Genomic DNA, 56,806 nt, shown 5'->3' on the forward strand with positions numbered 1-56,806 from the left:
GAACTCGGCGTTCTCGTCGAGCGAGACCTTGCCGTCGAGCGCCTCGAGCTTGTCGCCGGCCAGCCGCGCCAGCGGGTTGACCTCGACCAGCGTGGCGTCCTCCTCGACGAAGACCTTCCACAGGTTCAGGACCGTCTGCACGGCCTGCTCTGCGAGGACCTCGGGGAAGCCTGCCTCCGCGACGATGGCGCGCGCCTTCGCCTCGTCGACACCGGTGCCCGGGTCGATGGCGATCTGCTTGACGGCGTCGGGGTTGGTCTTCGCGACCTCCTCGATCTCGACACCACCCTCGACGCTGGCGATGCAGAGGTACTGGCGGTTCGCACGGTCGAGCAGGAAGGAGAAGTAGTACTCCTCCTCGATGCTCGCGGCCGGCGCGATCAGGACGCGGTTGACCCGCAGCCCCTTGATCTCCATGCCGATGATGTTGGTTGCGTGCTCGAACGCCTCGTCGGGCGTCTTGGCCAGCTTGACGCCGCCGGCCTTCCCTCGGCCACCGGCCTTGACCTGGGCCTTGACCACGCAGACACCGAGCTTCTCGGCGGCGGCGCGGGCCTCTTCGGGCGTGTTGGCGACGATGCCGGGAGCCCCCGGCACGTCATGCTTGGCGAAGAGCTCCTTCGCCTGGTACTCCATCAAGTCCACGATCCACCCAGTCCTTTTTTCACATCGACAGTCAGGGGATTCCTCCCGCACCCTAGACCTGACACGACGCTCTTGCCCACGCCGTCCCAGGCCCGTGCACCCTTCGTGACGCAGCCCACACTCGCGCTGCCGGGTCGCCTCCGCAGCGACACCCGGTGCGCGGTACCCGACGGGGGACGTCCTAGGCGTCAGCGAACTGCTCGGCGACCCAGTGGGTGATCTCGGTGGTCGACGCTCCGGGGGTGAAGACCTTGGCCACGCCGAGGTCCTGCAGCACCGGGATGTCCTCCTCGGGGATGATCCCGCCACCGAAGACCACGATGTCGCTGGCGTCGCGCTCGGCCAGCAGCTCGAGCAGTCGCTTGAACAGGGTCATGTGCGCCCCGGAGAGCACGGAGAGCCCGATCAGGTCGGCGTCCTCCTGCAGGGCCGTCTCCACGATCTGCTCAGGGGTCTGGTGCAGGCCGGTGTAGATGACCTCGTGGCCGGCGTCGCGCAGCGCCCGAGCGACGATCTTGGCCCCGCGGTCGTGACCGTCCAGACCGGGCTTGCCGACGACGATGCGAATCATGGGGGCAGGCTAGCGGAGATCGTGAGTTCCCCCACAGCAATGTCCGGGAACCTCGCGGGATCAGGCGGAGAAACGGCCTCCGGTCTGGACTGAATCCACAGTTTCAGGAACTTCGATTAGAGCCGTCGATAACGATCCGTTACAGTTCGAAGCCGTCACAGATCCCCCACGTCGAGGTCGTACAACCATGGGCAATCACCGCGCAGAACGCAGCGCCACGCGCCGCAGTCCCTCGGTGACCCCTCAGAGCCTCTCCTCTGCTGTTGTACCCACTTCTACGGCAGGTAAGCGTCGGGCCGTCAAGCAGCCCTCGGCGCGCCGCCCCGTGTTCCGCGGCCTTCCCTCGATGCCGGTCCTGGTCGGCGTCGCCGCGATGGCCGTCTCGGCCGCCGGCGCGGTCACCGCAGCAGACGGGAACCTGCAGGACGCGAGCAGCGAGACCGGCAGGATCAGCGCCGCGAGCGCCCTGAGCGGGTCGAGCCAGGTCGGCACCGCGAACCTGCTGGAGGCCCGCCAGGCCGCCGTCAGCCGCGACTCGCGTCGCGACGCCCTCGAGGACGTCGCCGACGAGGAGCTGCTCAAGATGGCCGAGGCCCAGGCCCAGCAGCGCAACGCGGCCCTGGCGCAGTTCGCCAAGCAGGCCGAGAAGCAGGCCGCCAAGATCGCGCTCAACCAGTGGGTGATGCCGGTCGAGGGCTACCGCCTCACCAACCGCTTCGGCGCCGCACGCTCGTACTACTCCTCCGGCTACCACACCGGTCTGGACTTCGCGGCTCCCAGCGGCACCCCGATCAAGGCGGTGGCCAACGGTGTGATCACCGAGGTCGGCTACGACGGCGCCTACGGCAACAAGACCGTGCTCACCCTCGAGGACGGCACCGAGATCTGGTTCTGCCACCAGACGTCGTACACCGTCTCGGTCGGCGACACCGTCCGTGCCGGCGAGGTGATCGGCTCCGTCGGCAGCACCGGCAACAGCACCGGCCCCCACCTCCACCTCGAGATCCGCCCCGGCGCCGGCGACCCGGTGGACCCGTACGCGGCCCTCCAGGCGCACGGCATCGTTCCCTGACCCTGAGCCCCGACCGCTCAGCCGTCCCTCAGAGCCTCTCCCCCGCTCAGTCGCGCCTCGGCGGCTCGCGCCGGGCGCAGCCGCCTCAGAGCTTCTCGACAGGCGCGTAGCGCAGCAGCAGCCGCTTGACGCCCTCGGAGCCGAAGTCGACCGAGGCCACCGCCTTGTCGGCCACGCCCTCCACCGACACCACCGTGCCCATCCCGAAGGTGTCGTGCACGACCCGGTCGCCCGCGTCCAGGCTGGGGATCGGTCGGGCCTTCTTGGCGCGGGCCGCGGCATCCGCACGGACGGCCGCGGAGGAGAAGTTGCGCCGCCCGGCGGCCGTCGGGGTGCCGAGGCCGATCGAGGCCGGCGAGGAGCTGCCCACGTCGGAGCGGGTCCAGCTGGTCTGTGCGGCCTCCAGCCGGCGCCAGTCGACGAGGTCCACCGGCATCTCGTCGAGGAACCGGGAGGCCGGGTTGTGCGACGGCGCCCCCCACGCGGAGCGGACCACGGCGCGGGTCAGGTACAGCCGCTCACGGGCCCGGGTGACCCCGACGTAGGCGAGGCGGCGCTCCTCCTCGAGCTCGGTGCGGTCGCCCAGCGAGCGCATGTGCGGGAAGACGCCGTCCTCGAGGCCGGTCAGGAACACGACGGGGAACTCCAGCCCCTTCGCGGTGTGCAGGGTCATCAGCGTGACCACCCCGGAGTCCTCCCCGTCGGCGTCGGGGATCTGGTCGCTGTCGGCGACCAGCGCGACCCGCTCGAGGAAGTCGCGCAGGGTCACCGCGACGGTCCCCTCCTCCACCTCGGCGGGGTCGGCGGAGGGTCCGGCGACCGGGTCGTCGGAGAACTCCCGGGCGACGGCGACGAGCTCGGCGAGGTTCTCCACCCGGGTGTCGTCCTGCGGGTCGTCGGAGGCCTCGAGCTCGGCGAGGTAGCCGGAGCGCTCGAGCACCGACTCCAGCACGACGTCGGCGCGCTCGCCCGCCTCCACCATCGACTGCAGCTCCTCGACCATGGCGACGAAGCCGCGGATCGCGTTCAGCGAGCGGGTGGCGATGCCCGGCGCCCGGTCGGCGCGGCGCAGCGCCTCCCAGTACGTCGTACCCTCCTGCTCGGCGAGCACCTGGACGCAGGCCTCGGCGCGATCGCCGATGCCGCGCTTGGGGGTGTTCAGCACCCGGCGCAGGGAGATCTCGTCGGCCGGGTTGACCAGCATCCGCAGGTAGGCCAGCGCGTCGCGCACCTCCTTGCGCTCGTAGAAGCGCACCCCGCCGACGACCTTGTACGGCTGGCCGGTGCGGATGAAGACCTCCTCGAAGACCCGGCTCTGGGCGTTGGTGCGATAGAACACCGCGACGTCCCCGGGGCGCACCTGGGCCTCGTCGGTCAGCTTGTCGATCTCCTCGGAGACGAAGCGGGCCTCGTCGTGCTCGTCGTCGGCGACGTAGCCGACGATGCGCTCGCCCTCCCCGGCGTCCGACCACAGCCGCTTGGCCTTGCGGCCCTGGTTGTGCCCGATCACCTGGTTGGCGGCGTTGAGGATGGTCTGGGTGGAGCGGTAGTTCTGCTCGAGCAGGATCGAGGTGGCGTTGGGGAAGTCCTGCTCGAAGTCGAGGATGTTGCGGATGTTGGCGCCGCGGAAGGCGTAGATCGACTGGTCGGCGTCGCCGACCACCATCAGCTCGCTGGGCGCGACGCGCTGCTCGGCGGACTCCGCCGGGAGGCCGGCGCCCGCCTCGACCGCGTGCGCGTCGCCCTCCGGGTCCTCGGCGCACAGCTGGTGGATGAGCGCGTACTGCGCGTGGTTGGTGTCCTGGTACTCGTCGACCAGCACGTGCCGGAAGCGCCGGCGGTAGACCTCGCGGACGTCGGGGTGCAGCTGGAAGAGCCGCACGGTCATCATGATCAGGTCGTCGAAGTCGAGCGCGTTGGCCTCACTCAGGCGGCGCTGGTACACCGCGTAGGCCTTGGCGTAGACCTCCTCGGTGGAGTTGGCGGCGTCCTTGGCCGCGTCGTCGGGGTCCTTGAGCTCGTTCTTGGCGTTGGAGACCCAGTTGAGGATCGAGCGCGGCTGGTAGGCCTTCACATCGAGATCGAGGTCCTTGCAGACCAGCGTCATCAGCCGCTTGGAGTCCGCGGCGTCGTAGATCGAGAAGCTCGACTTGTAGCCGAAGCGGTCGATCTCCTTGCGCAGGATGCGCACGCAGGCGGAGTGGAAGGTCGAGACCCACATGATCCGGGCCCGGCGCCCGACCAGCTCCTCGACCCGCTCCTTCATCTCGGCGGCCGCCTTGTTGGTGAAGGTGATCGCCAGGATCGAGCCGGGGTGCGCGTGGCGCTCGGAGATCAGCCAGGCGATCCGCCGCGTCAGCACCCGGGTCTTGCCCGAGCCCGCCCCGGCCACCACCAGCAGCGGCGCCCCGGCGTGCACCACCGCGGCGCGCTGCGGCTCGTTGAGACCCTCCAGCAGCTCCTCGCGCGAGGGTCCGCGCCGGGCGGGTCCGCTCGAGCCGGCTCCCGCCGGGGAGGTCGCTGAGGAGGGCTGGAGGTGCTCGAGGCCGGGGATAGCGAAAGGGGTGCTCATCTCGCCGACAAGCCTACGTCGCGCCACCCCCGGCCTCGCAGCCCACTCAGACGCCGGTGCCCTCCGCCAGGCGCAGGAACTCCAGGTGCCGCTCGTACTGGTCGAGCACGTCGTCGATCAGCTGGTCGCGGGTGTAGCCCATCACGTCGTACCCCTGGCCGCCTTGGCTGAGGTGCACCTCGAGGCGGGAGTAGACGTCGGTCTTCGTCGAGGCCAGGCCGCCGTACCCGGGCATCGGCACCTCGCGGTGCTGCACCCGGTAGCAGAAGGCGCGCTCCTCCTCGCCCAGACCGGCGGTGAGCTCGACGGCCCGCATCCCCTCCTCGTCGGCGGTCTCGACGACCTCGGTCGTGGCTCCCTGCCCGGAGAGCTCGCGGGCGACCTCGGTGAGGGCGGACAGCACCACGGTGTCCAGGAACTCCAGGGACCGGGTGCGCGAGGGGAACGTCATCATCCGCCGGACCCGCGACTGCCACGTCGCGTGCGGTACGCCGCGTGGCGCGCCGCTACGACCCGACAGCACGCCCGGCAGCGCGCCGGCTCGGCTGTCCTGCAGGTGGGCCTCGACGCGTAGCGCCTTGTGCAGCCCGGCCATCACCAGCACCATCACGAAGGCGAACGGCAGCCCCATGATGATCGTGGCGTTCTGCAGCGCGGTGATGCCGCCGACGCTGAGGATCCCCATCGTCAGCAGACCGGTGGCCACCGCCCAGAAGATCCGCGGCATCTTGGCCGCGTCCTGGGTGGGGTGGCTCAGCCGCGAGGACAGGTTCGCCATCACCAGGGCACCGGAGTCCGCGGAGGTGACGTAGAACAGCAGCCCGACGAACGTCGCCACGGAGGCGATGAACGTGAACCCCGGGTACTGGGCCAGCAGCGTGTAGAAGCCCTCCTCCGGGCGCAGCGAGGCGGCCTCGCCGAAGGTCTGGTTGCCGCTGCGGACCAGGTCGATCGCGGAGTTACCGAAGATCGAGACCCACATCAGGATGTAGGTGAACGGGATGATCAGCGTCCCGGCGACGAACTGGCGGATCGTGCGCCCACGCGAGATGCGGGCCAGGAACAGCCCGACGAACGAGGCCCAGGCGATCCACCACGCCCAGAAGAACAGCGTCCAGCCGCTCATCCACGTCCCGGTGTCCTCGTGCGCGAAGGTCTGCAGCGTCATCTCCGGGAAGAGCCGGATGAAGTCGCCGACGTTGAGCACGGCCGCGTTGAGCAGGTAGAGCGTCTTGCCGGTGACCAGGACCCACAGCGCGAGCCCGATCGCGAGCAGCACGTTGAGCTGGGAGAGCCGCTTGATGCCCTTGTCCACGCCGCTGACCGCCGAGATGGTGGCCATCACGATGGCGAGCACGATCAGCGCGAACTGGGCGCCCAGACCCTGCTTGACGCCGAACAGCTCGTGCAGCCCGAAGTTGAGCTGGACGACGCCGATGCCCAGCGAGGTCGCCACCCCGAAGATGGTGCCGATGATCGCGGCCAGGTCGACCGCGTCCCCGATGCGCCCGTCCACCCGGTTGCCCAGGATCGGGCGCAACGAGGAGCGGATCGCCAGCGGCAGGCCAAGACGGTAGGCGAAGTAGGCCAGCGCCAGGCCCATCAGCGCGTACATGCCCCACCCGCTGATGCCGTAGTGGAACAGCGTCCACACGGTCGCCTCGCGGGCCGCCTCGACCGTCTCGGCCTCGGTGCTGGGCGGCGCGAGGTACTGCGTCACCGGCTCGGCCACGGAGAAGAACATCAGGTCGGTGCCGATGCCGGCGGCGAAGAGCATCGCCGCCCACGAGAACGTGCTGTACTCCGGCTCGGAGTGCTCGGGGCCGAGCTTGATCCGGCCGTAGCGCGAGCTGCCCACGAAGACCACGAAGACCAGCACCATCGTGGCCAGCAGCACGTAGAACCAGCCGAACCCGTCGGCGGCCCAGGTGGCCACCTGCCCGATCCGCTCGTTGGCGCCGCCGGCGTCGACCATGCACCACAGCGCCACGGCCAGGGTGCCGATGGCGGCGCCCCAGAAGACGACCCGGTTGAGCCGAGGTCCCGCCTCCTCGCTGGTCGCCGTGCTCGGCGGACTGGGGGGACTGGTCGTCGGTGCGCTCATGCGCGGCCTCCTGGCTGGCCCTGGTTGATGGTGCCGGGGGCCGCGTGGTTGCGGGGGTCCCCCTCGGGCCACAGCGGCATCTGGGCGCCGTGGCGGTAGTACGGGACGTCGAGCGGCGGCAGCATCTCATTGCCGAGGATCAGGTCGCTGGCCCGCTCGGCGAGCATCATCACCGGAGCGTAGATGTTGCCGTTGGTGACGTAGGGCATCACCGAGGCGTCCACCACCCGGAGCCCGTCCACCCCGTGCACCCGCATCGAGGACGGGTCGACCACGCTCATCTCGTCGGTGCCCATCCGCGCGGTGCACGAGGGGTGCAGGGCGGTCTCGGCGTCCGCGGCGACCCAGTCGAGGATCTCCTCGTCGGTCTGCACCGACGGTCCGGGCGAGATCTCACCGGCGCTGAACGCCGCGAACGCCGGCTGCTCCAGGATGTGGCGGGCGGCGCGGATCATCTCGATCCACTCGCGTCGGTCGTTCTCGGTGGACAGGTAGTTGAACTGCAGCGCCGGGTGCTCGAAGGGGTCGGTCGAGCGGATCTTCACGTGCCCGCGCACGTCGGAGTACATCGGCCCGATGTGCACCTGGTAGCCGTGCCCGAACGTCCCCGGGGCGTTCGCCGGCTGCGAGCCGTCGTAGCGGATCGCGATCGGCAGGAAGTGGAACATCAGGTTCGGGTACTCCACCCGGTCGTTGCTGCGGATGAAGCCGCCCGCCTCGAAGTGGTTGGAGGCCCCCACGCCGCGGCGCAGGAACATCCACTCCGCGCCGATGCGCGCCTTGTGCCGGTGCCGCAGCCACGGGGCGATCGAGACCGGCTGCTTGCTGGCGTGCTGGATGTACACCTCCAGGTGGTCCTGGAGGTTCTCCCCCACGCCCTTGAGGTCGACGAGCGGGTCGATGCCCAGCGCGCGCAGCTCCTCGGCGTTGCCGATCCCGGAGAGCTGCAGCAGCTGCGGGGTGTTGATCGCGCCGCCGCACAGGATCACCTCGCCGGCCTCCACGCTGCGGCGCAGCCGGCCGCCGCGCAGGTAGTCGACGCCGACGACGCGGCTTCCCCCCTCGGCGGTACGACGCGTGCGCAGGCCGGTGACGTGCGAGAGCGTGTGCACGGTGAGGTTCTTGCGCTGGCGCACGGGGTGCAGGTAGGCGCGCGCCGCGCTGAGGCGACGGCCCCGGTGGACGTTGCGGTCGAACGGCGCGAAGCCCTCCTGGCGGTAGCCGTTCACGTCGTCGGTGAGCGGGTGACCGGCCTGCTGCACGGCCTCGAAGAACGCGCCGAAGAGCGGGCTGTTGGCCGGGCCCTGCTCGAGCACCAGCGGTCCCGACCCGCCCCGCCAGGCGTCAGCACCGGCCGTGCCGTCGGCGAGCAGGCGGGTCTCCATCCGCTTGAAGTACGGCAGGCAGTGGGCGTAGTCCCACTCCTCGAGCCCCGGCTCGGCCGCCCAGCGCTCGTAGTCCAGCGGGTTGCCGCGCTGGAAGATCATCCCGTTGATGCTCGAGGAGCCGCCCAGCACCTTGCCGCGCGCGTGCGCCACCCGGCGACCGCCCATGTACGGCTCGGGCTCCGACTCGTAGCGCCAGTCGTAGAGCGGGCTGCCGATCGGGAACGGCAGCGCGGCGGGCATGTGGATGAACGGGTCGAGCTTGAAGTCGCTGTGCCCGGCCTCCAGCACCAGGACGCGGTTGGCGGGATCGGCGCTGAGCCGGTTCGCGATCACCGACCCGGCCGAGCCACCCCCGACGATCACGTAGTCGTAGCGCTCGGTCCTCACTGGTGTCCTCCTTCCGTCGTGGCGGCGGAGTCCACCGGCGGAGCTCCGAACCATCCCTGGGGACCGGGCCGGGTGTTGTGCCAGATGTGCTTGGTCTCGCGGTACTCCTCGAGCCCGGCCAGGCCCAGCTCGCGACCCACGCCGCTCTGCTTGTAGCCGCCCCACTCCGCCTGGGCGACGTAGGGGTGGTAGTCGTTGATCCAGATCGTGCCGTGGCGCAGCCGCGCCGCGACCCGCTCGGCGCGTCCGGCGTCGCGGGTCCACACGGCACCGGCCAGGCCGTAGATGGTGTCGTTGGCGAGGGAGACCGCGGCCTCCTCCAGCCCGGCCCCGTCCGGGGCGCTGAAGGTCTCGACGGTCATCACCGGCCCGAACGACTCGTCCTGCACGCAGGACATGTCGGCCGAGCAGCCGTCCAGGATCGTGGGCAGGTAGTAGAACCCCGCGTCGTACGCCGCGCCCTGGGGTCGCCCGCCACCGGTGCGCAGCACGGCACCCTCCGCGAGCCCGGCCGCGACGTACGCCTCGACCTTGTCACGGTGGGCGGCGCTGATCAGGGGGCCGGTCTCGGCCGCCTCGTCGAAGGGGCCACCGAGGCGGATCTGCTCGGCCCGGCGGACCAGCTCATCGACGAACTCGTCGTGGATCGACTCCTCCACGATCAGCCTGGCGCCTGCGGAGCAGACCTGGCCGGAGTCGAGGAACACGGCCGTGAGAGCCATGTCGAGGGCTGCTTCGAGGTCGGCGTCGGCGAAGACGATGTTGGGGTTCTTGCCACCCAGCTCGAGAGCCACCTTCTTCACCGTGGCGGCCGCGGAGGCCATGATCGAGCGACCCGTCACCAGGCCCCCGGTGAAGGAGACCAGGTCCACCTCGGGGGCCGTGGTCAGCGTCGGGCCGACCCGGTCGCCGGCGCCGAGCACGAGGTTGGCGACGCCTTCGGGTAGGCCCACCTCCTGCAGGGCACGCATCAGCCAGATCGCCGTGTGCGGGGTGAGCTCGCTGGGCTTGAGCACGAACGTGTTGCCGGCGGCCAGGGCCGGGGCGACCTTCCACGAGGTCTGCAGCAACGGGTAGTTCCAGGGCGTGATCAGCGAGCAGACGCCGACCGGCTCGTGGACCACGCGGCTGACCACGTCGGGCTGGCCGGTGTCGACCACGCGACCGCCGTCGGCCTGCGCGAGCGTGGCGTAGTGGCGGAAGACGGACGCGATGTCGTCGACGTCGAGGCGGGACTCGACCAGTCGCTTGCCGGTGTCGAGCGACTCCAGCCGGGCGACCTCCTCCTTGTCGTTCTCCAGCCGGTCGGCCAGCCGGTTCAGCAGCGCGGCGCGCTCGGGGGACGGCGTCCGCGGCCAGGGGCCGTTGTCGAACGCGCTGCGTGCGGACAGGACCGCCGCCACCGCGTCCGCGGCGTCGCCCTCGGAGACGGTCGCCACCAGGCTGCCGTCCGCCGGACAGCGGATCTCTCGGGTGGAGCCGTCGGCGGCATCGCGCCAGGCTCCGTCGATGAACAGTTCGGGCATGGATCCACCTTCCAACAGGGAAGGGTCGCGCTCGGGGGTGCGCGACCCGGAGTCTGCTGGCCGCCGAGCGCAGCGGTGGACGCGCGGGCCGACCCGTGCGGGCCGGCCGGGCTGCTCACACGTGCGCGGGCGACCAGAAGACGGCTACGGCGATCGTCACCGTGGTCAGCCCCAGCAGTCCCAGGTAGAGACCGTTGGGGATGCGCGGCTTCCTCAGGTTCGCCATCACCAAGACTAGAATGACCAGCGCGAGAGCGAACTTGACCCCGATCTTGGCGTGGTTGACGTCACCATCCCCGCCCTCGAGGACGCCCACCAGCAGCAGCCCGGCCAGGAATGCCGTGCCGGCGCCGTCGCGCATCGCGCCGTTGACCACCTTCTCGGAGGATCGCAGCTGCACGAAGAGGCCCCCGAAGAGGGCGGCGAAGCCGAGGATGTGTACGAAGAGCAGGATCAGGCGCAGGTTTTCCATGGGGCCGGAGCGTAGCGCTCAGGAGCTGCGCCGAGACGACCGGCGTCGGTTACGTGGCGCGGGTCGCACGACCAGCACCGGGCACGGAGCGTAGTGCTGCACCTTCTGGGCGGTGCTGCCGACCAGCACGGTGTCGCTGACGCCGCGACCTCCCGAGGCGACCACCACCAGGCCGACGTCGAGCTGGCCCGCAGCCTTGATGATCTCGTTGGCCGGAGAGCCGCTGCGGATCCGCTTGTGCACCTTGGGGCCCCAGCCCTTGAACTCCTCGGCGATCACGTTGAGCGCCCCCTGCGCGGCCTCGCGGAAGCTGACCACCTGGTGCTCGGCGTCCCCCCGCGCCGGCGGCGAGAGCTCGTCGGCGAAGGAGACCGCCGCCAGCGGCCGGATCACCGCGACCAGCGACACGTCGGTGACCTTCGTGGGGTCCGCGAAGGACTTGAAGTGGCGGGCCGCAGCCAGGGACTGCTTGGAGCCGTCGGTGGCGATGAGCACGTGCATGTCAGGCTCCTGAGGTGGTGGTGGGCGGCGTTGCTCCGGCGCGCCTCGAGGCGAGCTGCTGAGCCACGAACAGGACTCCCCCGAGTGCCAGCAGGCCGGCGCACCAGAACAGGGAGGCGGGGTCGTCGATGACGACGTAGACCAGCAGCACCGCGTTGCCGAGGATGCCGAGGTAGAGCAGGGGGGTCCAGGCCCGAAAGGTGTCCTCGCGCTCGCCGGTGCCGCGCAGCTTGAGAGCGGCGACGATCACCAGCAGGTAGATGAACAGCGTGAACACGACCGTGACCAGCGCAAGCCGCTCCACCACGTCGACCCCGACGCCGGCCCGGTTCAGCGCCCATCCGGTGAGCAGCAGACCGCACACCACGACCGCCGCGAAGATCAGCGCGAACCAGGGGCTGCGACGGCTCTGGTGGATGCGCCCGAAGATCCCGGGCACCACGTCCTCGCGGGCCATGCCGTAGAGGATCCGCGACTCGGTGACCACCGCGACCAGCGTGGTGTTCGTGATCGCCACCATCGCGATCACCGCGAACAGGATCGTCATCACGCCCACCGGCACCGGCAGGATGCCCGTCTTGACGACCTCGAGCAGGGCCGCGTCGCTGTCCTGCAGCGTCCCGACCGGCACGGTCAGCGCGGCGGTGGCGGCCACCAGCACGTAGATGACGCCCGCGGCGACCATGCCGCCGACCAGGGCGCGGGGGAAGGTCCGGCTCGGGTCCACGGTCTCCTCGGCCACGTTGGCGGCGTTCTCGAACCCGGTCATCGCGAAGAACGCCAGGGCCACGCCGGCGATCACCGCCCACACCGGGCTCACGTCGCTGCGGGTGGTGAAGTCGGTGAGCACCGCGAAGTCGGCCTTGCCCTGGGCGACGTAGACGATGCCGATCACCAGGATGATCACCAGCCCGGCGATCTCCACGAACGTCATCACCATGTTGGCGACCACGGACTCGGTGATGCCGATGAAGTTCACCACCGCCAGCACGACCACGAAGGCCAGGGTGACCAGCAGCGCCGGCGGCAGCGCCCAGATCTCCTCGAAGTACGACGCGAAGCCGGTCGCCAGCGACCCGGCGGCCGCGAAGCTCGCGGACAGCATGCAGACGGTGATCAGGAAGGTCAGCGGCCGGTTGCCGAAGGCCTTGTTGATGTAGAGCGCGGCCCCGGCGGCCTGGGGGTACTTCGTCACCAGCTCGGCGTAGGCGAGTCCGGTGATCGTCGCGACGGTGACGCCGACGGCGAACGCGATCCAGAAGGCGCCTCCGACGGCACCGGCCACCAGGCCGATCAGCACGTAGATGCCGGAGCCCAGGACGTCGCCGAGGACGTAGAAGAACAGCAGCCGACCGGTGATCCCGCGCTTGAGATCGCTCTCGTCGGTGTCCACGCCGGCCTCCGGGTCGGGGCCGGGTGGCTGGACGCCGCTGGCGTCGGAAGCGGGCGAGTCGGCCACGAGGGTCACCTTCGGGTGGGTGGGCAGTGCGGGGCGGATACCCCGTGGCAGCCCGACCGAAACGCGACTCAGAGCAGCCGGCGCTCCGAGGCCCACCGGGTGAGCTCGTGGCGCGAGGAGAGCTGCAGCTTGCGCAGCACGCTCGACATGTGGGTCTCCACGGTCTTGATCGAGATGAACAGCTCCCTGGCCACCTCCTTGTAGGCGTACCCGCGCGCGATCAGCCGCATCACCTCCCGCTCGCGCTCGGTGAGCCGGTCGAGGTCCTCGTCGACGGCGGCGACCTCGATGGAGCCCGCGAACGCGTCGAGCACGAAGCCCGCCAGGCGCGGGGAGAACACGGCGTCGCCCTCGGCCACCCGACGGATCGCGTCGACCAGCTCGGGGCCGGTGATGGTCTTGGTGACGTAGCCGCGCGCGCCTGCCCGGATGGTGCCGATCACGTCCTCGGCGGAGTCGCTCACCGACAGCGCCAGGTAGCAGGTGCGCAGCTGGCGCGCGGCGAGCCGGCGCATCACCTCCCCGCCTCCCCCACCGGGCAGGTGCACGTCGAGCAGGACGACGTCGGGGTGCTGCTCGGCGATGGCCCGGACCGCCTCGTCCACGTCCGCGGCCTCGGCCACGACGTCGACCGCGGCCCCGATCTCGGCGCGCACCCCCGTGCGGAACATCGCGTGGTCGTCGACGACCACCACCCGGACCTGGCCGGCGCGCTCAGCTGTGGGGGTGCTCATCGGGCTGCTCCTCGAGGGACGGATCGCGATGGGATGCATCGGCGTGGGAGGGATCGGCGTGGGAGGGATCTGGTTGTGCCTGGGTCGGCACGGGCATGTGCAGGCGGACCTCGGTGCCCTCGCCGGGGGCGCTGCGGACCTCGGCCGTGCCACCGTGGCGCACCATCCGGCCCAGGATGCTGTGGCGCACGCCGTACCGGTCGTCGCAGACGTCGTCGAGGACGAACCCGACGCCCCGGTCGCGGACGAACACGTCCACGGCACCCGGGCCCACCTCGGCGTAGACGTCGACGCTGGCGACCCCGGAGTGCTTGGCGGCGTTCGTCACCGCCTCGCGGGTGGCCGCCACGACCGGCTGGAGACGCTCGGAGAGCGGACAGTCGCCGACCCCGACGACGGTGACCGCGATTCCGTAGCCGTCCTCCACCTGGGCGACCACCTCGCGCAGGGCCCCGACCAGCGTGGAGGCGTCGGCGGCCTCGGCCGCGTAGAGCCAGGCGCGCAGCTCGCGCTCCTGGGCGCGGGCCAGCCGGGCCACGGTGGGGCCGTCGTCGGCGCTGCGCTGGATCAGCGCCAGCGTCTGCAGCACCGAGTCGTGCAGGTGCGCGGCGACGTCGGCGCGCTCCTGGGTGCGGATCCGCTCCTCGCGCTCGGCGGTCAGGTCGGAGGCCAGGCGGAAGATCCACGGGCCGGCGACCAGCCCCACGCCGAGCACGCCGAGTCCGCCGGCCATCAGGAGCCCGCTGCCCTGGTCGAGGGAGGCCCGGTCGAAGCCGATCAGGAGCAGCGCGACGATGACCAGCACCATGCCGGCCGCGATCCGCGCGTACGCCGCCCAGCCACCGCTGCCGAAGACGACCCGGACCGGATCGATGCGTCCGCTGGTGTCGAGCCAGCGCTCGCGCTGCGCCTCGTCGGCCTGGCGCCACAGCAGGGTCAGGCCGACGGCGCCCAGCACGAGCGGCCAGAGCACGGCCCCTCGCCCGAACGCCGCCTCCAGGACCAGGACGGCGCCGAGGACCAGCGCGCCGAGCACGACCGCCGGCCCGGCGTCGCCGATCCGGGCGGCGCGACCGGGTCGCCGGCCCGCCCGGGTGTGGCTCTCCAGCCCCGGCGACTGGACGGGACGCTCCTGGTCGGCCGGCAGCACCAGCCACAGGCCGGCGTAGAGCACGGCCCCGAGACCGCCGATGGCGCACAGCACGAGGAAGGCGGCGCGCACCCAGGTGGTCGGCACCGCCAGGTGCCGCGCCAGGCCGGCGGCGACGCCGCCCAGGACGGGTTCGCGCAGGTCCCGCAGGGCGCGGCGCGGGCCAGGTTGGCCGGCGAGGGAGGCATCGGGCGGGGACATGGCCCCTCCATCGTCACACAGCGCGAGGGTCGCAACCATGAGGTCGGACCCTGAGAACCCCCTGGTTCCTCGCCGCCGGCGCACCCGTCCCTCTCGGGGTCGCGTCGTGCGGAACCGGGGGTGTCCCCGATGGCGGCGGCCCGCCGGGCGGAGCAGGCTGGCGCCATGACCACCACACCTCCCGCCGGCGGCGGTTCCCCGGAGAGCCCGACCGGTGGGCCTCCCCCCGACGCCCCCCACGACGACGGCCCCCGGGTCACCCGCGACCAGGTGGGCGACCTCGCCCGGCTGCGCCGTACGACCGGCGGGCAGCGCCACGTCGCCGGCGTCGCCGGCGGCGTGGCCCGCCACCTCGACATCGACCCCGCGATCGTCCGGGTCGTCCTGGTGGTGCTCGCCTTCTTCGGCGGTGCGGGCGTCATGCTCTACCTGGCGCTGTGGCTGCTGATCCCCGAGGACGGCAGCGACGCCGCGATCGTGCCGCTCGACGACGGTGCCCGCAGCGCCGGGGTGATCGCGGTGGGCGTGCTCGCCGCCCTGATGCTGCTCGGCGACACCTGGGGCCCCTGGGGAGGTGGCTGGTTCCCCTGGCCGCTGGCCGTGGTCGCGGTGGTGGTCGCCTACGTGCTGAGCAAGCGCGGCTCCGCTCCCGGCGGCAGCCCCGGCGCACCGACCGGTCGCCCGGCCAGCGGTGCGCCCTACGCGCCGGGCACCGGCGTCTCGTTCACCAAGGACGGGCCCCAGGTCCACCAGCCGCCGTCTGCGTACTCCGCACCCCCGGGGCAGATGGCCTACGCGCCCGTCGCGCCGGTGCCGCCCCGGCCGCCGCGCCGGGGCCCGATCCTGATCGGCTGGACGCTCGCGCTGCTGGCGCTCGGGCTCGGCGTGCTGTCCCTGATCGACCTGGCGGGCGCCTCCGTGCCCGACTCCGCCTACCCGGCGCTGGCGCTGGGTGTGATCGCCGCGATGCTGCTGCTCGGAGCGTGGTTCGGCCGGGCCGGCGGGCTGGTCACGCTCGGCCTGATCGCCGCCCTGGCCCTGGCCTTCACCACCGCCGCCGACGAGTACGACGAGACCGCGGTCCGCGCCACCCCGACGGCCGCCGCCGACGTGGAGGACCGCTACGACGTCGAGGTGGGCGAGCTGTACCTCGACCTGTCGCAGGTCGCCGACCCCGAGACGCTCGCCGGGAGCACGATCCAGGTGGAGGGTGACGTCGGGCGACTCGAGGTGACGGTGCCCGACGGGGTCGACGTGCGGGTGGAGACGGCCGTCGACGGACTCGGCAGCCTCTCGGTCTTCGGCACGCACGCCGCGGGCGTCGACCTCGCCGAGCAGGCACTGCGCGAGACCTCGGACGGCGACGCCACCTCCCCCGGGCAGCTGACGATCGACGTCACGCTCGCGGTGGGCGTCATCGAGGTCCACGAGCCATGAGCCCCACCACCACCCTCGAGCACCGCCGTCGAGCACCTCGCCTCCAGCACCCCGCCTCTCACCAGGGAGAACGCCGATGAGCACCGACCCGACCGCCACCCGCCAGCCCCGACGCCACCCGGTGGAGGTCGGCTACCTGGTGATGGGGCTCGCCTTCCTCACCATGGTGGGGATCTGGGCGCTGCTGGTCAGCGACGTCGCCTCGGGTGACGACCTGCGCTTCCTGCTCCCGGTGCCCTGGGTGCTCGGCGGCGCCGCGGGCCTGCTCGCGCTCGGCATCCGCGCCGCGCGGCGCAACCGCGCCGCCGCTCCCCCTGCCTTCCCCGACCACGAGACCGCCGACACCGAGGAGTTCCGATGAGCACGCTCCCTCCGCCCGACCCGGGCCAGCAGCCCGGCCAGCAGCCGCCCGGCCAGTCCCCGGGCGAGCAGCCGCCTCCCGGTGACCGGGCCTCCCGGCCGTGGTCCGGGCGCCGCCTGGTGCGCCGCAGCGACGACCGGATGATCGCGGGCGTCTGCTCCGGGGTGGCCGACTACCTCGGCGTGGACGTGACCGCGGTGCGGCTGGTCACCGTGCTGGCCGCGATCTTCGGGCTGGGCAGCGTCGTCATCGCCTACCTGGTGGCCTGGGCGCTCCTGCCCGAGGAGTGAGCCGTGGCGCGGCTCGGGTCGACCAGCAGGGCCGGGTGGTCGGTGATCAACCCGTCCACTCCGGCCGCGGTGAGCGCACGCGCCTCGCCGACCAGGTCCCCGTGCGCGTCCGGCGCCGGCCCACGGCGCAGCTGCCGGGGCAGGAAGCGGTTCTCCGCGCGCAGCGTCCAGACGTGGACCGCCAGCCGGCGCCGGTGAGCGTCGCCGACCAGCGCCGTGGGGGCCAGGCCGGCGCCGGTCCGGTCGCGGGGCACCACGAGCTCCTTGTGCGGCCCGATCGCCTCGGCGTACCCGTCGATCCAGGACAGGCCCGCCACCGTCGCCAGGTCGGCGTAGCTGCGCCGATCGCCGGCGAGGACCAGGTCCGCCGGGTGCCGCTCGGGGCGATCCAGCAGCTGGACCAGACCGAGCGTGGTGCGCCGCGAGAGCCGCCGCAGCACGGTGGTCTCGAAGGACATCACCCGGACCCCCGAGCCGTGGTGGTCGAGGTGGTAGCGGCGCAGCACGTCGAGGACCAGGTCCTCCAGCGGCAACCCCAGCGCCGCGTAGTACGAGGGGTGCTTGAGCTCCAGCAGCAGGCCGACGCGGCGCCCTCGGCGCACCGACTCGGCCCGGACCAGCCCGAGCACATCCTCCAGCGTCGGCACGCCCTCCCGTCCGTCGTGCGCCGCGCTCGCCGTCCTGGTGAGCCGGTGGCGCTCCCGGGCGCGCAACGTGCGCACCTGCGCCAGCGTCAGGTCCTCGACGAACCAGCCGGCCAGCGGGCGTCCGTCGATCAGCTTGATCGTGCGCCACTCCCGCAGCTCGGCCCGGCCGGCCACGTCGGTGGTGAGGCTGAGCTCGCTGTCGTGCCGGGCCACCAGGACGGCGTCGGCGGTGGGGACGAGGTCGACCTCGAGCGCGTCGGCTCCCCCCTCCAGGGCGGCCCGGTAGGCGGCCAGGGTGTGCTCGGGTCGGTCCCCGCAGGCGCCCCGATGGGCGACGATGGTGGTCATGACCCCACCCGAGCAGCCCGACGCGTCAGCGCGGCGCCCTGCGGGTGGCCGCCAGGTGAATGGTCGATGATGGCCCGATGAGTCTGCCGACGATCGGAACCCTGCGCTCGCTGCCGGCCGGCGAGCACCCAGAGCTGCTCGCGCCGCCGGTCGCCGCCGCCCTGTCGGGCTGGCCCGACGCCGCCGGTGTCGCGGTGGTGGAGATCGACCCGGCGCTGGCCGACACCGCCGCGATGACCGAGGCCTACCGGCTGCCGCTCACCGCGAGCGCCAACTGCGTGGTGGTGGCCGGCCGGCGCGAGGGCGTGGAGCGGATCGCCGCGTGCGTCGTGCGCGCCGACACCCGCGCCGACGTCAACAACCTGGTCAAGCGCACCCTCGACGTGCGCAAGGCGTCGTTCCTGGCGATGGAGCGGGCGGTGGCCGAGACCGGGATGGAGGACGGCGCGATCACCCCGCTCGGCCTGCCGCAGGACTGGCGGGTGCTGCTCGACCCGCTGGTGCTCGAGTGCGACGTCGCGATCCTCGGCTCCGGCGTACGCGGCTCCAAGCTGCTGGTCTCCGGCGCGGCGCTGGGCCGGCTGCCGGGCGTCGAGGTGGTCGACGGCTTGGGGCGGGCGTGATCGGGGAACCGCCGCACCGATGAGCTCACCCGATCCCGTCGACGAGCGCAACGAGTCGCCCTCACAGAAGCACGACCGCAACTGGGCCGAGCTCCTGCAGGAGATGCGAGTCCTGCAGACCGGCGTGCAGCTGATCGCGGGGTTCCTGCTCACCCTCCCCTTCCAGGAGCGCTTCGAGGACCTGGACTCCTTCCAGCGCTCGCTCTACCTGGCTCTGGTGGTCGTGGCCGGGCTCACCACCTGCCTGCTGATCACGCCGATCGCGGTGCACCGCCGGCTCTTCGGCCAGCACGTCAAGCAGCGCCTGGTGCGCACCGCCCACCGCCTCGTGGCGGTCGCTCTCGGCGCGGCGGCAGCACTGCTGACCGGCATGGTCACCCTCGTCTTCGACGTGGTCGTCGACCGCCGCGCCGCGATGACGGTCGGCGGATCGCTGCTCGTGGTCTGCGTCGTGCTGCTGACGGTGGTGCCCTACCTGGTCGGCCGCTCGAGGCAGCCCTCGTCGCCGGGCGCCGACTGAGGCGGCACCCACCGGGAAAACGAGTCGCGCCGCACGGCATCGGGTAGGTACCGTCCCGGCAGTGCGCATCCTTCCCCTCGAACACCCCGGCACCGCCGATCATCGCTCCGAGGGCCGGTTCCTGTGGTGGTTGGCCAAGGGGCAGTGGCACACGCTGGCGCTGGGTGCGCTCTTCGGCATCATCTGGATGAGCGCCCAGGCCGTGATGCCCGCCGTGATCGGGCGCGCCATCGACCGCGGCGTCGCCGAGCGCGACGGCGAGGAGCTGCTGCGCTGGGGCGCGATCCTGCTCGCGATCGGCATCGTCCAGGCGGCCAGCGGCATCATCCGGCACCGTTTCGCGGTGACCAACTGGCTGACCGCCGCCTACCGCACCGTGCAGCTGGTCGGCCGGCAGGCGGTGGACCTGGGCGGCACGCTGCCGCGCAAGGTCTCCACCGGCGAGGTGATCACCATCGGCACCAGCGACCTGTCCCACCTGGGCCAGGTGATGGACGTCTCCGCTCGCTTCGCCGGCGCGATCGTCAGCTTCCTGCTGGTCGCGGTGATCCTGCTGCAGACCTCGCTCACCCTGGGGCTGGTGGTGCTGATCGGGGTGCCGGCGCTGATGGTCGCCGTCGGCCCGCTGCTCAGCCCGCTGCAGCGCCGTGCCACCCACCAGCGCGAGCTGACCGGCGCGCTGTCCAGCACCGCCGCCGACATCGTCAGCGGCCTGCGGGTGCTGCGCGGCATCGGCGGCGAGCAGGTCTTCCTCGAGCGCTACCGGCGCGAGTCGCAGTCCACCCGCGCCGCCGGAGTGGCGCTCGCCCGGCTGCAGTCGATCCTGGAGGCGCTGCAGGTGCTCCTGCCCGGCGTCTTCGTCGTCGTGGTGGTCTGGATCGGCGCCCGCTACGCGGTGTCGGGGCGGATCACCCCCGGCGAGCTGGTGGCGTTCTACGGCTACGCCGCGTTCCTGATGATCCCGCTGCGCACCGCCACCGAGTACGCCAACAAGTTCATCCGCGCCCGCGTCGCCGCCCGGCGGGTGTGCCGGGTGCTGGCGCTCACCCCCGACCTGAGCGACCCCGCGGACCCGGCGCCCAGCCCGCCCGCCGGCTCCGAGCTGTACGACGCGCGCACCGGGCTGGTGCTCCGCCCCGGCGAGATCACCGCGCTGGTCTGCGAGCAGCCGGGCGAGACGGCGCTGCTGGCCGACCGGCTCGGCCTGTGCACCGCCGACGCCGACGACGACGTGCGGCTGGGCGGCGTACCGCTCTCGGCGCTGGCGCGCGCGGAGGTGCGGCGCCGGATCGTGGTCAGCGACACCGGGAGCGCGCTGTTCTCCGGCCCCCTGGGCGAGCGGCTCGACGTCACCGGCTCGGGCGACGTGGGCGCGGCGCTGACCACGGCGTCGGCGCACGACATCCTCGAGGCCCTGCCCGAGGGGCTGGACACCCACGTCGCCGAGCGCGGGCGCAGCTTCTCCGGAGGCCAGCGCCAGCGCCTGGTGCTGGCCCGCGCGCTGGCGATCGAGCCGGAGGTGCTGGTGCTGGTGGAGCCCACCTCGGCGGTGGACGCGCACACCGAGGCCCGGATCGCGGCCCGGCTGCGCGCGCACCGGGCCGGGCGGACCACGGTGGTCACCACCACCAGCCCGCTGCTGCTCGACGCCGTGGACCGGGTGGTGCTGCTGGACCAGGGCCGCGTCGTCGCCAGCGGCACCCACGCGAGCCTGCTCGAGAGCCACCCCGGGTATCGCCGGGTGGTCACCCGCGAGACCGAGTCCGACACCGAGCTGGAGCCGACCCGATGAGCACCGCCCTGCCCGTGGCCGACAGCCGCGCCGTGCGCCGCTACGCGGTGCAGATCGCCCGCCGCCACCCGCGGATGCTGGGCGCGACCCTGGCCCTGCACGTCGCGGCGGCCACGGCCGCGCTGGCCGCGCCGCGCCTGCTCGGCGACCTCGTCCAGGCCGTCGAGGCCGGCACCACGCTGGACCGGGTGGACCGGACCGTCGCCCTGCTGGCCGGCTTCCTGGTGGTGCAGACCGTGCTCACCCGCTACGCCCGGCTGCTCAGCCAGGTGCTGGGCGAGGAGGTCCTCGCCCAGCTGCGCGAGGACTTCGTCGACAACACCCTCGCCCTGCCGGTGGGGGTGGTGGAGTCGGCCGGCTCCGGCGACCTGCTCACCCGCACCAACCGCGACGTCGACCAGCTCGGCTGGTCGGTGCGGATGGCGCTGCCGGAGTGGACGATCGCGGTCGTCACCGCGGTCCTCACCTTCGCCGCCGCGCTGAGCGTGGGCTGGTGGGTCGCCCTGCCCTGCCTGCTCGGCGTGCCCCCGCTGGTGATCGGGCTGCGGTGGTACCTGGCCCGGGCCAAGGACGGCTACCTGCGCGAGAGCGCGACGTACTCGCAGATCAACGCGACGCTGACCGAGACCGTGGAGGGCGCCCGGACGGTCGAGGCGCTCGGTCTGAGCCAGGAGCGGATCCGGGCCATCGACGCCGACATCGCCGACTCCTTCGACGCCGAGCGCTACACGCTGCGGCTGCGCACCGTGTTCTTCCCGAGCATGGAGATGTCCTACCTGCTGCCCACGGTGGCGACACTGCTCCTGGGCGGCTGGCTCTACACCCGCGGCGAGGTGTCGCTGGGCGACGTCACCGCCGCCACGCTGTACGTGCAGATGCTGATCGACCCCGTGGACCGGATCGTCTCGATCCTCGACGAGCTCCAGCTCGGCATCGCGTCGCTGGCCCGGCTGCTCGGCGTCGCCGAGGTGCCCGACGACCGCGAGGTCACCGGCGCCCGGCCCGACGGCGAGAAGCTCGACGCCCGCGACGTGCGCTTCGCCTACGTGCCGGGCCGCGACGTGCTGCACGGCGTCGACCTGGACGTGGGGGTGGGTGAGCGGATCGCGATGGTCGGGCCCTCGGGGGCGGGCAAGTCCACGCTCGGCCGGCTGCTGGCCGGGATCCACCCGCCCCGGACCGGCTCGGTGACCGTCGGCGGGGTGGGGCTCACCGAGCTCCCGCTCGACGAGCTGCGCGGCCACGTCGCCCTGGTCACCCAGGAGCACCACGTCTTCGTCGGCACCCTGCGCGAGAACCTGGCGCTCGCCGCGCCACCCGGCGCCGGCGACCCCGAGATCCGCGACGCGCTGGCGGCCGTCGACGCGCTCGACTGGGTCGACGCCCTGCCCGACGGGCTGGACACCGTCGTCGGCTCGGGTGGGCGGCACCTACCCGACGCGCAGGCCCAGCAGGTCGCGCTGGCCCGACTGGTGCTGGCCGACCCGCACACGCTGGTGCTCGACGAGGCGACCTCGCTGATCGACCCGCGCGCCGCCCGGCACCTGGAGCGCTCGCTGGCCGCGGTGCTCGAGGGCCGCACCGTGATCGCCATCGCGCACCGGCTCTTCTCCGCCCACGACGCCGACCGGGTCGCGGTGGTGGAGGACGGCCGGATCGCGGAGCTGGGCAGCCACGACGAGCTGGTCGCCGCCGGTGGGTCGTACGCCGCACTGTGGGAGTCCTGGAACGGGCGGCACTGAGCACGCTTGCTAGATTCACCCGACGATGACGAGTACCAAGCCGGGGTTCCGGGGCGACATCCAAGGGTTGCGGGCGGTCGCGGTGCTGACCGTGATCGTCGCGCACTTCGGAATCGGCCCGTTCACCGGCGGGTTCATCGGCGTCGACGTGTTCTTCGTGATCTCGGGGTTCCTGATCTCCGACCAGCTCTACCGCGAGCTGGGCCGCGAGGGGACGATCTCGCTGCGCGGCTTCTACGCCCGGCGGGCGCGCCGGATCCTGCCCGCGGCCACGTTGGTCCTCGCCGTCAGCGTGCTGGCCTCGCTGATCGTGCTCAGCGCCCTCGACGCCCTCGAGGTGGTCCGGGACGCGGTCTGGGCGTCGCTGTTCGCCGCCAACTTCCGCTTCGCCTCGGTGGGCACCGACTACTTCGCCCAGGACCAGGGGCCCAGCCCGCTGCAGCACTACTGGTCGCTGGCCGTGGAGGAGCAGTTCTACCTGGTCTGGCCGCTGGTGCTGCTCGCGGTCACCGGGTGGCACCGGCTGCGCCGCCGGCGCGGCGCCGGCGGCAGCGGGAGCGGCTCCCCCGAGACCCCGGTGCGGGTCCGCCGGCTCACCGTCTTCGTGCTGCTGCTGGCCGCGACCGCGGCGAGCTTCAGCTGGTCGATCCTGCTCACCCGCACCGCGCCGACCGACGCGTACTTCTCGCCGTTCGCCCGGGGCTGGGAGCTCGGCGCCGGCGCGCTGGTGGCGCTGGTCGCCCCCGCCCTGGCCCGGCGCTTCGACCACTTCACCCGGGCGGCGCTGAGCAGCACCGGGCTGCTGCTGATCGCGGCCGCGACGCTCTTCTTCATCGACGCCACGCCCTTCCCCGGCTACGCCGCGCTGCTGCCGGTGGCCGGCACCGCGATGGTGCTGCTCTCGGGGGCGGGGCTGACCCAGCCCGGTCCGGCGCCGCTGCGGATGCTCTCGCTGCCCCCGATGCGGGTGATCGGCGACTGGTCCTACTCGCTGTACCTGTGGCACTGGCCGGTCCTGGTCCTCGTCGAGAGCAGGCTCGGCCGCGACCTGGGTCCGCTGGAGTCGCTGGCCGCCATCGCGGTCACCTTCGCGCTCGCCGCCGCGACGTACCGCTGGGTGGAGACGCCGTTCCGCAACCCCCGGCGCTGGACCGTCCCGCGCGCCCTGGTGCTCTACCCCGTCTCGGTCGCCCTGATCGCCGGCACGGCGCTCGGCGGCTGGCGCTGGACGGAGTGGGAGACCAGCGAGCGCGGCAACGCCCCGGCCGTCACCACCCAGGACTTCGGCGTGGCGGACGCCGACAAGTACGACATCGCCAAGGACCCCGCGGTCGGGCTGGTCCAGGCCTCCGTCGTCGCCGCCGAGAACGGCGTCGCGCTGCCCAGCGACCTCTCCCCCGACCTGGCCGACCTGCGCGACGACGTCGCCGACCTGGGCGAGTGCGACTACGCCGAGAGCTTCGACAAGGTCTGCCCCGGTGGCGACCTCGACGCCGGGCGCAGCATCGCGGTGCTCGGCGACTCGCACGGGCGGCACTGGATCCCCGCCATCGACCGGATCGCCAAGCGGTCCGGCTGGACGACCTACTACTTCGTCAAGCGGGCCTGCACCGCCGCCCGGATCACCGTCAACAGCTACGCCGGAGACGAGGAGTGGGACGACTGCAACGCGTTCCGGCACTGGGTCGAGGAGCGGCTCGGCGAGCTGCAGCCGGACGTGACGATCGTGTCCACCTCGGTGCCCCGGCGCGGAGTCTGGTCCGAGGGCGAGCTGGTCACCGACGACGACGAGGTCGCCCCGCTGTACCGCGACGGGCTGGTGGACCTGCTGGAGCGCATCGAACCGCTGACCGAGCGGCTGCTGGTCCTCGACGACGTGCCCGGCCTGGGCCTCGACCCGGCCGACTGCCTCTCGACCGGCCGCCCCGACCTGGGCACCTGCCTGACCGGCCCGGACCCGCGCACCACGCAGATGCGCGAGATGAACCGCGAGGCCACCCGGACCACCGGCACCGAGCTGGTCGACCCCAGCCCGTGGTTCTGCCACGACGACAAGTGCCCGGTCGTGGTCGGCTCGACGATCACCTACCAGGACATCGGCCACGTCACCGAGAGCTACGCCGCGCAGCTGGCCGATGCGCTGGGCAGCGCGCTGGGGCTCTCCACGCCCGCGTCGCCCCGGTCACCGTGAGCCCTACCACGCCCCACGGTCCTTGCGATACTGACAGCGGCTCTGTCACTGTTGCCGGGCCCCGCCCCCAGCCCTGCCGACGACCCGGAACGGAACCGCGATGAAGCTCTCCATGCCCCTGATGTACGACGGGAACCCGCGCAGCGCCGCGGACCAGGTCACCGCCCTGGAGAAGGCCGGCCTGGACCAGATCTGGGTCGCCGAGGCCTACGGCTTCGACTCCCCCACCCTGATGGGCTACCTGGCGGCGAAGACCGACAAGGTCGAGATCGGCTCGGCGATCCTCAACATCTACTCGCGCACGCCGGGGGCGCTGCTGCAGACCGCGGCCGGGCTGGACAACGTCTCCGGAGGGCGCGCGATCCTGGGTCTGGGCGCCTCCGGGCCCCAGGTCATCGAGGGCTTCCACGGCGTCCCCTACGACAAGCCCCTGGCCCGCACCCGCGAGGTGGTCGAGATCATCCGCGCCGGGCTCAAGCGCGAGAAGCTCAGCAGCGACGGCGTCTTCAAGCTGCCGCTGACCAAGGAGGACGGCGCGGTGACCGGGCTGGGCAAGCCCCTGAAGATCCTCACCCACCCCGAGCGCGACACGATCCCGATCTGGATCGCCGCGCTCGGCCCCAAGAGCGTGGAGCAGACCGCGGAGTACGCCGACGGCTGGATGCCGCACCTGTTCCACCCCGAGAAGGCGCACCTGGTCTGGGGCGACGCGCTGGCCAAGGGCAACGCCAAGCGCCAGGAGGGCCTGGCGCCGCTGCAGGTCAACGCCGGCGGCATGGTCGCGATCGGCGAGGACGTCAAGGGCCTGCTCGACTTCGCCCGCCCGATGTTCGCGCTCTACGTGGGCGGGATGGGCGCCAAGGGCAAGAACTTCTACAACGACGTCGCCAAGCAGTACGGCTACGAGAAGGAGGCCGAGGAGATCCAGGACCTCTACCTCTCGGGCAAGAAGAAGGAGGCCGAGGCGCTGGTCCCCCAGGAGTGGCTCGAGGCGGCCAACCTCGTCGGCCCCGCGTCGTACGTCAAGGAGCGCATCGAGGCCTTCCGCGAGGCCGGCGTGACCAGCCTGAACGTGGTGCCGGCCAGCGACGACCCGGCGAAGACCGTCGAGCAGGTCAAGGAGTGGATCTCCTGATCCGCCGCTGACTCAGGCGACGAGGGCCCGGCAGGCACGACCTGCCGGGCCCTCGTCGTCAGTCCCGGCCGCGAGGGCGCAGCAGCGACCGGGTGATCACGTCGTTGGCGGCCCGCTGGAAGCCGGTGACGACCGCCTCGAGGGTGAGCTGGCGCAGCCGCGACATCGTGCTCTCCAGCTTCGCCGCCTCCTCGGCGGAGTGCCGCTCCTGGCGGTACGGCGCGAGCACGCCCTGGTGCAGGATCGAGGTCAGCTCCGAGGCGAGCGACTCCATGTGCCGGTTGATCGCCTCGCCGGCGGCGCCCATCGACTCCATCGGGATGTCGAGGTCCAGCAGCTCCACGCTCACCTGGAGGTTGGGCATCGCCCGGTAGCCCCCGCTCTCGGTGCGCTCCAGTGAGCGCAGCCCCACCAGGAAGTCGAGGTCGGCCTCGCTGAGCGTGCGCGAGACCCGCTTCTCCAGCTGGCGCAGGGTCAGCTCCTCGGCCGGCTGCGCGGTCCACGAGGTCAGCATCGCGCGGCGCAGCGCCAGCTCGTCGCTGGTGGCGTCGGCCGGCAGCGAGGACATGTAGCGCTCGATCGCCTGCAGGGTGAACCCGTGGTCCTGCAGGGCGCGGACCATCTCCAGGCGGGCGCGGTGCGACTCGTCGTAGTAGGCGACGCGCCCCTTGCGGATCGGCGCGGGCACCAGGCCCAGGCTGGCGTAGTAGCGCGTGGTGCGGACCGTCAGGCCGACGGCGGCGGACAGCTCGTCGATCGTGAGCAGTCCGTCGTCGTCCGGTTGCTCACTCATGACTGTCACAGTATTGCTGTCGCCAAGGCCAGGCAAAACGCCGGCCACCGACCTCCCGAGCCCAGTGCGCGGCCTGCCTCTTGCCATCGTGACAGTGGTGCTGTCACAGTGGCGGTGTTGCGAGCGATCACGTGTCGCCGCGGCAATGACGACGCCGCAGGCCCCCGCCTGCGCGGAACCGAGGGAGGAACGAACCCCATGGCAGAGCTTTCCCGCGAGATCTTCGACGAGGAGCACGAGGACTTCCGCCAGATGGCGCGGAGCTTCATCGAGAAGGAGGTCGTCCCCCACCAGGAGCGCTGGGCCGAGGCGGGCATCGTGGACCGCGAGCTGTGGACCAAGGCCGGCAGCCAGGGCCTGCTCTGCTTCGACGTCGACGAGGCGTACGGCGGGGCCGGGGTCGACGACTTCCGCTACAACATGATCGTCGCCGAAGAGCTCAGCCGGGCCGGCGCCAGCGGCCCGGGCTTCCCGGTGCACACCGACATCATCGTCCCCTACCTCTCCAGCCTCGGCACCGAGGAGCAGAAGCAGCGCTGGCTCCCCGGCTGCGTGAGCGGCGAGATCGTCACCGCGATCGCGATGACCGAGCCGGGCGCGGGCTCCGACCTGCAGGGCATCCGCACCACCGCGATCGACAAGGGCGACCACTACCTCGTCAACGGCTCCAAGACCTTCATCTCCAACGGCATCATGGCCGACCTGGTCATCGTGGTCGCCCGCACCGACCCCGAGGCCGGCCACAAGGGCATCAGCCTGTTGGTCCTCGAGCGCGGGATGGCGGGCTTCGAGCGCGGCCGCAACCTCGACAAGATGGGCCTCAAGGCGCAGGACACCGCGGAGCTCTTCTTCGACGACGTGGTCGTGCCCAAGGAGAACCTGCTCGGCGAGGAAGGCACCGGCTTCATCTCGCTGATGATGAACCTGCCCCAGGAGCGGCTCTCCATCGCGGTGATGGCCGCCGCCGCGTGCCGCGACGTACTGGAGATGTCGCTGAGCTACGCCAAGGAGCGCAAGGCGTTCGGCCGCTCGATCGGCAACTTCCAGCACAACCGCTTCGTGCTCGCGGAGATGGCGACCGAGGCCCGGATCGCCACCGTCTTCGTCGACGACTGCATCCAGCGGCACATGCGCGGAGAGGCCGACGCCACGCTGGCCTCGATGGCGAAGTGGTGGACCACCGAGCTGCAGAAGAGGATCGTCGACGCCGCCGTCCAGCTGCACGGCGGCTACGGCTACATGATGGAGTACCCGGTCGCCCGGGCCTACGTCGACAGCCGGATCCAGACCATCTACGGGGGCACGACCGAGATCCAGAAGGAGATCATCGGTCGGAGCCTCGGCATCTGAGGCCGACGTCGTGGACTTCGACCTGCCCGAGACGGCGCTCGCCGTCCGCGACGGAGTGGCGGCCGTGGCCGCCAGGTACGACCACCGCTACTGGTCCGAGTGCGAGGAGCAGCACCGCTTCCCCACCGAGGCCTGGAACGACCTCGCCGAGGGCGGCTGGATCGGCCTGTGCGTCCCCGAGGAGTACGGCGGGGGCGGGGCCGGGATGCTGGAGCTGGCGGTGGCCTGCGAGACGCTCGCCGCCTCGGGGGGCACCGCCGGCATCTTCCTCTACATCCTCACCCCCGGCTTCGGGGCGATGACGCTGGCCCGCCACGGCACGCCGGCCCAGCGCGAGGCGATCCTGCCCGGCGTCGCCGCCGGGACCACGCAGTTCTGCATGGCGCTGACCGAGCCGGACGCGGGCAGCAACGCGATCGCGATCACCACGGCCGCGCGCCGCGACGGCGACGAGCTGGTGATCCGCGGGCAGAAGATCTGGATCTCCGGGATCGAGAACGCGCGGTGGATGATCGTGATCACCCGCACCACCCCGCTGGAGCAGGCCGCCGAGAAGCTCGGCTCGCGCACCGGCGGCTTCACGGTGCTGCTCGTGGACGTCGAGCAGGCGGTCGCGGACGGGACGCTGACCTACACCCCCATCCCGAAGATGGGCGGCAACGTGGTCACCTCCAGCCAGGTCTTCTTCGACGACGTCCGGGTCCCCGCGAGCAACGTGATCGGCGAGATCGACAACGGCTTCCCGGTGCTGTGGGACGTACTCAACCCCGAGCGGATCCTGGCCGCGGCCGGGGGTGTCGGGGCGGCCGAGGCGGCACTGCGCCTGGCGGCCGACTATGCCCGCGAGCGCGAGGTGTTCGGTCGCCCGATCGGCGCCAACCAGGCCGTGCAGTTCCCGCTGGCCCAGCTCAAGGCGAAGACCGAGCTGGCCCGGCTGATGACCTACAAGGCCGCCTGGCTCTTCGACCAGGGCCGTCCGTGCGGCGCGGAGACCAACGTGGCGAAGCTGACCGGCTCGCAGGTGGCCTGGGAGGCGGCGAACCAGGCCTTCCAGACGTTCGGCGGGATGGCCTACTCCAAGGAGTACCCGGTCGAGCGGCTCTTCCGCGACAGCCGGATCGGCAAGAACATCCCGGTGGCCGAGGAGCTCATCCTCGCCCACATCGGCACCCAGATGCTCCACCTCCCCCGCAGCTACTGATCCCCTTTCATCCCGAGGAGAGACCCATGCCGGACACCCTTCAGCAGCGCGCGGAGATCGAGGCGGCGATCGCCGGGCTCACCCTTCCACTGGCGCTGGCGGCCACCGTCGACAAGTACGGCGACGAGCCGGCGTACTCCGACAAGATCGGCATCCCCGCCGACGACGTCCAGGGCTGGCGCACGCTCACCTGGCGCGAGGTGCGCGAGCGCGCGCTCGACCTCGCCGCCGGGCTCCTCGAGATCGGGGTCGCGCCCGGTGACACCGTGGCGATCATGGCCTCGAGCCGCACCGAGCACGTGCTGGCCGACCTGGCCGCCGTACACGCCGGGGCGACGCCGATGTCGGTCTACGCCACGCTGGCGCCCGAGCAGGTGCTGTTCGTCGCCGGTCACGCCGAGCCGAGCGTGGTGTTCCTGGAGGGCGCCGACCAGCTGGCCCGCTGGAAGCAGGCGCTGGACGCCTCGGGCAGCATCCGCAAGGTCGTGCTGATGGACGCCTCGGCCGTGCCGTCCGGCGACCGCTTCACGACCTTCGAGGAGCTGGCGAGCTCCGGCGCGGCGTACCGCGCGGCGCACGCCGAGGAGCTCGAGCAGCGCTGGCGGGCGATCGACCCCGACCAGCCGCTGACGATCCTGTACACCTCCGGCACCACCGGCCACCCCAAGGGCGTGGTGCTGACCCACCGCAACATCCTCTTCGAGGCGGTCGGCTCCACCAGGACCGCCGGCATCGCCGAGCCCGGCGTGAGCATCTCCTACCTACCCTTCGCCCACATCGCCGAGCGGATCCTGGGCATGTACGTCCCGCAGTCGCAGGGCGGGCACGTGCACCTGATCGCCGATCCCTCGCTGCTGGTCGGCGCGCTCGGCAGCGTGCGGCCCACGCGCTTCTTCGGCGTCCCGCGGGTCTGGGAGAAGATCAAGACCGGCGTCTCGGCCAAGCTCGCCGCCGAGCCGGACGAGGCCAAGCGCGCGTTCGTCGAGGACGCGATGGCAGTCGGCCTGGAGTACATCGAGTCCCAGCAGACCGGGCAGACCACCAGCCCGGAGCTGCAGGCGCGCTTCGAGACCGCCGACGCCGCAATCCTCGGGGTGCTGCGCGCCCTGCTCGGCCTGGACCGGGTGGAGTGGGCGGCCAGCGCGGCGGCCCCGATGCCGGTCGAGGTCGCCCGGTTCTTCGCCGGGCTCGGGATCAAGGTCTACGACGTCTACGGGATGACCGAGACCGCGTCGGCAGTGGCCTCGTGCGGCCCGGAGTCGTTCCGGCTCGGCACCGTCGGGCGGGCGCTGGCCGGCATCGAGGTCACGCTGGCCGAGGACGGCGAGATCCTCGCCCGGGGCCCGATCACCACGCCGGGCTACTACCGCCAGGAGGACGCCACCCGGGCGCTGATCGACGAGGACGGCTGGGTGCACACCGGCGACATCGGCGAGATGGACGAGGACGGCTTCCTCAAGGTCGTCGACCGCAAGAAGGAGATGATCATCACCTCCTCGGGCAAGAACATCGCCCCGTCCAACATCGAGAACCTCCTCAAGGAGAGCCCGATCGTCGGGCACGCCCTGGTCTTCGGCGAGGGCCGCCCCTACGTCGTCGCCGTCCTCACCCTGGACTCCGACGTCGCCCCGGCCGTCGCGCAGCAGCTCGGGCTGGAGTACGCCGACCTCGCCGACCTCGCCCAGCAGCCGGCCATCCAGGCGATGGCGCAACAGGCGGTGGACCGCGCCAACGAGCGGCTCTCCCGCCCCGAGCAGGTCAAGGCCTTCGAGCTGCTGCCGGTGGAGTGGACGGCCGAGTCCGAGGAGCTGACCCCCACCCTGAAGGTCAAGCGCCGGGTCGTGCACCAGAAGTACGCCGACGTCCTGGACCGCCTCTACTCCCACCCCTAAGGCGCCGAGTCGGCGTGAACTCACCGCCGTACGACGCCGACTCGGCGTGAACTCACCGCCGTACGACGCCGACTCGGCGCAACCTCGCACCGCTGAGGTGCCGAATCGGCGCAACCTCACCGCCGTACGCCGAGACGGGAGTGCGAGTCCACGCCGACTCGCGCCACCACGAGCGCGAGTCCACGCCGACTCGCGCCACCACGAGCGCGAGTTCACGCCGACTCGCGCTGGCTGGGGTGCGAGTTCGCGCCGGGTCGGGGGTGTGGGGGGTCAGTTGACGTACTCGTCGCGGAGCTTGCCCTTGACCATCTTGCCCGTCGGCGTGCGAGGGAGGTCGTCGCGGAAATGGATCTCGCGCGGGACCTTGTAGTGCGCGATCCGCTCCCGGGCGTACGACGTGAGCTCGGCGGCCAGCGCCTCGCCGGGCTCGACCCCCTCGGCGGGCTGCACGAAGGCCACCACCCGCTCCCCCATCTCCTCGTCGGGCACCCCGAGCACGGCGATGTCGGTGACCGCCGGGTGCAGGCTGAACAGGTCCTCGACCTCCTGGGGATAGATGTTCACCCCGCCGGAGATGATCATGAACGCCTTGCGGTCGGTCAGGTAGAGGAAGCCCTCCTCGTCGACGTAGCCCAGGTCCCCCACCGTCGTCCAGGTCGGATGCTGCGGGTGCCGGGTGCTCGCGGTCTTGGCCGGGTCGTTGTGGTAGCTGAAGCTGCCCTCCTCCCGCTCGAACCACACCGTGCCCACCTCGCCGGGGCCGAGCTCGGCGCCGTCCTCGCCGCAGATGTGCAGGACGCCGAGCAGGGCCACCCCCACCGAGCCGGGGTGCTCGAGCCAGGTCGCGGAGTCGATGAACGTCGCGCCGTTGGCCTCGGTGGAGGCGTAGTACTCCTGGATGATCGGCCCGAGCCACTCGATCATCCGGCGCTTGACCTCGACCGGGCACGGCGCCGCCGCGTGCACCACGACCTCGAGCGAGGAGGTGTCGTAGCCGGCGCGGACCTCGTCGGGCAGCTTGAGCAGCCGCACGAACATCGTCGGCACCATCTGGGTGTGGGTGACCCGGTGCTCGGCGACCGCGCGCAGCGCCGCCTCCGGCTCGAACTTCTCCATCATCACCAGCGTCCCGCCGAGCGCGTGGATCACACCGCCGAAGCGCAGCGGAGCCGCGTGGTAGACCGGCGCCGGCGAGAGGTAGACGGTCTCGGTGTCGAACCCGTAGAGGGCACCGAAGATCGTCACGTACTGGTAGCCCGGCTCGTCCACGGCGTAGGTGGGCAGGTCCAGCTTGATGCCCTTGGGGCGCCCGGTGGTGCCGGAGGAGTAGAGCAGGTCGTCGCCGTGCGGCTGCTCGGGCAGCGGCACCGCACTCGCCGCCGCGAGCGCCTGCTCGTACGACGCGTAGTCGGCCACCTCGCCGCCGTAGGCCAGCCGGACTCCGACGTGCACGATCCCCTGCATCGCGTCGAGGAGTTCCGCCTTGGCCGCAGAGACGACCAGGGCGCGCGCCTCGCAGTCGTTGACGATGTAGGCGGCCTCGTCCGCGGTCAGGTTGTGGTTGACGGCAGTGATGTAGAGCCCCGAGCGCAGCGCCGCCCAGTACACCTCGTAGGTCTCGGGGGTGTTGTCGCTGAGCAGCGCCACCACGTCGCCTCGGCGCAGACCGGCGTCGTACAGGTGGCGGGAGAGGCGGATGCTGCGCTCGTCGAGCTGCGCGTAGGTGAGGGTGCGCCCGGAGCCGGCCATCACCAGCGCGGGCTTGTCGGGGGACTTCTCGGCCCAGGTTCCGGGATACATCGCGGACGTCCTCCTCATGCTCGGTGCGTGACCCACGTCACTCCTGGGGCGACTATGCCAGTTGAACTGTCACGGTTCTACCCGTACGGCGGATGCCGATGAGTTCCGGGAGGACCGGGGGTCGAACTCAGGGAGGAACCCGATGCGCCCGCCCCCCGCCCCTGCTGGAGTCGTCCCATGCACCCTTCGATCGCCGGAAAGCTCACCGGCCCCGTCACCAAGTGGATCGTGCTGGCCCTCTGGCTGGTGGCGATGGTCGTCTTCGGGGCGTTCTCCTCGAAGCTCACCGAGGTCCAGAACAACGAGGCCTCCTCCTGGCTGCCCGCCTCGGCCGAGTCGACCAGGGCGCTGGAGAAGCTGGAGCCCTTCCAGGATCCCGACGCGATCCCGACCGTGATCGTCTACGAGCGCTCCTCGGGGCTGACCCCCGAGGACCTGGCCACCGCCAAGGAGCACGCGGCCGAGTTCTCCCAGCTGCGCGGCGTCGAGGGCGAGGTCGTCGGGCCGGTCCCCTCCGCGGACGGGCAGGCCGCCCAGACGGTGGTCACGTTCAACTTCGGCAAGAACGGCTGGGAGGAGATGCCCGACGTCGCCGACGAGCTGCGCGACATCTCCGCCATCGACGGCGTCGACACCTACGTCGCCGGCTCCGGCGGCCAGGCCGCCGACTCCTTCGAGGCCTTCGCCGGCATCGACAGCACGCTGCTGCTGGCGACCCTGTCCGTGGTGATCGTGATCCTGCTGTTCACCTACCGCAGCCCGGTGCTGTGGGTGCTGCCGATCGTCTCGGCGCTGTGCGCCTTCACGGTCTCCGGGGGCCTGGTCTACTTCCTGGCCAAGTACGCCGACCTCACCGTGAACGGGCAGAGCCAGGCGATCCTGACCATCCTGGTGATCGGCGCCGGCACCGACTACGCGCTCCTGCTGGTCGCCCGCTACCGCGAGGAGCTGCGCCGCCACGAGAACCGGCACGAGGCGATGGCGTTCGCGCTGCACCGCGCGGCGCCGGCGATCCTGGCCAGCGCCGCCACCGTGGCCGTGGGGATGCTGTGCCTGATGTTCGCGGAGATGAACTCTACCGCGGGCCTCGGCCCGGTCGCCGCGATCGGCGTGGGCGTCACCTTCCTGGTGATGGTCACCCTCCTGCCCGCCCTGCTGGTGATCTTCGGGCGCTGGATCTTCTGGCCCCGCCGCCCGACGTTCACCTCCTCCGAGCCCACGCAGTCGGGCTTCTGGGCCAAGGTCGGCTCCCGGATCGCCGTGCGCCCCCGCGCCGTCTGGGTGGTCACCACCGGGCTCCTGCTCGTCGCCTGCCTGGGCCTGTTCCGCCTGGACGCCAACGGCCTGGCCACCGACGAGCAGTACACCAAGGACTTCGAGTCGGTGACCGGGCAGCAGGTGCTCATGGACCACGGGCTGGTCGACGCCTCCAACCCGATCATGGTGGTCGCCAACGCCAGCCACGGCGAACAGGTGCGTGCCGCCCTGAGCGAGGTCGAGGGCATCGATGCCGCGAGCAAGCCACGGGTCGCGGGCGACGTCGCCTACGTCTCGGCGACGTTCGGGGGCGACCCGGCTGCGCAGCCGGCCTTCGAGCTGGTCGAGGACGCCCGCGACTCGGTGCACGCCGTCGACGGCGCGGACGCGGAGGTGGGCGGGTTCACCGCGATCTACCTCGATACCAAGAACGCCTCCACACGCGACAACTACGTGATCATCCCGATCGTGCTGCTGGTGGTGATGGTGATCCTGATGGTCCTGCTGCGCGCGATCACCTCGCCGGCGATCCTGGTCGGCACGGTGGTGCTGTCGTTCAGCGCGGCGCTCGGACTCTCGGTGCTGCTCTTCGAGTACGTCTTCGACTTCGCCGGCTCCGATCCCGCCTTCCCACTCTTCGCGTTCGTGTTCCTGGTGGCCCTGGGCATCGACTACAACATCTTCCTGATGACCCGGGTCCGCGAGGAGACGATGACCCACGGCACCCGCCGAGGCTCGCTGATCGGGCTCACCTCGACCGGCGGGGTGATCACCTCCGCGGGCGTGGTGCTCGCCGCGACCTTCCTGGTGCTCGGCACGCTGCCGCTGGTCTTCCTGGCCGAGCTCGGGACGACCGTCGCCCTCGGCGTGCTGCTCGACACCCTGATCGTGCGCTCGGTGCTGGTCACCGCGATCAACCTCGACCTGGGTGGACGCATCTGGTGGCCCAGCAGCCTCGACCGCGGATCGGTCCCAGCCAGTGGGGTGGTGGAGAAGGCCGGCGTCTGAGGGGAGAGACTGGAGCGCATGAGCTCACGCCCGACCGATCCCGGGAGCGACCAGGTCACCCCGCAGGCCGTACGTCGGGCCCTGGCCCGCGCCGAGCGCGGCGCCGCCCTCGACGTCACCGAGGCCACCGCGCTGCTCGCCGCCCGCGGCGACGAGCTGGACCGGCTGTGCGCCGCCGCCGCCAAGGTCCGCGACGCCGGCCTGGCGGCGGCCGGCCGGCCCGGAGTCGTCACCTACTCCCCCAAGGTCTTCATCCCGGTCACCCGGCTGTGCCGCGACCGCTGCCACTACTGCACCTTCGTCCAGACCCCGGGCCAGGCGGCCCGCGAGGGCCGCGCGCCCTACCTCTCCCCCGACGAGATCCTCGAGATCGCCCGCCAGGGCGCCGAGCTGGGCTGCCTGGAGGCGCTGTTCACGCTCGGGGACCGCCCCGAGGACCGCTGGCCCGAGGCCCGGGCCTGGCTCGACGAGCAGGGCTACGACTCGACGCTGGCCTACCTGCGCGCCATGGCGGTGCGGGTGCTGGAGGAGACCGGCCTGCTGCCCCACCTCAACCCGGGCGTGATGTCGTGGGAGGAGATGAACCGGCTCAAGCCGGTCTCACCGTCGATGGGGATGATGCTCGAGACCACCTCGACGCGGCTGTTCACCGAGAGGGGCGAGGCGCACTTCGGCTCCCCCGACAAGGACCCGGCGGTGCGGCTGCGCACTCTGGAGGACGCGGGCCGGCTCTCCGTCCCGTTCACCAGCGGCCTGCTGGTCGGCATCGGCGAGACCCTGACCGAGCGGGCCGAGACCGTCTTCGCGCTGCGCGGCGTGGCCCGGCGCTACAGCGCGCTGCAGGAGGTGATCGTCCAGAACTTCCGCGCCAAGCCCGACACCGCGATGCGCCACAGCGACGACCTCGGCCTCGACGAGTACCGCGCCACGATCGCGGTCACCCGGCTGGTGCTCGGGCCCCGGATGCGGATCCAGGCTCCGCCGAACCTGGTGGACCTCGCCGAGTGCCGCGCGCTGCTCGAGGCGGGCGTCGACGACTGGGGCGGCGTCTCCCCGCTCACCCCCGACCACGTCAACCCCGAGCGCCCGTGGCCCTCGCTGGAGCGGCTGCGCGACCTCACCGCCGCCTGCGGCCTCGAGCTGCGCGCCCGGCTCACCGTGCACCCCGAGTACGTCGTGCAGGGCGAGCCCTGGATCGACCCGCGGGTCTCCGGCCACGTCGCCGCGCTGGCCGGCGACGACGGCCTCGCGCGCCCCGGCGTACGACCCACCGGGCTGGCGTGGCAGGAGCCCGACGGCGGGTTCGCCAGCGTCGGCGAGGGCCGCGGGCGCACCGACCTGCACGAGAGCGTCGACACCACCGGACGCTCCAGCGACCGGCGCGCCGACTTCGACAGCGTCTACGGCGACTGGGACGAGGTCCGCGACAGCGTGGCGCCGGCCTCGGCCCCGGCCGTGTCGGGCCCGGCCGCCGACGCCGAGGGCCGCGCGGCCCTGGCCGCCGCCGAGCGGGACCCGGGCAACCTCAGCGACGCGCACGCGCTGAGGCTGATCACCGCCGAGGGCGACCTGCTCGAGCAGGTCTGCCGGCTCGCCGACGACCTGCGCCGCGAGGTGGTCGGGGACGAGGTGACCTACGTCGTCAACCGCAACATCAACTTCACCAACGTCTGCTACGTCGGCTGCCGGTTCTGCGCGTTCGCCCAGCGGCGCACCGACGCCGACGCCTACTCGCTCTCCCTCGACCAGGTCGCCGACCGGGCCGAGGAGGCCTGGGGGCTGGGCGCCACCGAGGTCTGCATGCAGGGCGGCATCGACCCCGAGCTGCCCGGCACGGCGTACTTCGACCTGGTCCAGGCGGTCAAGCAGCGGGTCCCGCAGATGCACGTGCACGCCTTCTCCCCGATGGAGATCGTCAACGGCTCCTCGCGCACCGGGCTGAGCTTCGAGGACTTCCTGATCAAGGCCCGCGAGTCCGGCCTGGACACGATCCCGGGCACGGCCGCGGAGATCCTCGACGACGAGGTCCGCTGGATCCTGACCAAGGGCAAGCTGCCCACCTCCACCTGGGTGGAGATCATCTCGACCGCGCACCGGGTGGGCATCCCGACCACCTCGACGATGATGTACGGCCACGTCGACAACCCGCGCCACTGGGTGCAACACCTGCGGGTGCTCAGCCGGATCCAGGACGAGACCGGCGGCTTCACCGAGTTCGTGCCGCTGCCGTTCGTGCACACCTCGGCGCCGATCTACCTGGCCGGGGTGGCCCGGCCCGGCCCGACGCTGCGCGACAACCGCGCGGTGCACGCGATGGCGCGGATCCTGCTGCACGGGCGGATCGCCAACATCCAGACCAGCTGGGTCAAGCTCGGCGTCGAGGGCACCCGGGCGATGCTGCGCGCCGGGGCCAACGATCTGGGCGGGACGCTGATGGAGGAGACGATCTCGCGGATGGCCGGCTCCGAGCACGGCTCGGCCAAGACCGTGGAGGAGCTCGTCGAGATCGGCGCCGGCATCGGCCGACCCGTCCGGGAGCGGCTCACGACGTACGGGCGCCCGGAGCGCGGCTGAGCCTCGCTCGGCCGCCGCCGGGACGGCTCAGGCGGTCCCCTCGACGTCCAGGTCGCGGGCCGCCCCGGTCGCGGAGGCGCCGAGCGGTCGGACCGGCAGCGACTCGATGCCGAACACGATCGACTGCTGGGGGTGCACCAGCCGGTCGGTGGCGAGCGCCATCGCCGGGAAGCGCCTGACCAGGGCGGGAAAGGCGGCCCGCAGCTCCATCCGGGCCAGCTCGGCGCCCACGCAGCGGTGCAGCCCGTGACCGAAGGCGAGGTGGGAGCGCACCGGGCGGCCGGGGTCGAACTCCTCGAGGTCCGAACCCAGCACGGGATCGCGGTCGGCCGCCGGCAGCGAGACGAGCACCACGTCGCCGGGCGCGATCCGCTGCCCGCCGACCGTGACCTCGCTGCGCACGAACCGCGGGAACGCCACCTGGACCACCGACAGGTAGCGCAGCAGCTCCTCCACGACGGGGTCGACCGCCGCGGGGTCGGTGCCCAGCCGCTCCCACCACGCCGGGTGGTCCAACAGCACCGCCGTGCCCAGCGCGAGCATCCCGGCGCTGGTCTCCATCCCACCGGTGAAGACGCCGTCGGCGAGCCCGCCGAGGTCGAAGTCGCTGATCTCGTCGCCGTGCTCGCGGATGATCTGGCCGATCAGCCCCGGCCCCGGGTCCTGACGCTGGCGCCGGGTCTCCTCGAACAGGAAGGACCGCGACCCGGAGATCGCCCCGAAGCTCGCACTGCCGCCACCGCTCACGTCGAAGCGGGCCGCGCCGAGCCGGCGGAACGTCTCCCGCTTCGCGTCGGGCAGCCCGAGCAGCTCGCAGATGACCAGGAACGGGACCGCGAAGCCGAAGGCCGGGACCAGGTCGACGACGCCGTCGGGGCCGGCCTGCTCACCGAGCCGGTCGAGCTGGCGCGCGACGATGTCGTCGATCAGCGGCGCCATCCGGTCGAGGCGGCGCATGGTGAACTCGGGGGTGAGCAGCCGACGCAACCGGGTGTGGTCCGGCGGGTCGGTGAAGCCCAGGCCGCCCACGTCCCCGTCGTCGGCGCCGCTGCGCCCGACGTAGGGCCGGATGTCGGTGCTGTACGACGTCTGGTCGGCGAGGACCTCGCGAGCCTCCTCGAAGCCGGTCACCAGCCAGACCCCCATGCCGAGGAAGCCGGTCAGGTGGTGCACCGGCTGCTCGGCCCGGAGCTCGCCGAGCCGTGCCGGCGGGTCGAGACCCTCGCGTCTCAGCGGCCAGACCAGGCTCGCCGGCACGGCGTCGAGCCGGGTCAGGTCGATGCCCCGGCGCCCGGCCTGCGCGAGCGCGGCCCGGCGGACCCAGTGCTGGAGCCGGCTCCTGTGGCGCATGCGTGCCTTCCGTACCGTGTCGGGTGTCGTGGGCTCAGTCTCCACGAGACTGGCGCCGACGGCATCAGGTGACACCCTGAGTTGTGCCGGACTCCCTAGGAGATGCCCAGCGCGACGCAGCGCGCCATGGTGGCGGCGTCGCAGATCTCCTCGATGGAGTGGACGCCGTCGCGCACCACGGTGTTGGTCAGGTCCCGCACCGTGACGCTCACCGGCTCGAGCACGAACGAGTCCACGCCCTCGTACTCCTGGGCGCCGGTGATCTCCTCCTCGGTCACCAGCCGCACGGCGATGTCCGCGGCCTGGCGCGCCTCGGCGACCAGGGGCTTGAGGACCGTCATCTCCTGCTCCCCGCGCACGATGCGGCGCACCGCCGACAGCTCCGCGTCCTGGCCGGTGATCACCGGCCAGCGGGCCGCCGGGATCCCTGCGGCCTGCAGCGCCTCGACGACCCCGCCCGCCTGGACGTCGTTGGCGGCCATGATCGCCCCCACCCCCCGCAGCGGGTCGCGGCCGGGCCGGAGCTGCTCGGCGACCCAGTCCCGGGCCTCCTCGGCGCCCCAGGTGCGCGGGTCGAGCTCGGCGCGCACCTTGACGCCGCCCTCGTCCAGCACCGTACGGGCGGCGAGGGCGGCCTGGGCGGCGTTGGGGTCGTCGGAGCCGCCGTTGATGACCAGCGCCGTGCCACCGGAGCCCAGGGCCCGGACGACCGCCGTCGCCTGGAGCCGGCCGACCGCCGCGGCGTCGACGCCGACGAGCCAGTCGGCTCCGGCCACGTAGCGGTCGTAGGCCACCACCGGGACGTCCCCGGCGCGCTCCACCAGCTCCTCGCCGCCGGCGGAGTCGACGGGGTTGAGGATCACCACGTCCGCGCCGTCGTCGAGGGCCTCGTCGAGCTGCTCGGACTGGCGCTGCGCGTCGCCGTCGGCGTTGTGCACGACCAGCTCGCAACCGTCGCAGGCCCGCTCGACCCGGTCGCGGATGGTGGGCTCGTCGACCTCGGTCCAGCGGGCGGCGCGCTCGCTGCCGAGCAGCAGCGCCACGGTGCGGCGCTCGGAGTCCTGACAGCCCGCGAGACCGCCGCCCACCAGGGCGACGGTCAGCAGGCCTGCCAGGGCGGCCGAGACACGAGTTCTCATCCGGCCACGCGGAGAGCAGGGAAGCCGATCACCAGACGATGATCCCACGCGGCTCCCGAGCCGGCGGCGCCTACCCGCGTCCGCTCGAGGACCTCGCCCGCCGCGAGACCGAGTCGATGGCGACCGCCAGCAGCAGCACCGCGCCGGTCACCATGAACCGCACCGAGGAGTCGACACCGAGCAGGTTCAGCCCGTTCTGGATCCCGATCAGCACCACGATGCCGAGCATCGCGGCGTACGCCGAGCCGCGGCCGCCGAAGAGGCTGGTGCCGCCGATGACCGCCGCCGCGATCGCGGTGAGGTTGGTGTCGCCGGTGCCGCTGCCCTGCGAGACCGAGGTCACCTGCGCCGCGGCGAGCAGCCCGCCGACGGCGGCGAGCACCGAGCAGCCGGCGAAGGCGGTGAAGTAGACCCGCCCCACCCGGATGCCGGAGCGCCGGGCGGCCTCCACGTTGCCCCCGACCGCGAACAGGTGGCGGCCCCACCGGGTCCGGCGCAGCGCGATGTCGAGCAGCACCACCAGCAGCACGAAGAACAGCCACAGGTAGCCCCAGCCGCGGTCGATGTTGAGGTAGTAGGTCAGCAGCCCCAGGACGAGCGCCATCAGCGCGGCCTTGATCGCGATCAGCGGCACCCACCCGGTGGACAGCCCCGCGCGCTGCCTGGTCCGCAGCGTCCAGAGCTGGCTCCCGGCGTACAGCGCGGTCACCAGCGCGACCAGCAGGTAGGAGACCGCGTCGCCGGCGAACTGGTAGCGGGCGAACTCGACCAGGTAGTTGTCGTTGGTCAGGTTGATGGTGCCGTTGTCGCCCAGGACGTAGAGCAGCATGCCCTGGAAGGCGAGCAGCCCGGCCAGCGAGAAGACGAAGCTGGGCACCCCCACTTTGATGAACAGCAGCGCGTAGAGCGAGCCGATCGCCAGGCCGATGCCCAGCGCCGCCAGGATCCCGACCGTGACCGAGTAGCCCTTGTCGACGACGAGGACCGCCATGCTGGCGGCGGCGAACCCGCTCGTCGAGCCGACCGAGAGGTCGATCTCGCCGAGCAGCAGCACCAGCACGATGCCCAGCGAGATGACCCCCACCGGCGCCGCGAACTGGGTGATGCTGACCAGGTTGCGCGAGGACAGGAAGATCGGCTCCATCGCGTAGAACACCAGGCTGATCAGGACCAGTCCGAGCAGCACCGGCAGCGCGCCCAGCTCGCCGGTGCGCAGCCGGCTCCACGAGGAGCGCAGGTAGCCGCCGAGGCCCTGCTCCTGGATGAGCCGCTCGTCGGCCAGGTCGGCGGCGACGGGCGAGGCGGTGAGCTGGTCAGCCATGGTCTTCTCCCGGGTTGCGGCGGTGGGCGCGCGAGGCGACGACGTTGTCCGAGGCTCCGGTGATCGCCGCCACCAGCTGCTCGGTGCTCACCTGGTCGGCGTTGAACTCGGCGGCGTTGCGGCCCAGGCGCAGGACCACGATCCGATCCGCGACCGCCTGCACGTCGGCCATGTTGTGGCTGACCAGGATCACGGCGAGACCGGTCTCGCGCAGCCGCTCCACGAGGTTGAGCACCTCCGCCGTCTGGGCCACGCCCAGGGCCGCGGTCGGCTCGTCGAGGATCACCACCTGGGGGCTCCCGACCAGGCTGCGCGCGATCGCGACCGTCTGGCGCTGCCCGCCCGAGAGCGAGGCGATCGGGATCCGGACCGAGGGGATCTTGGCGGAGAGGGTGCGCAGCAGCCGCCACGCCTCCTTCTCCATCTCGACCTCGTCGAGCAGGAGCCCGGCGGAGCGCTCCTGGCCGAGGAAGAGGTTGGCGACCACGTCGAGGTTGTCGCACAGCGCCAGGTCCTGGAAGACGGTGGCGATGCCCAGGGCCTGGGCCTGGCTGGGCCCGGACATGTGCACCGGCTGCCCGGCGAACGTCATCTGGCCGGCGTCGGGCTGGTAGACCCCCGAGATCACCTTGACCAGGGTGGACTTGCCGGCGCCGTTGTCGCCCACGAGCGCGACGACCTCTCCTGCGGAGACGTGGAAGTCCACGTCGGTCAGTGCCTGGACGGCCCCGAACCGCTTGTCCACCCCGGTCAGGGAGAGCACTGCCTCCCTGACCGGGGCGACCGCGGCGCCGCCCTTGGTGAGCTCGGCCATCACTTCAGGCCGGCGGCCGTGCAGGCCTCGGCGTACTCCTCGGTGCAGATGTCCTCGACCGAGTAGAAGCCGTCGGCCACGATCGTGTCGTTGATGTTGTCCTGGGTCACCACGATCGGGTCGAAGATGAACGACGCGACGCCCTCGTAGTCGGTCGTCTCGCCGACGTCCTCGCCGTTCGCCAGGGCGACCGCGACCTCGGCGGCCTTCTCGGCCTCGATCGGGATCGGCTTGTAGATCGTCATCGACTGCTGGCCCGCGACGATCCGCTGGATGGCGGCCAGCTCGGCGTCCTGGCCGGTGATCGGCGGCAGGGCGTCCGCGGCCACGTCGGCTCCGGTCAGCGCGGCGACCACGCCGCCTGCCTGGCCGTCGTTGGCGGCGTAGACGCCCATCACCTTGTCGGCGCCGACCTTGGTCAGCTGGTCGGTGGTCCACTTCTGGGCGTTCTCCGGGCTCCAGTCGGGGTTGTCGTACTCCGCCAGGATCTCCACGCCGCTCTCGTCGAGCACGCTGTGGGCGCCGGCCTTGAACTGCGCCGCGTTGGGGTCGGTGGGCGAGCCGTTCAGCATCAGGATCCCGCCCTTGTCGCCGACCGCGTCGACGAGCGCCTGGGCCTGCATCTCGCCGACGGTCTCGTTGTCAAAGGACATGTAGTAGTCGGCGCCCTCGATGAACCGGTCGTAGGCGATCACCTCGATGCCCGCCTCCTGGGCGTCACGCACCGAGCTGGTCGCCGCCTTGCCGTCGACCGGGTCGAGGACGATGACGTCGACCTCCTGGGTGATCGCCGAGTCGACGTCGCGGGCCTGCTTGTCCTTGTCCTGGTCTGCGTTGAAGTAGGTGACCTCGCAGTCGTCGCACAGCTCGGCGACCTTCTCCTCGAACAGCGGCCGGTCGAACGCCTCGTAGCGCGTGGTCTGCGACTCCGGCAGCAGCAGGGCGATGCTCTTGCCGCTGCCCCCGCTGGCCTCGTCGCCGGACTGGTCGTCGTTGGCGCCGCACGCCGACAGGCCGGTGACGCCGATGAGAGCCGCCGCGGCGAGGGCCGCGAGACGGTAGCGAGTGATGGCCATGGGAGCTCCTCGGTCACAGATGGCGCGCGGGCCACGACCCGCAGCTGGGTAGTCACGAGTGTGAGGAAGATCACAGTTGACGTCAAGAGTTGAATACAATGCGGCTAGGTGACCGGGTCTAGTGGCCCTAGTCGCCACTCCTTGACGGATCTGGACGGCGTCCACCACAGTTTTTCCCATGCCAGCACTTCGGCAGGGCGAGCGGCGTGAGCGCGCTCCCGGCTCCACGGCCGCCCTGCGCACCGCCAACCAGAGGCGCGTCCTGTCCGTGCTGCGCCGCAGCCGGGTGCCCGGCGAGGACGACGTCACTCAGGCCGAGCTCGCCCGGCTCACCGGGCTGGCCCCGGCCACGGTGTCCAACATCGTGCGCGAGCTGGGGGCAGCCGGCGTCCTGGACGTCTCGCCGGGCAGCGGCCGCCGCGGCACCGTCGTCCGGCTGGCGCGCTCGGCCGGAATGGTGGTCGGCATCGACGTCGGCCACCGGCACGTGGCCGTGGCGCTGGGAGACCTGAGCGGCCAGCTGATCCTCGAGACGCGGCGCCCGCTGGCCCCCTCGACCGGCTACGACACCGGCCTGGACGTCGCGGTCGAGCTGGTGGAGCGGCTCGTGGAGCGTTACGAGGGGCCCGGCGCCGAGATCCGCACGGTCGCCCTGGGCCTGCCCGCGCCGATCACCGACGACATCGTCCGCTCCTCGGCGATCCTGCCGGGCTGGGTGGGCATCGACGCCCGCCAGGAGGCGAGCGCCCGCCTCGGTGTGCCGGCGCACGTGGAGAACGACGCGAACCTCGGCGCGCTTGCCGAGCACCGCTACGGCGTCGCCCGGGGCCTGAGGAACTCGGTCTTCGTGAAGATCTCCTCCGGGGTCGGCTCCGGCATCATCATCGAGGACCGGCTCTTCCGCGGCAGTGCCGGGACCGCCGGCGAGCTGGGTCACCTCACCCTCGACGACCAGGGGCCGGTCTGCCGGTGCGGGAGCCGCGGCTGCCTGGAGGCCTACGCCTCCACCGAGACAGTGCTGGCGATGATGGCCGACCAGCTGCCCGGCTCGACGCTCGACGACATCCTCGCCGCCGCCCGGGGCGGCAACATGGCGGCGCTGCGCACCCTGGAGGACGCCGGGCTGCACCTCGGCTGGGGGCTCGCCTCCGTGGTCAACCTGCTCAACCCCGACGCGGTCGTGGTCGGCGGCGACCTCGCCCGGGCCGGCGAGCTGCTCCTGGAGTCGGTCCGGATCGGCCTGCGCCGCCACGCCCTCGACACCGTCGCCGCCACCCCCGTCCTCGCCAGCGCGCTGCGCGAGCGAGCCTCGATGGTCGGCGCGGTGCTGCTCGCCGCGGAGCACACCGAGCTGCTGCCGGTGGGCTGAGCGGGCTCCGCGCGGCACCGCGATGTGCCATGCTGGCCGGCATGTCGACCCCTGCGCCGGCCGGCGCCCCGCGTCGCCGGGGCAGGCCCGGACACGACCCGGACACGGTCCTCGCCCAGGCGGTCGCGCTGTTCAACAGGCAGGGCTACGACGCCACCTCGATGAGCGACCTGGCCCGCGAGCTCGGGCTGTCCAAGGCCACGATCTACCACCACGTGCCCAGCAAGACCCACCTGCTCGAGCGCGCGCTGGACGAGGCGCTGGACGCCCTCGAGCGGGTCCTCACCCGCGCCGCCGACGACGCCGATCCCGCCGGCACCGCCTACCAGAGGCTGCGGCTGGTGGTCACCGGCAGCGTCGAGACGCTCGCCGAGCACCTGCCGGCGGTGACCCTCCTCCTGCGGGTGCGCGGCAACAGCGACGTGGAGCTGGCGGCGCTGGGACGGCGCCGCCGCATCGACGAGCAGCTCGCCGAGCTGGTGGCGGACGCGGTCGAGGAGGGGGCGCTGCGCGACGACCTGCCGCCGCTGATGATCAGCCGGCTGCTGTTCGGCACCGTCAACTCCCTGGTCGAGTGGTACCGCCCGCGCGGCGACCGCGAGGACGTCGCGGCGCTGGCGGCGATGGTGACCACGTTGGTCTTCGACGGCCTCACCCGCCCGGCCGAGCCCCCCATGTGAGCGCAGCACCCGAGCCACCCACCACCACAGGAGCCACATGTACCGCCTGACGATCCAGTACTCCGTGCCGAGCGACCCCGAGGCCTTCGACCGCTACTACCTGGACAAGCACCTGCCGCTGGTGACGCCGATGGCCGGCCTGCGCAGCCTGACCGTGACCCGGCCCCGGCCGCTGGGCGGCGACAAGTCGGTGCACCTGGTCTGCGAGCTCGACTTCGACGACGCCGAGGCGATGAGGGCGGGCCTGGCGTCGGCCGAGATGCAGGCGGCCGCCGCCGACGGGGCCAACCTGGCCACCCCCGCGATCCTCTTCGCCGGCGAGGTCGAGGTCATCGACCTGCCCTGAGTCCGCCGGGCCCTCGCGGCGGGGGCCCGGCGGCAGGCGTCAGGCGTCGAAGTCGACGGTGGCCCGGGCGCTGGCGGGACGCGACTGGCAGGTGAGCACGAAGCCGGCCGCCAGCTCCTCGGGCGACAGCGCGTAGTTGCGTGCCATCTCCACCTCCCCCGCGACCAGCCGCGCCCGGCACGTCCCGCACACGCCACCGCGGCAGGCGAAGGGGAGGTCGGCGCGGACCAGCTGCGCGGCCTCGAGCACCGTCGCCCCCTCCGGTACGGCGAGCGTGGTGCGCCTGCCGTCGAGGACGACCTCCACCTGGCTGCCGCCGACCACCGCCGGCGCGTCACGCCGTACGGCGGGCGGCGGGGTGTCGTCGAAGAACAGCTCGGCGTGCACCCGCTCGCGGGGCAGGCCGATCTCGCCGAGCACCGCGCGTCCCGTCTCGACCAGCGCCAGCGGCCCGCACAGCCAGGCGTGCTCGACCGCCGCGACCGGCACCAGCAGGTCCAGCAGTCGGCGCAGGCGCCCGGCGTCGAGTCTCCCGGAGAACAGCTCGACCGCGCGCGGCTCGCGGGAGAGCACGTGGAACACCTCCAGGCGCGGGCCGTGGCGGTCCTTGAGGTCGCCCAGCTCCTCGGCGAACATCACCGAGGACGTGCTCCGGTTGCCGTAGAGCAGCGTGGCCCGCCCGCCGTTGCGCAGCACCGTGCCCAGCAGCGACAACACCGGGGTGATCCCCGAGCCGGCAGCGAGGAACAGGTGGCGCCCGGCGACGTCCGGCAGCGCACGGAAGGACCCCGTCGGGGTGCCCACCTCGACGACGTCGCCGGCGGCCAGGTCGCGCACCAGCCACCGGGAGAAGAGGCCGTCGGGGATCTCGCGCACCCCGATCCGCAGCGGCTCCCCCCCAGCGCTGCAGATCGAGTAGCTGCGGCGCTCCTCGCGGCCCTCGACCCGGCGGCGCACGACCAGCGACTGGCCCGGGTCGAACGCGTAGGCCGCGGCCAGCTCGGCGGGCACCGCGAAGGTGACCGCGGCCGCGTCCGGGCACAGTGCGCGCACCTCGGCCACCCGCAGCGGGTGGAAGGCGATCCGCCGGCCCCGGGCGCGGGTCCGCGCGGCGTCCGTGATCGTCGTCATCAGCGCGCCTTCATCTGCTCGAAGGTCTCCAGGCAGGCGGGGCAGCGCCGCAGGGACAGGCACGGCGTGGGGCCGAACTCGGCGACGAGGTCGGTGTCGGCGGCGCCGCAGCGCGGGCAGGCGACCCGCAGCCGGGGCGCGGCGAGAACCAGCGGCACCGGCGTCCCGGCATCGGGGGCGACCGCACCGCGGGCGGCGGGGCGCGGCGGGGACAGCCCGTGCTCGGCGAGCAGGCGGCGCCCCTCGTCGCTGACGTCGTCGCTGGACCACGGCGGGTCCAGCACCAGTCGCACCTCCACGTCGGCGAAGCCCCCGTCGGTGAGCACCCGCACCACGTCGTCGCGCATCGCGTCGAGGGCGGGACAGCCACTCCAGGTGGGTGCCAGGGAGACGATGACCCGTCCCGATGCGGTCGCCTCGATCGTGCGCAGCACCCCGAGCTGGACCAGCGTCAGCATCGGCAGCTCGGGGTCCACGACGGTGCGCGCGAGGGCCGCGGCGCGCTCCAGGGTCTCGCCCAGGGTCGCGGTCAACCTCACCACCGCCCCGACGGGTGCGCGCGAGCCACCGACTGCATCTCGGCGAGCAGCCGGCCCAGCGCCTCGGTGTGGGCACCGTCGCGGCCCCGGCGACCACCCGCTCCGACCCGCTGCGAGGCCGGCGGCGCCTCGACCTGGGCGGCGGCGAGCACCTCGTCGAGCACGCCGTGCACCTCCGCGGCCAGCGTCGCCGGGTCCACTCCGACCCCGGCGGCCGCGACTCGGGCCTCCAGGGGGTGCGTGGTCAGCAGCTCCGCGAGGTCGGGCCACACCTCGGCGAGCGCGCTGAGCAGGCGTGCTCGCGAGGTCGCGGTGCCCTGCGCGAGCGTGACGAACCAGCGGGCGGCGTACCCGCGGTGGTAGGTCACCTCGGGCACCCCCTGGGCGGCGACCGCGGCCAGCACGGGGTCGGCGCTGGCGCGCAGGCGCTGGAGCAGGGCCAGTCGCCAGGTGGCGAGGACCAGCAGCCGGACGACGGTGCTCGCGAAGTCGCCGTTCGGCGACTCGACGAGCTGCACGTTGCGGAAGCCGCGCGGGTCGCGGAAGAACGCCAGCGCGTCCTCGGCCGGCACCGGCGAGTCCTCCGGCAGGGGCGGCACCAGCGTCGGGTCGGCGACGGCCGCGCGGGTGAGCAGCAGCCGCGCCTGCCCGAGCAGGTCGAGGGCGATGTTGGCCAGCGCGACGTCCTCCTCGAGGTCCGGCGCCCGGCTGCACCACTCGGAGAGCCGGTGCGCGTGGATCAGGGCGTCGTCGCCGAGCATCAGCGCGTAGGCGGCCAGGTCGCCGGCGTCGACGCCGTCGGGCACGGTCGTGTCCACGCCGTCGAGCGGGTCGCTGAAGCCGGTGCCGAAGGCCCAATGGGCGGCGTCGCCCAGCCCGTCGTGGTGCCCGTCCTGCTGCAGCCCGTCGTACACCGAGCCCGCCCCGTGCTCGGCGGGGCTGGGGCTTGCTTGGTCTGCGTGGCGCTGGTGGTCGGTCAGCTCGCCCATCGTGGCCTCACAGGTGCGGGACGTCCGCGGGGACGTCGTAGAACGTGGGATGCCGATAGGCCTTGTCCCCGCTCGGGGCGAAGAACGGGTCCTTCTCGTCGGGGCTGGACGCGGTGACGTCGCGCGCGCGCACCACCCAGAGGCTGACCCCCTCGTTGCGGCGGGTGTAGACGTCGCGGGCGTGGCGCAGCGCCAGCTCCGCGTCCGCCGCATGCAACGACCCCACGTGCACGTGGTTCAGCCCCCGCTTCGCCCGCACGAACACCTCGAACACCTCACCCTCATCCATCGCGACCCGTCACTCCCTCGACCATTTCCGCGGCGTGTCGCGGCGCCCCTGACGGCTCGCCGGTTCCCGCGGTACGACGTGCGTAGGCGCGCGCCGCCTCCCGCACCCACGCGCCGTCCTCGTGCGCACGCCGCCGGTGCGCGATCCGCTGGGCGTTGCACGGCCCGTCCCCGGACACGACGGCCTTGAACTCGGCCCAGTCCGGCTGCCCGAAGTCGTGCGCGCCGCGGGCGTCGTTCCAGCGCAGCTCGGGGTCGGGCAGCCTCACCCCCAGTGCCGCGGCCTGCGGGACGGTCATGTCGACGAAGCGCTGGCGCAGCTCGTCGTTGGTGTCGCGCTTGATGCCCCAGGCCATCGACTGCGCGGTGTTGGGCGAGTCGCCGTCGGGGGGCCCGAACATCATCAGCGCCGGCCACCAGAACCGGTCCACCGACTCCTGCACCATCGCGCGCTGCTCGTCGGTCCCGCCCATCATCGTCATCAGCAGCTCGAAGCCCTGCCGCTGGTGGAACGACTCCTCCTTGCAGATGCGCACCATCGCCCGGCCGTAGGGCCCGTACGACGTGCGGCACAGCGGCACCTGGTTGCAGATCGCGGCGCCGTCCACCAGCCAGCCGATGGTGCCGACGTCGGCGTAGGACAGCGCCGGGTAGTTGAAGATCGAGGAGTACTTCTGCCGGCCGTCGAGCAGCATCCGGGTCAGCTCGCCCCGGGAGACGCCGAGCGTCTCGCACGCGGAGTACAGGTAGAGCCCGTGCCCCGCCTCGTCCTGGACCTTGGCCAACAGGATCGCCTTGCGCCGCAGCGACGGCGCCCGGGTCAGCCAGTTGCCCTCGGGCTGCATGCCGATGATCTCGGAGTGGGCGTGCTGGGCCATCTGGCGCACCAGCGTGCGGCGGTACCCCTCGGGCATCCAGTCGCGCGGCTCGATCCGGTCGGCGCGGGCGATGACGTCCTGGAACGACGCCTCGACCGCCTCGACGTCCTGTCCGGCTGTCCCGGCCATCTGCCACCTCGCATTACCAACCGATCGGTCGGTTCGAGTGTGGCACGCGTCACAGGAGCGGACAAGGGCTCGGGTCTACCCGCCGTCCACCCGCCGCGCCCGCACGGGGCGCAGCGGGCTCACTCCCACTCGATGGTGCCCGGCGGCTTGGAGGTGACGTCCAGCGTGACCCGGTTGACCTCGCTCACCTCGTTGGTGATGCGGGTCGAGATGCGCTCGAGCACGTCGTACGGCAGGCGCGCCCAGTCGGCGGTCATCGCGTCCTCGGAGGTCACCGGGCGGATCACCACCGGGTGGCCGTAGGTGCGGCCGTCGCCCTGGACGCCGACGGAGCGGACGTCGGCCAGCAGCACGACGGGCATCTGCCAGACGTCGCGGTCCAGCCCGGCCCGGGTGAGCTCCTCGCGGGCGATCGCGTCGGCGTCGCGCAGGATCTCCAGCCGGTCCTGGGTGACCTCGCCGATGATCCGGATGCCCAGGCCGGGGCCCGGGAAGGGCTGGCGCCAGACGATCTCGGAGGGCAGTCCCAACTGCTCGCCGACCAGGCGGACCTCGTCCTTGAACAGCGTGCGCAGCGGCTCGATCAGCTCGAACTCGAGGTCGTCGGGGAGACCGCCGACGTTGTGGTGGGACTTGATGTTGGAGGTGCCGGCGCCGCCGCCGGACTCCACCACGTCGGGGTAGAGCGTGCCCTGCACCAGGAACGCGACCTTCTCGCCGGCCTCGGCCGCGTCGCCGAGGACGGCGGCCTCGGCGCCCTCGAAGGCGCGGATGAACTCGCGGCCGATGATCTTGCGCTTCTCCTCGGGGTCGGTGACCCCGGCGAGGGCGTTCAGGAAGGTCTCGGCCGCGTCGACGACGTGCAGCGAGACCCCGGTGGCGGCCACGAAGTCGCGCTCGACCTGCTCGGCCTCGCCCTTGCGCAGCAGGCCGTGGTCGACGAAGACGCAGGTCAGCTGGTCGCCGATGGCGCGCTGGACCAGCGCCGCGGCGACGGCCGAGTCGACGCCGCCGGAGAGACCGCAGATGGCGCGGCCGGACTCGCCGACCTGGGCCCGGATGGACTCGACCTGCTCCTCGACGATGTTGACCATCGTCCAGGTCGGGCGGCAGCCGGCGATGTCGTGCAGGAAGCGCTCGAGCACCTGCTGGCCGTGCTCGCTGTGCAGCACCTCGGGGTGCCACTGGACGCCGGCCAGGCCGCGCGAGGTGTCCTCGAAGGCGGCCACCGGCGTGACGTCGGTGGAGGCGAGGACGTCGAAGCCCTCCGGCGCCGCGGTCACGGAGTCGCCGTGCGACATCCAGACGCGGTGCGCCGCGGGGATGTCGGCGAGCAGCGTGCCACCGTCGCCGATGGTGACCTCGGTGCGCCCGTACTCGCGCACGCCGGTCGGCGAGACCTCGCCGCCGAGGCCCTTGGCCATCAGCTGGAAGCCGTAGCACATGCCGAACGCCGGGACCCCCGAGGTGAAGATCGCCGGGTCGATCGAGGGCGCGTTCTCGGCGTACACCGAGGACGGGCCGCCGCTGAGGATGATCGCCTTGGGCTCGCGGGCGAGCATCTCGGCGACCGGCATCGTGTGCGGGACGATCTCGGAGTAGACCTTGGCCTCACGCACCCGGCGGGCGATGAGCTGGGCGTACTGCGCCCCGAAGTCCACGACGAGGACGAGGTCATGATCGTGCGGTGTCACGGTGGACATCGACAGGGCGCCCTTTCGACGGCGTACGGCGGCCCTGCGAGTCTATCGAGCACGTCTCCGCACCGAGCATTGGCCCGTGAACGCACCAGGGCCCGGCCGGGGAGGGAGGGTGGCCGGGCCCTGATCGTCCACACGCCTGGAGACAGCGCACGGACAGCGGATCCGGCGTGTGGGAGGGAGCTTGACTGCCGGATCCGACTGCTCAACGAGGTCTGCAAAGGCGGGTTACGGGGGCTCTGGGGAAAATACTTCGACTCTGCACAGAGCCCTCGTCGCCGGCGGAGTGCGGCCACCACCGGCACAGCCCCGCGACCCGTCAATGCCTCCTCGACATGCCGCAGAAATGGTCGAGGGAGTGACGGGTCGCGGGGCTTGGGGCTGGGGTGGGGCTGGGGTGGGCTTGTTGCCTGGGGCTCTGCCCCTGGGGTGGGTCAGCTGACGCCGACGATGGGGAGGCGCAGCGCGCCGGGGGCGGTGGGGGGTACGGCGGGCGCCCGGGGCGCGACCGGCTCGACGCGGCGGTAGGGGCTGCCGGGCTCGGGACGGGGGTCGGCCTCGCCCTTGTTGGGCCACAGCGCCATCGCCCGCTCGGCCTGGGCGGTGATCGTCAGCGACGGGTTCACCCCCAGGTTCGCCGAGATCGTGGAGCCGTCGACGACGTGCAGCCCGGGGTGGCCGTGCATCCGCTGGTAGGGATCCACCACGCCCGTCTGCGGGGTCTCCCCGATCGTGCAGCCGCCGATGAAGTGCGCGGTCATCGGCCGGTTGAACGGCTCGCCGAGCGTCCCGCCGGGGGTGCCCTTGAGGATCCGCGCGATCCGCCGTACCGCCTGGTTGGCCGCGGGGATCCAGGTCGGGTTGGGCGCACCGTGGCCCTGCGTGGAGGTGAGCCGCCAGCCGACCGGGGTCCTGCGCACCGAGGTGGTGATGGAGTTGTCCAGCGTCTGCATCACCAGCGCGATCACGGTCCGCTCCGACCAGTGCTTGAGGTCGTAGAGCCCGAGCACGTTGCGCCGTTCCTTCCACAGCTCCTTGAGCCACACCCGCCAGCGCGGCAGCGGGCCGTCGCCGTCGGTGAGCACCGTCTGCAGCAGCGCCATCGCGTTGGAGCCCTTGCCGTAGCGCACCGCCTCGATGTGGGTCTGGGCGTCGGGGTGGAACGACGAGGTGATCGCCACGCCCTGGCTGTAGTCGACCGACAGGTCCGGGGCCAGCGCCCCGAGGATCGCCTCGGAGTTGGTACGGGTCAGCACGCCCAACCGGTCGGAGACCCCCGGCAGGTCCCCGGTCGCCTTGAGCCGGTGCAGCAGCTTCTGGGTGCCCAGCGCGGCTGCGGAGAAGATCACCTGCTCGGCGGTGTAGCTGCGCACCGCGCTGCGCCGGGAGGCCTTCGCCTTCGTCCAGCGCGCGTCGACGCGGTAGCCGCCGCCGGGCATCGGGCGGACCCGGGTGACCGTGGTCAGCGGGTGCACCACCGCGCCGGCCTGCTCGGCGAGGTAGAGGTAGTTCTTCACCAGCGTGTTCTTGGCGTTGTGCCGGCAGCCGGTCATGCACTCCCCGCAGCCGATGCACGCGGTGCGCTCCGGGCCGACGCCGCCGAAGTAGGGGTCGGCGACCCGGTCGCCCGAGGCCTCCGCGGCCGACTCGCCGTCCGGCCCGTCCGGGCCCGAGGGGCCGCCGAAGAAGACCCCGACCGGCGTCGGGGTGTAGGTGTCGGCGACCCCCATCTCCTCGGCGACCTGCAGCATCACCTCGTCCGAGGGCGTGTGCAGCGGGTTCTGGACCACTCCGAGCATCCGCTTGGCCTGGTCGTAGAACGGCGCGAGCTCGGCCTTCCAGTCGGTGATGTCGGCCCACGCGGGGTCGCGGAAGAAGCCGTCGCCGGGCTCGTAGAGCGTGTTCGCGTAGACCAGCGACCCGCCCCCCACCCCGGCGCCGGCGAGGATCACGCAGTCCCGGACCGCGTCGATGCGCTGGATCCCGTAGCAGCCCGCCTCGGGCAGGTAGAGCCAGCGCTTGAGGTCCCAGGAGTTGCGGGCGAAGTCCTTGTCCTCGAAGCGCGCCCCGGCCTCCAGGACCGCGACCTTGTAGCCCTTCTCGGTGAGCCGCAGCGCGGAGACGGAGCCACCGAAGCCGGACCCGACGATGAGCACGTCGTAGTCGTAGTGCTGCTCTCGGCTCATGCGCGGCCGAGCTTCTTCATCAGGCGCAGGTTGGCGGTCATCACCTTCGCGTACGCCGCGTCCGACATCCCGAGCATCGGCGCGAACCGGATCAGCCGCTGCACCGCGACCGACTGGGTCTCGGTGTAGCGCAGGACGCCCTCGGCGCCCTGGCGGCGCCCCATCCCGGACTGCCGCATCCCGCCCATCGGCGCGTCGATGCTGGCGAAGGTGGCACCGAATGCCTCGTTGACGTTGACGGTGCCGCACTTGATGTGGCGGGCAAGGGCGCGAGCGCGCTTGGTGTCACGGCTGTAGATCGAGGCGTTGAGCCCGTACTCCCCCGCGTTGGCGCGGGCGATCGCGTCCGCCTCGTCGTGGAAGCGGTAGAGCGCGATGACCGGACCGAAGGTCTCGTCGCCGAAGCAGGTCATCTCCGGGGTGACGCCCTCGAGGATCGTCGGCTCGAAGAAGAAGGGTCCGAGGTCGGGGCGGTGCCGGCCACCGGCGAGCACCCGCGCGCCCTTGGCGACCGCGTCGTCGACGTGGGCCTGGACCACCTCGAGCTGCTCGGCGGAGATCAGCGAGCCCATGTCCACCCCCCACTCCAGGCTGGCGCCGAGCGTCATCGCCTGGGTGCGGGCCACGAAGCGCTCCACGAACCGGTCGTAGACCTGGTCGGCGACGAACATCCGCTCCATCGAGACGCACAGCTGTCCGGCGTTGGAGAAGCTGGCCCGCACCGCGCCCTCGGCGGCCTTCTCCAGGTCGGCGTCGCGCAGCACGAGCAGCGGGTTCTTGCCACCGAGCTCGAGCGAGCAGCCGATCAGCCGCTCGGCGCACTGCGCGGCGACGCGCTTCCCGGTGGCGGTGGAGCCGGTGAAGCAGACGTAGTCGGCGCGGTCGATGATCGCGGTGCCGACCCGCGAGCCCGGCCCGGCCAGGACCTGCCACAGGTCCGGTGGGAACCCGGCCTCCTCGAGCAGCTGCGCGGCCAGCAGCGCCGAGAGCATCGTCTGCGCGTCCGGCTTGGTGATCACCGCGTTGCCGGCCAGCAGCGCGGGCAGGCCGTCGCACAGCGCCATCGTGAAGGGGTAGTTCCACGGCGAGATGATGCCGACGATTCCCTTGGGGACGTGGTTGACCTCGACCCGGGTCAGGCCGGGGACCACGCCGAGGCGGCGCTCGGTGGACAGGTGCGTGTGCGCGGTGCGGGCGTAGTAGCGCGCGGTCAGCGCGATGTGCAGCGGCTCGTCGAAGGCGTGCTTGCGGGCCTTGCCGGACTCCAGCACGATCAGGTCGATGATCTCGTCCTGGCGGTCCAGGACCAGGTCGTGCAGGCGCATCAGCGTCGCCGCCCGCTCCTCCAGCGACGTCCGTGCCCAGGCCGCCTGGGCGCGGCGGGCGCGGACGAAGGCGGTCTGGACGTCGGCGTCGCTGGACTGCGGGATGTGCGCCAGCGGCTGCCCGCTCAGCGGCGAGCTCACCGGCTTGCTCTCGCCGGAGGTGGCGAGGATGCGCCGGGTCAGCGCGTTGACGTAGTCGGGCTCGAGGGCGTACGCCGCCGTCGGGTCGTGCTCGGGGTCGGCCGGGCCATGCAGCAGCGGGTCGTTCCCCCGGGGGCTCTGGGCGCTCATGTACCGAGAGTATGTGACCCGCGTCTCCGAAACTACCCTCGGGTAGCAAGGTGTAGCGTTTGACACATTCGCTGGACCTGTAAACGCTTTCCGCGCTCAGCCGCGCAGCCTCGGCCCCAGGTCGTCGCGGTGGTCGTGGTGCATGGGGTGGGTGGCCCGGGTCGAGGCGACCACCGCCGGGTCCAGGTCCGCGATCGCCAGGCCGGCCTCCTCGCCCAGCCTGGCCAGCGGCCGGCCCTCGGGGTCGTATACCGCGGAGCCGCCGATGAACTCCGCTCCCCCGCAGCGCCCGGTCAGCCCGGCGAACACGACGTACATGCCGTTCTCCACCGCCCGCGCCGGGTAGTACAGGTCGCGCCGGTGCGCGCCGCCCGGGAAGTACGCCGCGGAGTTGAGGTAGCCCAGCGCCCCGTCGTCGGCGGCGGCCCGGGCGTGCTCGGGGAAGCAGCCGTCGTAGCAGACGCTCAGCCCCAGCTCCACGCCGTCGACGGTGATCGAGGCGCCATGCTCGCCGGGCACGAAGAACTCCCGCTCGAGGGGGACGAGGTGCTGCTTGTCGTAGGGGGCGGTGACGGTTCCCTCGGGGCGCACCACCAGCTGCGCGAGGGTACGGCGCGCCAGGCCGTCGCGACCGCCGCCGTCGAGGCCGCCTCCCAGCGCAGTGCCGCGCACGCGGCGCAGGGCGGTGCTCACCACCACCACGCAGTCGGCGTCCGTGGCCGCGGCTCGCAGCGGGTCGAGCCAGGCACCCTCGAGCTCGTCGTCGCCCGGGATCGGGCCGGCGAAGGCGTCGACGTCGTAGCCGGTGAGGAACGCCTCGGGCAGCACCAGCAGCCGCACGCCCTGGCCCCCCGCGAGCTCGGTGATGCGGGCGGCGGTGGCGACGTTGCGCGTCACGTCGCCGGCGACCGAGACGGCCTGGCCGGCCGCCACCCGCAGCACCGGGCTCACCCGACGATGACCTCGATCCGCTGGAACTCCTTGAGGTCGGTGTAGCCGGTGGTGGCCATCGCGCGCTTCAGGGCGCCGACCAGGTTCATCGTGCCGTCGGCCATCCGGGAGGGGCCGAACAGGATCTCCTGCAGGGTGCCGACCGGCTCGAACTCCACGCGCTCGCCGCGCGGCAGCTCGCCGTGCCAGGCCTCCGCGCCCCAGTGGAAGCTGCGCCCCGGGGCGTCGGTGGCACGCGCGAACGGCGAGCCGACCATCACCGCGTCGGCGCCGCAGGCGATCGCCTTGGTCAGGTCGCCGGAGCGGCCGATCGAGCCGTCGGCGATGACGTGGACGTAGCGGCCCCCGGACTCGTCGAGGTAGTCGCGGCGCGCGGCCGCGACGTCGGCGACCGCGGAGGCCATCGGCACCGCGACGCCGAGCACGGTGCGGGTGGTGTGCGCCGCGCCGCCGCCGAAGCCAACCAGCACGCCGGCGGCGCCGGTGCGCATCAGGTGCAGCGCCGCCTGGTAGGTCGCGCAGCCGCCGACGACCACCGGTACGTCGAGCTCGTAGATGAAC

Annotated in this window: 47 protein-coding genes (1 of these 47 cut by a window edge); 18 read left to right on the forward strand and 29 right to left on the reverse strand. The window is 72.3% G+C overall.

Translation table 11 applies throughout. The features are described from left to right. Positions 1-645, reverse strand: a 645-nt coding sequence (locus tag AC6EH9_RS17130; RefSeq protein ID WP_498424811.1) for an ATP-grasp domain-containing protein, incomplete at its 3' end; no start/stop codon positions are given. A 181-nt stretch (positions 646-826) separates the two neighbouring features. Beyond that, the gene (locus AC6EH9_RS17135; protein WP_498424813.1) at positions 827-1,216 is read right to left on the reverse strand and encodes a cobalamin B12-binding domain-containing protein; all 390 of its coding nucleotides are present in this window, start codon (positions 1,214-1,216) and stop codon (positions 827-829) included. A gap of 346 nt (positions 1,217-1,562) precedes the next feature. Between AC6EH9_RS17135 and AC6EH9_RS17140 the strand changes: the two genes are divergently transcribed. Beyond that, positions 1,563-2,288 (forward strand): M23 family metallopeptidase, encoded by a 726-nt coding sequence (locus AC6EH9_RS17140; RefSeq protein ID WP_498424815.1) that lies wholly within the window; start codon positions 1,563-1,565, stop codon positions 2,286-2,288. An 85-nt stretch (positions 2,289-2,373) separates the two neighbouring features. On the opposite strand, the gene pcrA is transcribed toward AC6EH9_RS17140, so the two are convergent. The 9 genes from pcrA to AC6EH9_RS17185 form a co-directional block, all read right to left on the reverse strand. Continuing rightward, entirely contained in the window at positions 2,374-4,860 is a 2,487-nt protein-coding gene (pcrA, locus tag AC6EH9_RS17145; protein ID WP_498424817.1) for a DNA helicase PcrA, read from the reverse strand. Positions 4,861-4,906: 46 nt separating this feature from the next. Beyond that, positions 4,907-6,964, reverse strand: a complete 2,058-nt coding sequence (gene betT / locus AC6EH9_RS17150; RefSeq protein ID WP_498424819.1) for a choline BCCT transporter BetT — start codon at positions 6,962-6,964, stop codon at positions 4,907-4,909. Continuing rightward, complete coding sequence (gene betA / locus AC6EH9_RS17155; RefSeq protein WP_498424821.1) at positions 6,961-8,739, reverse strand: choline dehydrogenase; 1,779 nt, start codon at positions 8,737-8,739, stop codon at positions 6,961-6,963. The genes betT and betA overlap by 4 nt, the downstream gene beginning before the upstream one ends. Continuing rightward, positions 8,736-10,265, reverse strand: coding sequence for an aldehyde dehydrogenase family protein (locus AC6EH9_RS17160; RefSeq protein WP_498424822.1), 1,530 nt, complete (start codon positions 10,263-10,265; stop codon positions 8,736-8,738). Before AC6EH9_RS17160 ends, betA begins: the two co-directional genes overlap by 4 nt. Positions 10,266-10,380: 115 nt before the next feature. Next, positions 10,381-10,737: a hypothetical protein gene (locus AC6EH9_RS17165; protein WP_498424824.1), complete on the reverse strand. Its 357-nt coding sequence runs from the start codon at positions 10,735-10,737 to the stop codon at positions 10,381-10,383. A gap of 18 nt (positions 10,738-10,755) precedes the next feature. After that, positions 10,756-11,238: a universal stress protein gene (locus AC6EH9_RS17170; RefSeq protein ID WP_498424825.1), complete on the reverse strand. Its 483-nt coding sequence runs from the start codon at positions 11,236-11,238 to the stop codon at positions 10,756-10,758. A gap of 1 nt (position 11,239) precedes the next feature. Then, entirely contained in the window at positions 11,240-12,697 is a 1,458-nt protein-coding gene (locus tag AC6EH9_RS17175; RefSeq protein WP_498424826.1) for an APC family permease, read from the reverse strand. A gap of 68 nt (positions 12,698-12,765) precedes the next feature. Further along, positions 12,766-13,431, reverse strand: a complete 666-nt coding sequence (locus AC6EH9_RS17180) for a response regulator (RefSeq protein ID WP_498424827.1) — start codon at positions 13,429-13,431, stop codon at positions 12,766-12,768. After that, entirely contained in the window at positions 13,412-14,782 is a 1,371-nt protein-coding gene (locus tag AC6EH9_RS17185) for an ATP-binding protein (RefSeq protein WP_498424829.1), read from the reverse strand. The genes AC6EH9_RS17180 and AC6EH9_RS17185 overlap by 20 nt, the downstream gene beginning before the upstream one ends. A gap of 165 nt (positions 14,783-14,947) precedes the next feature. On the opposite strand from AC6EH9_RS17185, the gene AC6EH9_RS17190 reads away from it, so the two are divergent. The 3 genes from AC6EH9_RS17190 (at position 14,948) to AC6EH9_RS17200 (ending at position 16,870) form a co-directional block, all read left to right on the forward strand. Beyond that, positions 14,948-16,219: a PspC domain-containing protein gene (locus tag AC6EH9_RS17190; protein ID WP_498424831.1), complete on the forward strand. Its 1,272-nt coding sequence runs from the start codon at positions 14,948-14,950 to the stop codon at positions 16,217-16,219. 76 nt (positions 16,220-16,295) lie between these two features. Beyond that, positions 16,296-16,580, forward strand: coding sequence for a hypothetical protein (locus tag AC6EH9_RS17195; RefSeq protein ID WP_498424832.1), 285 nt, complete (start codon positions 16,296-16,298; stop codon positions 16,578-16,580). Further along, complete coding sequence (locus AC6EH9_RS17200) at positions 16,577-16,870, forward strand: PspC domain-containing protein (RefSeq protein WP_498424834.1); 294 nt, start codon at positions 16,577-16,579, stop codon at positions 16,868-16,870. The genes AC6EH9_RS17195 and AC6EH9_RS17200 overlap by 4 nt, the downstream gene beginning before the upstream one ends. Here the strand turns inward: AC6EH9_RS17200 and AC6EH9_RS17205 are convergent. Then, positions 16,834-17,865: a glycerophosphodiester phosphodiesterase family protein gene (locus AC6EH9_RS17205; protein ID WP_498424835.1), complete on the reverse strand. Its 1,032-nt coding sequence runs from the start codon at positions 17,863-17,865 to the stop codon at positions 16,834-16,836. The two genes, AC6EH9_RS17200 and AC6EH9_RS17205, sit on opposite strands and share 37 nt — an antisense overlap. 77 nt (positions 17,866-17,942) lie before the next feature. Here AC6EH9_RS17205 and AC6EH9_RS17210 point away from each other — a divergent pair, with 77 nt between their 5' ends. From AC6EH9_RS17210 to AC6EH9_RS17235, 6 genes are all read left to right on the forward strand, one after another. Beyond that, positions 17,943-18,488, forward strand: coding sequence for a YbaK/EbsC family protein (locus tag AC6EH9_RS17210; protein ID WP_498424837.1), 546 nt, complete (start codon positions 17,943-17,945; stop codon positions 18,486-18,488). Between the two features lie 19 nt (positions 18,489-18,507). Then, positions 18,508-19,008 (forward strand): DUF6328 family protein, encoded by a 501-nt coding sequence (locus AC6EH9_RS17215; protein ID WP_498424839.1) that lies wholly within the window; start codon positions 18,508-18,510, stop codon positions 19,006-19,008. Between the two features lie 61 nt (positions 19,009-19,069). Beyond that, positions 19,070-20,800, forward strand: coding sequence for an ABC transporter ATP-binding protein (locus AC6EH9_RS17220; protein WP_498424840.1), 1,731 nt, complete (start codon positions 19,070-19,072; stop codon positions 20,798-20,800). Continuing rightward, on the forward strand, positions 20,797-22,542 hold the full coding sequence (locus AC6EH9_RS17225) for an ABC transporter ATP-binding protein (RefSeq protein ID WP_498424841.1): 1,746 nt from the start codon (positions 20,797-20,799) through the stop codon (positions 22,540-22,542). The genes AC6EH9_RS17220 and AC6EH9_RS17225 overlap by 4 nt, the downstream gene beginning before the upstream one ends. Before the next feature lie 25 nt (positions 22,543-22,567). Then, positions 22,568-24,733, forward strand: coding sequence for an acyltransferase family protein (locus AC6EH9_RS17230; RefSeq protein WP_498424842.1), 2,166 nt, complete (start codon positions 22,568-22,570; stop codon positions 24,731-24,733). 100 nt (positions 24,734-24,833) lie between these two features. After that, complete coding sequence (locus AC6EH9_RS17235) at positions 24,834-25,868, forward strand: LLM class F420-dependent oxidoreductase (protein WP_498424844.1); 1,035 nt, start codon at positions 24,834-24,836, stop codon at positions 25,866-25,868. 58 nt (positions 25,869-25,926) lie between these two features. Here the strand turns inward: AC6EH9_RS17235 and AC6EH9_RS17240 are convergent, their stop codons facing one another. Next, positions 25,927-26,661, reverse strand: a complete 735-nt coding sequence (locus AC6EH9_RS17240) for a MerR family transcriptional regulator (RefSeq protein ID WP_498424846.1) — start codon at positions 26,659-26,661, stop codon at positions 25,927-25,929. A gap of 198 nt (positions 26,662-26,859) precedes the next feature. Between AC6EH9_RS17240 and AC6EH9_RS17245 the strand changes: the two genes are divergently transcribed. From AC6EH9_RS17245 to AC6EH9_RS17255, 3 genes are read left to right on the forward strand one after another with little or no spacing between them, the layout of a single operon-like run. Further along, complete coding sequence (locus tag AC6EH9_RS17245) at positions 26,860-28,011, forward strand: acyl-CoA dehydrogenase family protein (protein WP_498424848.1); 1,152 nt, start codon at positions 26,860-26,862, stop codon at positions 28,009-28,011. A 10-nt stretch (positions 28,012-28,021) separates the two neighbouring features. After that, the gene (locus tag AC6EH9_RS17250) at positions 28,022-29,212 is read left to right on the forward strand and encodes an acyl-CoA dehydrogenase family protein (RefSeq protein WP_498424850.1); all 1,191 of its coding nucleotides are present in this window, start codon (positions 28,022-28,024) and stop codon (positions 29,210-29,212) included. A 26-nt stretch (positions 29,213-29,238) separates the two neighbouring features. Further along, positions 29,239-31,104 (forward strand): AMP-dependent synthetase/ligase, encoded by a 1,866-nt coding sequence (locus AC6EH9_RS17255; RefSeq protein ID WP_498424851.1) that lies wholly within the window; start codon positions 29,239-29,241, stop codon positions 31,102-31,104. A 270-nt stretch (positions 31,105-31,374) separates the two neighbouring features. Here the strand turns inward: AC6EH9_RS17255 and AC6EH9_RS17260 are convergent, their stop codons facing one another. Continuing rightward, complete coding sequence (locus AC6EH9_RS17260; protein WP_498424853.1) at positions 31,375-32,904, reverse strand: acyl-CoA synthetase; 1,530 nt, start codon at positions 32,902-32,904, stop codon at positions 31,375-31,377. A 177-nt stretch (positions 32,905-33,081) separates the two neighbouring features. On the opposite strand from AC6EH9_RS17260, the gene AC6EH9_RS17265 reads away from it, so the two are divergent. Both AC6EH9_RS17265 and AC6EH9_RS17270 read left to right on the forward strand, forming a co-directional pair. Then, complete coding sequence (locus AC6EH9_RS17265; RefSeq protein WP_498424855.1) at positions 33,082-35,169, forward strand: MMPL family transporter; 2,088 nt, start codon at positions 33,082-33,084, stop codon at positions 35,167-35,169. A gap of 18 nt (positions 35,170-35,187) precedes the next feature. Next, positions 35,188-37,743, forward strand: a complete 2,556-nt coding sequence (locus AC6EH9_RS17270) for a bifunctional FO biosynthesis protein CofGH (RefSeq protein ID WP_498424856.1) — start codon at positions 35,188-35,190, stop codon at positions 37,741-37,743. 27 nt (positions 37,744-37,770) lie between these two features. Here the strand turns inward: AC6EH9_RS17270 and AC6EH9_RS17275 are convergent, their stop codons facing one another. The 5 genes from AC6EH9_RS17275 to AC6EH9_RS17295 form a co-directional block, all read right to left on the reverse strand. Further along, entirely contained in the window at positions 37,771-39,093 is a 1,323-nt protein-coding gene (locus tag AC6EH9_RS17275; protein ID WP_498424857.1) for a cytochrome P450, read from the reverse strand. A gap of 95 nt (positions 39,094-39,188) precedes the next feature. Continuing rightward, a complete protein-coding gene (locus AC6EH9_RS17280; RefSeq protein ID WP_498424858.1) occupies positions 39,189-40,232 on the reverse strand; it encodes a substrate-binding domain-containing protein in 1,044 nt (347 codons plus the stop codon). 70 nt (positions 40,233-40,302) lie between these two features. Further along, on the reverse strand, positions 40,303-41,553 hold the full coding sequence (locus AC6EH9_RS17285; RefSeq protein ID WP_498424860.1) for a sugar ABC transporter permease: 1,251 nt from the start codon (positions 41,551-41,553) through the stop codon (positions 40,303-40,305). After that, positions 41,546-42,367, reverse strand: coding sequence for an ATP-binding cassette domain-containing protein (locus AC6EH9_RS17290; protein WP_498424862.1), 822 nt, complete (start codon positions 42,365-42,367; stop codon positions 41,546-41,548). The genes AC6EH9_RS17285 and AC6EH9_RS17290 overlap by 8 nt, the downstream gene beginning before the upstream one ends. Further along, positions 42,367-43,443 (reverse strand): substrate-binding domain-containing protein, encoded by a 1,077-nt coding sequence (locus AC6EH9_RS17295; protein ID WP_498424864.1) that lies wholly within the window; start codon positions 43,441-43,443, stop codon positions 42,367-42,369. The genes AC6EH9_RS17290 and AC6EH9_RS17295 overlap by 1 nt, the downstream gene beginning before the upstream one ends. 178 nt (positions 43,444-43,621) lie before the next feature. On the opposite strand from AC6EH9_RS17295, the gene AC6EH9_RS17300 reads away from it, so the two are divergent. The 3 genes from AC6EH9_RS17300 to AC6EH9_RS17310 are packed head-to-tail and all read left to right on the forward strand — an operon-like array spanning position 43,622 to position 45,838. Continuing rightward, entirely contained in the window at positions 43,622-44,812 is a 1,191-nt protein-coding gene (locus AC6EH9_RS17300; RefSeq protein WP_498424865.1) for an ROK family transcriptional regulator, read from the forward strand. Between the two features lie 41 nt (positions 44,813-44,853). Continuing rightward, entirely contained in the window at positions 44,854-45,492 is a 639-nt protein-coding gene (locus AC6EH9_RS17305; RefSeq protein WP_498424866.1) for a TetR/AcrR family transcriptional regulator, read from the forward strand. 37 nt (positions 45,493-45,529) lie between these two features. After that, complete coding sequence (locus AC6EH9_RS17310; protein WP_498424867.1) at positions 45,530-45,838, forward strand: EthD family reductase; 309 nt, start codon at positions 45,530-45,532, stop codon at positions 45,836-45,838. Positions 45,839-45,877: 39 nt separating this feature from the next. Here AC6EH9_RS17310 and AC6EH9_RS17315 read toward each other — a convergent pair whose 3' ends face one another. The 10 genes from AC6EH9_RS17315 to AC6EH9_RS17360 form a co-directional block, all read right to left on the reverse strand. Continuing rightward, positions 45,878-46,969 carry a 2Fe-2S iron-sulfur cluster-binding protein gene (locus tag AC6EH9_RS17315; protein ID WP_498424868.1) on the reverse strand — a complete coding sequence of 364 codons (1,092 nt, stop codon included), beginning with the start codon at positions 46,967-46,969 and terminating at the stop codon, positions 45,878-45,880. Beyond that, positions 46,969-47,502, reverse strand: coding sequence for a 1,2-phenylacetyl-CoA epoxidase subunit PaaD (paaD, locus tag AC6EH9_RS17320; protein WP_498424870.1), 534 nt, complete (start codon positions 47,500-47,502; stop codon positions 46,969-46,971). The genes AC6EH9_RS17315 and paaD overlap by 1 nt, the downstream gene beginning before the upstream one ends. A gap of 2 nt (positions 47,503-47,504) precedes the next feature. Next, positions 47,505-48,497, reverse strand: coding sequence for a 1,2-phenylacetyl-CoA epoxidase subunit PaaC (gene paaC / locus AC6EH9_RS17325; RefSeq protein ID WP_498424872.1), 993 nt, complete (start codon positions 48,495-48,497; stop codon positions 47,505-47,507). 7 nt (positions 48,498-48,504) lie between these two features. After that, complete coding sequence (gene paaB, locus AC6EH9_RS17330) at positions 48,505-48,786, reverse strand: 1,2-phenylacetyl-CoA epoxidase subunit PaaB (protein WP_498424874.1); 282 nt, start codon at positions 48,784-48,786, stop codon at positions 48,505-48,507. Then, a complete protein-coding gene (gene paaA / locus AC6EH9_RS17335) occupies positions 48,779-49,792 on the reverse strand; it encodes a 1,2-phenylacetyl-CoA epoxidase subunit PaaA (protein ID WP_498424875.1) in 1,014 nt (337 codons plus the stop codon). Before paaA ends, paaB begins: the two co-directional genes overlap by 8 nt. A 119-nt stretch (positions 49,793-49,911) precedes the next feature. Beyond that, positions 49,912-51,495 carry a glutamine-hydrolyzing GMP synthase gene (gene guaA, locus AC6EH9_RS17340; protein WP_498424877.1) on the reverse strand — a complete coding sequence of 528 codons (1,584 nt, stop codon included), beginning with the start codon at positions 51,493-51,495 and terminating at the stop codon, positions 49,912-49,914. 431 nt (positions 51,496-51,926) lie between these two features. Beyond that, the gene (locus AC6EH9_RS17345; protein WP_498424879.1) at positions 51,927-53,678 is read right to left on the reverse strand and encodes a GMC oxidoreductase; all 1,752 of its coding nucleotides are present in this window, start codon (positions 53,676-53,678) and stop codon (positions 51,927-51,929) included. Continuing rightward, the gene (locus tag AC6EH9_RS17350) at positions 53,675-55,294 is read right to left on the reverse strand and encodes a succinic semialdehyde dehydrogenase (protein WP_498424881.1); all 1,620 of its coding nucleotides are present in this window, start codon (positions 55,292-55,294) and stop codon (positions 53,675-53,677) included. The genes AC6EH9_RS17345 and AC6EH9_RS17350 overlap by 4 nt, the downstream gene beginning before the upstream one ends. Before the next feature lie 96 nt (positions 55,295-55,390). Next, positions 55,391-56,245, reverse strand: a complete 855-nt coding sequence (locus tag AC6EH9_RS17355) for a carbon-nitrogen hydrolase family protein (protein WP_498424883.1) — start codon at positions 56,243-56,245, stop codon at positions 55,391-55,393. Next, on the reverse strand, positions 56,242-56,806 hold the 3' portion of the coding sequence (locus AC6EH9_RS17360) for a GuaB3 family IMP dehydrogenase-related protein (protein WP_498424885.1). 542 nt of this gene lie beyond the right edge of the window; only the last 565 of its 1,107 coding nucleotides appear in the window; its start codon lies beyond the right edge, outside the window; its stop codon occupies positions 56,242-56,244. The genes AC6EH9_RS17355 and AC6EH9_RS17360 overlap by 4 nt, the downstream gene beginning before the upstream one ends.

This window comes from Nocardioides sp. Z21_20, assembly GCF_059766585.1.

What these genes read in the sequence shown, in the direction of transcription:
- AC6EH9_RS17295 (WP_498424864.1), bottom strand. Translation starts at nt 43,443, where the DNA reads ATGGCCATCACTCGCTACCGTCTCGCGGCCCTCGCCGCGGCGGCTCTC.
- AC6EH9_RS17205 (WP_498424835.1), bottom strand. Translation starts at nt 17,865, where the DNA reads ATGACCACCATCGTCGCCCATCGGGGCGCCTGCGGGGACCGACCCGAG.
- AC6EH9_RS17345 (WP_498424879.1), bottom strand. Translation starts at nt 53,678, where the DNA reads ATGAGCCGAGAGCAGCACTACGACTACGACGTGCTCATCGTCGGGTCC.
- AC6EH9_RS17170 (WP_498424825.1), bottom strand. Translation starts at nt 11,238, where the DNA reads ATGCACGTGCTCATCGCCACCGACGGCTCCAAGCAGTCCCTGGCTGCG.
- paaC (WP_498424872.1), bottom strand. Translation starts at nt 48,497, where the DNA reads ATGGGCGAGCTGACCGACCACCAGCGCCACGCAGACCAAGCAAGCCCC.
- AC6EH9_RS17185 (WP_498424829.1), bottom strand. Translation starts at nt 14,782, where the DNA reads ATGTCCCCGCCCGATGCCTCCCTCGCCGGCCAACCTGGCCCGCGCCGC.
- betT (WP_498424819.1), bottom strand. Translation starts at nt 6,964, where the DNA reads ATGAGCGCACCGACGACCAGTCCCCCCAGTCCGCCGAGCACGGCGACC.
- AC6EH9_RS17230 (WP_498424842.1), top strand. Translation starts at nt 22,568, where the DNA reads ATGACGAGTACCAAGCCGGGGTTCCGGGGCGACATCCAAGGGTTGCGG.
- AC6EH9_RS17260 (WP_498424853.1), bottom strand. Translation starts at nt 32,904, where the DNA reads ATGTATCCCGGAACCTGGGCCGAGAAGTCCCCCGACAAGCCCGCGCTG.
- AC6EH9_RS17210 (WP_498424837.1), top strand. Translation starts at nt 17,943, where the DNA reads ATGAGTCTGCCGACGATCGGAACCCTGCGCTCGCTGCCGGCCGGCGAG.
- AC6EH9_RS17180 (WP_498424827.1), bottom strand. Translation starts at nt 13,431, where the DNA reads ATGAGCACCCCCACAGCTGAGCGCGCCGGCCAGGTCCGGGTGGTGGTC.
- AC6EH9_RS17165 (WP_498424824.1), bottom strand. Translation starts at nt 10,737, where the DNA reads ATGGAAAACCTGCGCCTGATCCTGCTCTTCGTACACATCCTCGGCTTC.
- AC6EH9_RS17315 (WP_498424868.1), bottom strand. Translation starts at nt 46,969, where the DNA reads ATGACGACGATCACGGACGCCGCGCGGACCCGCGCCCGGGGCCGGCGG.
- AC6EH9_RS17310 (WP_498424867.1), top strand. Translation starts at nt 45,530, where the DNA reads ATGTACCGCCTGACGATCCAGTACTCCGTGCCGAGCGACCCCGAGGCC.
- AC6EH9_RS17195 (WP_498424832.1), top strand. Translation starts at nt 16,296, where the DNA reads ATGAGCACCGACCCGACCGCCACCCGCCAGCCCCGACGCCACCCGGTG.
- AC6EH9_RS17350 (WP_498424881.1), bottom strand. Translation starts at nt 55,294, where the DNA reads ATGAGCGCCCAGAGCCCCCGGGGGAACGACCCGCTGCTGCATGGCCCG.
- AC6EH9_RS17215 (WP_498424839.1), top strand. Translation starts at nt 18,508, where the DNA reads ATGAGCTCACCCGATCCCGTCGACGAGCGCAACGAGTCGCCCTCACAG.
- AC6EH9_RS17200 (WP_498424834.1), top strand. Translation starts at nt 16,577, where the DNA reads ATGAGCACGCTCCCTCCGCCCGACCCGGGCCAGCAGCCCGGCCAGCAG.
- AC6EH9_RS17280 (WP_498424858.1), bottom strand. Translation starts at nt 40,232, where the DNA reads ATGAGAACTCGTGTCTCGGCCGCCCTGGCAGGCCTGCTGACCGTCGCC.
- AC6EH9_RS17135 (WP_498424813.1), bottom strand. Translation starts at nt 1,216, where the DNA reads ATGATTCGCATCGTCGTCGGCAAGCCCGGTCTGGACGGTCACGACCGC.
- AC6EH9_RS17240 (WP_498424846.1), bottom strand. Translation starts at nt 26,661, where the DNA reads ATGAGTGAGCAACCGGACGACGACGGACTGCTCACGATCGACGAGCTG.
- AC6EH9_RS17275 (WP_498424857.1), bottom strand. Translation starts at nt 39,093, where the DNA reads ATGCGCCACAGGAGCCGGCTCCAGCACTGGGTCCGCCGGGCCGCGCTC.
- paaB (WP_498424874.1), bottom strand. Translation starts at nt 48,786, where the DNA reads ATGGATGAGGGTGAGGTGTTCGAGGTGTTCGTGCGGGCGAAGCGGGGG.
- AC6EH9_RS17290 (WP_498424862.1), bottom strand. Translation starts at nt 42,367, where the DNA reads ATGGCCGAGCTCACCAAGGGCGGCGCCGCGGTCGCCCCGGTCAGGGAG.
- AC6EH9_RS17160 (WP_498424822.1), bottom strand. Translation starts at nt 10,265, where the DNA reads ATGCCCGAACTGTTCATCGACGGAGCCTGGCGCGATGCCGCCGACGGC.
- guaA (WP_498424877.1), bottom strand. Translation starts at nt 51,495, where the DNA reads ATGTCCACCGTGACACCGCACGATCATGACCTCGTCCTCGTCGTGGAC.
- pcrA (WP_498424817.1), bottom strand. Translation starts at nt 4,860, where the DNA reads ATGAGCACCCCTTTCGCTATCCCCGGCCTCGAGCACCTCCAGCCCTCC.
- AC6EH9_RS17300 (WP_498424865.1), top strand. Translation starts at nt 43,622, where the DNA reads ATGCCAGCACTTCGGCAGGGCGAGCGGCGTGAGCGCGCTCCCGGCTCC.
- AC6EH9_RS17225 (WP_498424841.1), top strand. Translation starts at nt 20,797, where the DNA reads ATGAGCACCGCCCTGCCCGTGGCCGACAGCCGCGCCGTGCGCCGCTAC.
- AC6EH9_RS17265 (WP_498424855.1), top strand. Translation starts at nt 33,082, where the DNA reads ATGCACCCTTCGATCGCCGGAAAGCTCACCGGCCCCGTCACCAAGTGG.
- AC6EH9_RS17140 (WP_498424815.1), top strand. Translation starts at nt 1,563, where the DNA reads ATGCCGGTCCTGGTCGGCGTCGCCGCGATGGCCGTCTCGGCCGCCGGC.
- AC6EH9_RS17245 (WP_498424848.1), top strand. Translation starts at nt 26,860, where the DNA reads ATGGCAGAGCTTTCCCGCGAGATCTTCGACGAGGAGCACGAGGACTTC.
- AC6EH9_RS17190 (WP_498424831.1), top strand. Translation starts at nt 14,948, where the DNA reads ATGACCACCACACCTCCCGCCGGCGGCGGTTCCCCGGAGAGCCCGACC.
- AC6EH9_RS17305 (WP_498424866.1), top strand. Translation starts at nt 44,854, where the DNA reads ATGTCGACCCCTGCGCCGGCCGGCGCCCCGCGTCGCCGGGGCAGGCCC.
- AC6EH9_RS17255 (WP_498424851.1), top strand. Translation starts at nt 29,239, where the DNA reads ATGCCGGACACCCTTCAGCAGCGCGCGGAGATCGAGGCGGCGATCGCC.
- AC6EH9_RS17235 (WP_498424844.1), top strand. Translation starts at nt 24,834, where the DNA reads ATGAAGCTCTCCATGCCCCTGATGTACGACGGGAACCCGCGCAGCGCC.
- AC6EH9_RS17270 (WP_498424856.1), top strand. Translation starts at nt 35,188, where the DNA reads ATGAGCTCACGCCCGACCGATCCCGGGAGCGACCAGGTCACCCCGCAG.
- paaA (WP_498424875.1), bottom strand. Translation starts at nt 49,792, where the DNA reads ATGGCCGGGACAGCCGGACAGGACGTCGAGGCGGTCGAGGCGTCGTTC.
- AC6EH9_RS17285 (WP_498424860.1), bottom strand. Translation starts at nt 41,553, where the DNA reads ATGGCTGACCAGCTCACCGCCTCGCCCGTCGCCGCCGACCTGGCCGAC.